General features: G+C 74.1%; 45 protein-coding genes (2 of these 45 running past the window's edge). 14 read left to right on the top strand and 31 right to left on the bottom strand.

The window, feature by feature from the left end:
• The 3 genes from ACZ3KJ_RS24045 to ACZ3KJ_RS24035 form a co-directional block, all read right to left on the bottom strand.
• Positions 1-336, bottom strand: partial view of an ATP-binding protein gene (locus tag ACZ3KJ_RS24045; protein WP_467529887.1) — the 5' end (the start) only. It extends 1692 nt beyond the left edge of the window; 336 of the gene's 2028 nt are visible here — the first part of the coding sequence; it begins with the start codon at positions 334-336; its stop codon lies beyond the left edge, outside the window.
• 217 nt (positions 337-553) lie between these two features.
• Complete coding sequence (locus tag ACZ3KJ_RS24040; protein ID WP_467529885.1) at positions 554-2596, bottom strand: BTAD domain-containing putative transcriptional regulator; 2043 nt, start codon at positions 2594-2596, stop codon at positions 554-556.
• A 191-nt stretch (positions 2597-2787) separates the two neighbouring features.
• Positions 2788-3267 (bottom strand): RICIN domain-containing protein, encoded by a 480-nt coding sequence (locus ACZ3KJ_RS24035; protein WP_467529883.1) that lies wholly within the window; start codon positions 3265-3267, stop codon positions 2788-2790.
• 222 nt (positions 3268-3489) lie between these two features.
• Between ACZ3KJ_RS24035 and ACZ3KJ_RS24030 the strand changes: the two genes are divergently transcribed.
• Together ACZ3KJ_RS24030 and ACZ3KJ_RS24025 are read left to right on the top strand one after the other, a co-directional pair.
• Positions 3490-4119 (top strand): sigma-70 family RNA polymerase sigma factor, encoded by a 630-nt coding sequence (locus ACZ3KJ_RS24030; RefSeq protein ID WP_467529881.1) that lies wholly within the window; start codon positions 3490-3492, stop codon positions 4117-4119.
• 174 nt (positions 4120-4293) lie between these two features.
• Positions 4294-4818 (top strand): RICIN domain-containing protein, encoded by a 525-nt coding sequence (locus ACZ3KJ_RS24025; RefSeq protein WP_467529879.1) that lies wholly within the window; start codon positions 4294-4296, stop codon positions 4816-4818.
• Positions 4819-4919: 101 nt separating this feature from the next.
• Here the strand turns inward: ACZ3KJ_RS24025 and ACZ3KJ_RS24020 are convergent, their stop codons facing one another.
• The 4 genes from ACZ3KJ_RS24020 to ACZ3KJ_RS24005 form a co-directional block, all read right to left on the bottom strand.
• Positions 4920-5429 carry an O-acetyl-ADP-ribose deacetylase gene (locus ACZ3KJ_RS24020; protein WP_467529877.1) on the bottom strand — a complete coding sequence of 170 codons (510 nt, stop codon included), beginning with the start codon at positions 5427-5429 and terminating at the stop codon, positions 4920-4922.
• Between the two features lie 45 nt (positions 5430-5474).
• Positions 5475-6887 carry a phytoene desaturase family protein gene (locus ACZ3KJ_RS24015; protein WP_467529875.1) on the bottom strand — a complete coding sequence of 471 codons (1413 nt, stop codon included), beginning with the start codon at positions 6885-6887 and terminating at the stop codon, positions 5475-5477.
• A gap of 519 nt (positions 6888-7406) precedes the next feature.
• A complete protein-coding gene (locus ACZ3KJ_RS24010; protein ID WP_467529873.1) occupies positions 7407-8279 on the bottom strand; it encodes an inositol monophosphatase family protein in 873 nt (290 codons plus the stop codon).
• Between the two features lie 237 nt (positions 8280-8516).
• The gene (locus ACZ3KJ_RS24005; RefSeq protein WP_467529871.1) at positions 8517-10343 is read right to left on the bottom strand and encodes a gamma-glutamyltransferase family protein; all 1827 of its coding nucleotides are present in this window, start codon (positions 10341-10343) and stop codon (positions 8517-8519) included.
• A 484-nt stretch (positions 10344-10827) separates the two neighbouring features.
• Between ACZ3KJ_RS24005 and ACZ3KJ_RS24000 the strand changes: the two genes are divergently transcribed.
• Positions 10828-11496 (top strand): hypothetical protein, encoded by a 669-nt coding sequence (locus tag ACZ3KJ_RS24000; protein WP_467529870.1) that lies wholly within the window; start codon positions 10828-10830, stop codon positions 11494-11496.
• 75 nt (positions 11497-11571) lie between these two features.
• On the opposite strand, the gene ACZ3KJ_RS23995 is transcribed toward ACZ3KJ_RS24000, so the two are convergent.
• The 9 genes from ACZ3KJ_RS23995 to ACZ3KJ_RS23955 all read right to left on the bottom strand — a co-directional run bounded on the left by ACZ3KJ_RS23995 (position 11572) and on the right by ACZ3KJ_RS23955 (position 23298).
• Positions 11572-13098, bottom strand: a complete 1527-nt coding sequence (locus tag ACZ3KJ_RS23995) for an NCS1 family nucleobase:cation symporter-1 (RefSeq protein ID WP_467529868.1) — start codon at positions 13096-13098, stop codon at positions 11572-11574.
• 202 nt (positions 13099-13300) lie between these two features.
• On the bottom strand, positions 13301-14320 hold the full coding sequence (locus tag ACZ3KJ_RS23990; RefSeq protein WP_467529867.1) for a TIGR03842 family LLM class F420-dependent oxidoreductase: 1020 nt from the start codon (positions 14318-14320) through the stop codon (positions 13301-13303).
• 11 nt (positions 14321-14331) lie between these two features.
• Entirely contained in the window at positions 14332-15735 is a 1404-nt protein-coding gene (gene hydA, locus ACZ3KJ_RS23985) for a dihydropyrimidinase (protein WP_467529865.1), read from the bottom strand.
• Positions 15736-16078: 343 nt separating this feature from the next.
• Positions 16079-16921 carry a nitrilase-related carbon-nitrogen hydrolase gene (locus ACZ3KJ_RS23980; RefSeq protein WP_467529863.1) on the bottom strand — a complete coding sequence of 281 codons (843 nt, stop codon included), beginning with the start codon at positions 16919-16921 and terminating at the stop codon, positions 16079-16081.
• 225 nt (positions 16922-17146) lie between these two features.
• The gene (locus ACZ3KJ_RS23975; protein ID WP_467529861.1) at positions 17147-18730 is read right to left on the bottom strand and encodes a PucR family transcriptional regulator; all 1584 of its coding nucleotides are present in this window, start codon (positions 18728-18730) and stop codon (positions 17147-17149) included.
• A gap of 168 nt (positions 18731-18898) precedes the next feature.
• Positions 18899-20188 (bottom strand): aspartate aminotransferase family protein, encoded by a 1290-nt coding sequence (locus tag ACZ3KJ_RS23970; protein ID WP_467529859.1) that lies wholly within the window; start codon positions 20186-20188, stop codon positions 18899-18901.
• On the bottom strand, positions 20185-21027 hold the full coding sequence (locus ACZ3KJ_RS23965) for a nitrilase-related carbon-nitrogen hydrolase (RefSeq protein WP_467529858.1): 843 nt from the start codon (positions 21025-21027) through the stop codon (positions 20185-20187). Before ACZ3KJ_RS23965 ends, ACZ3KJ_RS23970 begins: the two co-directional genes overlap by 4 nt.
• A 179-nt stretch (positions 21028-21206) precedes the next feature.
• The gene (locus ACZ3KJ_RS23960; RefSeq protein WP_467529857.1) at positions 21207-22925 is read right to left on the bottom strand and encodes a hypothetical protein; all 1719 of its coding nucleotides are present in this window, start codon (positions 22923-22925) and stop codon (positions 21207-21209) included.
• A 121-nt stretch (positions 22926-23046) separates the two neighbouring features.
• Positions 23047-23298: a helix-turn-helix domain-containing protein gene (locus ACZ3KJ_RS23955; protein WP_401695763.1), complete on the bottom strand. Its 252-nt coding sequence runs from the start codon at positions 23296-23298 to the stop codon at positions 23047-23049.
• Between the two features lie 32 nt (positions 23299-23330).
• On the opposite strand from ACZ3KJ_RS23955, the gene map reads away from it, so the two are divergent.
• Positions 23331-24101: a type I methionyl aminopeptidase gene (gene map, locus ACZ3KJ_RS23950; RefSeq protein ID WP_467529855.1), complete on the top strand. Its 771-nt coding sequence runs from the start codon at positions 23331-23333 to the stop codon at positions 24099-24101.
• A gap of 394 nt (positions 24102-24495) precedes the next feature.
• On the top strand, positions 24496-27102 hold the full coding sequence (locus ACZ3KJ_RS23945; RefSeq protein WP_467529853.1) for an ATP-dependent Clp protease ATP-binding subunit: 2607 nt from the start codon (positions 24496-24498) through the stop codon (positions 27100-27102).
• 31 nt (positions 27103-27133) lie between these two features.
• Here the strand turns inward: ACZ3KJ_RS23945 and ggt are convergent, their stop codons facing one another.
• On the bottom strand, positions 27134-28933 hold the full coding sequence (ggt, locus tag ACZ3KJ_RS23940; protein ID WP_467529852.1) for a gamma-glutamyltransferase: 1800 nt from the start codon (positions 28931-28933) through the stop codon (positions 27134-27136).
• A 118-nt stretch (positions 28934-29051) separates the two neighbouring features.
• Between ggt and ACZ3KJ_RS23935 the strand changes: the two genes are divergently transcribed.
• Complete coding sequence (locus ACZ3KJ_RS23935) at positions 29052-29813, top strand: hypothetical protein (protein ID WP_467529850.1); 762 nt, start codon at positions 29052-29054, stop codon at positions 29811-29813.
• Between the two features lie 890 nt (positions 29814-30703).
• Here the strand turns inward: ACZ3KJ_RS23935 and ACZ3KJ_RS23930 are convergent.
• The 4 genes from ACZ3KJ_RS23930 to pcaDC all read right to left on the bottom strand — a co-directional run bounded on the left by ACZ3KJ_RS23930 (position 30704) and on the right by pcaDC (position 34057).
• On the bottom strand, positions 30704-31144 hold the full coding sequence (locus ACZ3KJ_RS23930) for a DUF6278 family protein (RefSeq protein ID WP_389514820.1): 441 nt from the start codon (positions 31142-31144) through the stop codon (positions 30704-30706).
• A 99-nt stretch (positions 31145-31243) separates the two neighbouring features.
• Positions 31244-32023 carry an exodeoxyribonuclease III gene (locus ACZ3KJ_RS23925; protein WP_467529848.1) on the bottom strand — a complete coding sequence of 260 codons (780 nt, stop codon included), beginning with the start codon at positions 32021-32023 and terminating at the stop codon, positions 31244-31246.
• Positions 32024-32061: 38 nt separating this feature from the next.
• Positions 32062-32697 carry an MBL fold metallo-hydrolase gene (locus tag ACZ3KJ_RS23920; RefSeq protein WP_467529910.1) on the bottom strand — a complete coding sequence of 212 codons (636 nt, stop codon included), beginning with the start codon at positions 32695-32697 and terminating at the stop codon, positions 32062-32064.
• A gap of 58 nt (positions 32698-32755) precedes the next feature.
• Complete coding sequence (gene pcaDC, locus ACZ3KJ_RS23915) at positions 32756-34057, bottom strand: bifunctional 3-oxoadipate enol-lactonase/4-carboxymuconolactone decarboxylase PcaDC (RefSeq protein ID WP_467529846.1); 1302 nt, start codon at positions 34055-34057, stop codon at positions 32756-32758.
• Between the two features lie 654 nt (positions 34058-34711).
• On the opposite strand from pcaDC, the gene ACZ3KJ_RS23910 reads away from it, so the two are divergent.
• From ACZ3KJ_RS23910 to ACZ3KJ_RS23890, 5 genes are all read left to right on the top strand, one after another.
• Positions 34712-36544, top strand: coding sequence for a sensor histidine kinase (locus ACZ3KJ_RS23910; RefSeq protein WP_467529844.1), 1833 nt, complete (start codon positions 34712-34714; stop codon positions 36542-36544).
• Between the two features lie 117 nt (positions 36545-36661).
• Positions 36662-37081: a roadblock/LC7 domain-containing protein gene (locus ACZ3KJ_RS23905; RefSeq protein ID WP_389514871.1), complete on the top strand. Its 420-nt coding sequence runs from the start codon at positions 36662-36664 to the stop codon at positions 37079-37081.
• Positions 37078-37437 carry a DUF742 domain-containing protein gene (locus ACZ3KJ_RS23900; protein WP_467529841.1) on the top strand — a complete coding sequence of 120 codons (360 nt, stop codon included), beginning with the start codon at positions 37078-37080 and terminating at the stop codon, positions 37435-37437. Before ACZ3KJ_RS23905 ends, ACZ3KJ_RS23900 begins: the two co-directional genes overlap by 4 nt.
• Entirely contained in the window at positions 37418-38035 is a 618-nt protein-coding gene (locus ACZ3KJ_RS23895; RefSeq protein WP_385066196.1) for a GTP-binding protein, read from the top strand. The genes ACZ3KJ_RS23900 and ACZ3KJ_RS23895 overlap by 20 nt, the downstream gene beginning before the upstream one ends.
• Complete coding sequence (locus ACZ3KJ_RS23890) at positions 38032-39294, top strand: cytochrome P450 (RefSeq protein WP_467529839.1); 1263 nt, start codon at positions 38032-38034, stop codon at positions 39292-39294. Before ACZ3KJ_RS23895 ends, ACZ3KJ_RS23890 begins: the two co-directional genes overlap by 4 nt.
• 275 nt (positions 39295-39569) lie before the next feature.
• Here the strand turns inward: ACZ3KJ_RS23890 and ACZ3KJ_RS23885 are convergent, their stop codons facing one another.
• Positions 39570-40799 carry a cytochrome P450 gene (locus ACZ3KJ_RS23885; protein WP_467529837.1) on the bottom strand — a complete coding sequence of 410 codons (1230 nt, stop codon included), beginning with the start codon at positions 40797-40799 and terminating at the stop codon, positions 39570-39572.
• Between the two features lie 417 nt (positions 40800-41216).
• Between ACZ3KJ_RS23885 and ACZ3KJ_RS23880 the strand changes: the two genes are divergently transcribed.
• The 3 genes from ACZ3KJ_RS23880 to ACZ3KJ_RS23870 are packed head-to-tail and all read left to right on the top strand — an operon-like array spanning position 41217 to position 45396.
• Positions 41217-42650 (top strand): FGGY family carbohydrate kinase, encoded by a 1434-nt coding sequence (locus ACZ3KJ_RS23880; RefSeq protein ID WP_467529836.1) that lies wholly within the window; start codon positions 41217-41219, stop codon positions 42648-42650.
• A complete protein-coding gene (locus ACZ3KJ_RS23875) occupies positions 42647-44083 on the top strand; it encodes an FAD-dependent oxidoreductase (RefSeq protein WP_467529834.1) in 1437 nt (478 codons plus the stop codon). The genes ACZ3KJ_RS23880 and ACZ3KJ_RS23875 overlap by 4 nt, the downstream gene beginning before the upstream one ends.
• Positions 44080-45396: an NAD(P)/FAD-dependent oxidoreductase gene (locus ACZ3KJ_RS23870; RefSeq protein ID WP_467529832.1), complete on the top strand. Its 1317-nt coding sequence runs from the start codon at positions 44080-44082 to the stop codon at positions 45394-45396. The genes ACZ3KJ_RS23875 and ACZ3KJ_RS23870 overlap by 4 nt, the downstream gene beginning before the upstream one ends.
• 429 nt (positions 45397-45825) lie before the next feature.
• Here ACZ3KJ_RS23870 and ACZ3KJ_RS23865 read toward each other — a convergent pair whose 3' ends face one another.
• The 9 genes from ACZ3KJ_RS23865 to ACZ3KJ_RS23825 form a co-directional block, all read right to left on the bottom strand.
• Positions 45826-47097: an SWIM zinc finger family protein gene (locus tag ACZ3KJ_RS23865; protein ID WP_467529830.1), complete on the bottom strand. Its 1272-nt coding sequence runs from the start codon at positions 47095-47097 to the stop codon at positions 45826-45828.
• Positions 47098-48326: 1229 nt separating this feature from the next.
• The gene (locus ACZ3KJ_RS23860) at positions 48327-51260 is read right to left on the bottom strand and encodes an SNF2-related protein (RefSeq protein ID WP_467529829.1); all 2934 of its coding nucleotides are present in this window, start codon (positions 51258-51260) and stop codon (positions 48327-48329) included.
• Positions 51261-51424: 164 nt separating this feature from the next.
• Positions 51425-52018 (bottom strand): sugar kinase, encoded by a 594-nt coding sequence (locus ACZ3KJ_RS23855; protein WP_467529827.1) that lies wholly within the window; start codon positions 52016-52018, stop codon positions 51425-51427.
• Complete coding sequence (locus tag ACZ3KJ_RS23850) at positions 52015-53163, bottom strand: ROK family glucokinase (RefSeq protein ID WP_389514891.1); 1149 nt, start codon at positions 53161-53163, stop codon at positions 52015-52017. Before ACZ3KJ_RS23850 ends, ACZ3KJ_RS23855 begins: the two co-directional genes overlap by 4 nt.
• Before the next feature lie 123 nt (positions 53164-53286).
• Positions 53287-54090: an ATP-binding cassette domain-containing protein gene (locus tag ACZ3KJ_RS23845; RefSeq protein WP_467529825.1), complete on the bottom strand. Its 804-nt coding sequence runs from the start codon at positions 54088-54090 to the stop codon at positions 53287-53289.
• A complete protein-coding gene (locus ACZ3KJ_RS23840) occupies positions 54087-55295 on the bottom strand; it encodes an ABC transporter permease (RefSeq protein WP_467529823.1) in 1209 nt (402 codons plus the stop codon). Before ACZ3KJ_RS23840 ends, ACZ3KJ_RS23845 begins: the two co-directional genes overlap by 4 nt.
• Positions 55292-56296, bottom strand: a complete 1005-nt coding sequence (locus ACZ3KJ_RS23835; RefSeq protein ID WP_467529821.1) for a sugar ABC transporter substrate-binding protein — start codon at positions 56294-56296, stop codon at positions 55292-55294. The genes ACZ3KJ_RS23840 and ACZ3KJ_RS23835 overlap by 4 nt, the downstream gene beginning before the upstream one ends.
• A gap of 352 nt (positions 56297-56648) precedes the next feature.
• Entirely contained in the window at positions 56649-57386 is a 738-nt protein-coding gene (locus ACZ3KJ_RS23830) for a GntR family transcriptional regulator (RefSeq protein ID WP_467529908.1), read from the bottom strand.
• Between the two features lie 171 nt (positions 57387-57557).
• A protein-coding gene (locus ACZ3KJ_RS23825; protein WP_467529819.1) for a cytochrome P450 family protein crosses the window boundary here: on the bottom strand, positions 57558-57671 show its 3' end. The gene runs 1083 nt beyond the window's last position; the window shows 114 of its 1197 coding nt (coding positions 1084-1197); its start codon lies beyond the right edge, outside the window; it ends in the stop codon at positions 57558-57560.

The following is a 57671-nucleotide window of genomic DNA, read 5'->3' as shown; positions in this document are numbered from 1 at the left end:
GACGACGACGGCGTCCTCGCGCAGTCCGGGCAGGAACCGGTCCCGCAGCCATCCCTCGAGTCCCTGGCAGCGTTCGAAGCCGTCGACGAACAGCACGACGCCCGCGCCCGTGACGGCCTCGCCCGCCTCGGCCTCGAACCCGGCCGGGGAGGGGTTCACCTGGCGGCCGTCCACCCAGACGGTCCTGCGGCCGGCCTGCCGCGCCTCGTCCTCGAAGCGCCTGAGCAACGTCGACTTGCCGACTCCGCCGGGGCCGTGGACGTAGAGGACCGGGGCGGCTCCCGGATCACCGCCGAGCGCCGCCCGGAACCGGCCCAGTTCCAGGGACCGCCCCACGAAAGTCCTGCTCCGCGCTGCCTGCAGACGATTCGCCAGGTTCCTGGAGTGAGTTTCCACGGCCGTATTTTAGGTGCACCGGCCCGGACGGCTCGCAGCAGCACCGGGTGCCGATGCGTCAGGGGCGGGCTCGCGGGTGTGCGGTGGGTCGGGGGTCAGCCGGCCCGGCCGCCGGAGCCGCGGCGGCCGACTCCCCAGGCCGTGTCACCGGGCCGTGTCACCTGCCGCGGGCCGCTCTCCGTCCCGCCGTACAGGACAACGGCCGCCTGGACCTTCCCGGTGTCGCCGCCGGCCTGGGCGGGGCCGGCCCGGTCGGCACCGCACGGACCGGGCCGGCTGTGGTGGCCGCGACAGGCGTGACGGCCGGGCCGTTCGTGTCGTTCCGGACCGTCCGCGCCGCGAGGAGGCGGGCGGCTTCGGCGCGCAGCGCCTGACGGCGGGCCGGTCCGAGGTCGGCGAGTACGCCGCGCAGCAGCACCCCGGCGGGAAAGCGGTAGCCGCCCGTCTCGTGCGGCGGCAGTTCCTCGCTCCACTCCTCGCTCCACGCCAGCAGGCGCGCCGTGACGGCCTGGTCCGCCAGTTCGAGCACCTGGCCGGCGGGCAGCCCGGTGAGCCGGGCGACGAGCCCCATGTCGGGCCGGTCACCGAGCACGGCCGCGGTGTCGACGACCCGGCGGGCGGCGGGTGACAGCTCGGCGAGCCGGACCCGGACCACGCTCTGCACGGCCGGCGGCACGGGGACCCGTCCCCCCGCCTGGGCGACCCGGGGGTCCGCGGCCTGCTTCAGCACCTGGGTGAGCAGGAAGGGGTTCCCGCCGCTCAGGCCGAGGAACTCCCGTGCCCTGTCCTCCGCCACGGTTGCGTCGTCCGCGGTGGCGAGGAGGACGTGCCGTACGGCGGCCTCCGTCAGCGGGGCGAGCCGTATCCGCTCGGCATCGCGTCCCGCCAACTCCGCCAGGAGCCGCTCGGTGGCGGGGCCGGGTTCGTCCGCCACGGTGCACAGGACGAGCAGCGGGGCGTCGCGCAGGGTCCGCGCGGCGAAGGACAGGAGGGTCCGTGTCCCGGCGGACGCCAGATGGACGTCGTCGACGATGCACAGCGTGGGCGCGGGTGGCGCAGCGTCCTCGGCCGTCGGCTCCGTCGCCCCGGTGAGCGGGCGCAGTCCGACGGCCGGCAGGCCCGCCTGCAAGTGGCCTTCCCCCGCGCACCGCGTCCACCGGACCTCGTACCCGGTGCCGGCCGCCCGCCGGGCCAGTTCCTCGGCGACCCGGGTCTTGCCGGCCCCCGGCTCCCCGGAGACCACCGCCCACCCGGTCCGCCCGGCAGCGGCGTCCCGCAGCATCCCGCACAGCCGGTCCAGGTCCCGCTCCCTCCCCGGCAACGGCCACCGGGTACCGGCCGACAACGCCGTGGGCACGGCGAGCACCGCGGGCGCGGAGGGGGGCGTGGGCACACCCGGCGCCGTTGGCACGGCGGGGGCCGTGGGTGCGTCGAGCGGCGCGGGCGCGCCGGGCCGGGGCGGGGGCCGTAGCCTCGTCGTGTCGTGCCGGAGTACGGCCAGCTGGGTCTCGCGCAACGCGGGCCCCGGTTCGAGGCCGAGGTCGCGGGCGAGGAGGGCGCGTACGGTCTCGTACCGTCGCAGTGCCTCCGCGTGCCGCCCCGCGAGGTACAGCGCCCGCATGAGCACGGCCCACGACGCCTCCCGCAGGGGATCGCGTTCGATGAGCCGCTCCGCGGCGATGATCGCCTGAGCGGTCCGGCCCTCCTGGAGCAGCAAGGTGGTGCGCAGCTCCTCGGCGGACAGCTTCAGCCCTTCGAGCCGGCCGGCCTCCCCCTCGGCGAACCGGTGGCGGGAGGCGTCCACGAACGGGGCGCCCCGCCACAGCCCGAGCGCCCCCTCGGTCTCCCGGAGGGCCTCGCCGGCGCGGCCACCGGCCGCGAGCGCGTGCGCGTGCTGCACGGCCCGCTCGAACCGCACCGAGTCCAGCGCCTCGGGAGGCAGGCGCAGGGCGTAACCGGTGGGGACGCTGCGGAGCACCGCGGCCGGCTCCCGGCGCGCCCGGCCGGGCTCGAGCACGGCACGCAGCCGGCTGACGTGCGCGTGCACCGAGGACACGGCACCGGCGGGTGGGCGGCCGTCCCACAGATCGTCACAGAGTCGTTCGACACCAACGGTGTGGCCGTTCTCCAGAAGCAGCCGCAGGAGCAGGGCACGCCGTTTGGGCGGCCCCAGGTCGAGCACCTCTGCGCCTCGCTGCACTTCCAGAGGGCCCAGCAACCGAAATTCCACGGAGGCACCTCTCTAGCTTCGGTGCCACCCTCACGCACGCGGGTGTCCGGTCGACAGACCGAACCCTGCTCATTCCGCGCTCACTTGTGCTCGTTCGGGGCATGACGCCGGCCGGCCCGGCGGGCGGTCGCGCCGGGCCGCCGGGCCGTGTCCCGTGCCGCTCAGCCCTGTTCGCAGGTCCAGCCGCTGGTGTGCCAGGAGGACTTGTTGCCCGTGTAGCCGGTGACGGAGACCGTGCCGGCGTTCCAGCCGGTCAGGTAGCTGCCGAGACCGCGTTCCTCGGCCAGCCTGCTGAAGACGCTGGCGCCGCAGTCGCGGATGTACCACCGCTGCCCGAGGTCCGAGGTGTTGCAGTCGGAGAGGTAGACATTGGTGCCGTCGGTGTCCAGACAGGAGGTGCTGGCGGTGTTCCTGAACATGTCGCCGCTGGCCGTCTCGCGGATCTGCCAGGTGATCGGGTCGGTGCCGTAGCAGTCGTACAGACGGAGCTGCTTGCCGGACTCCCCCATGCACGTGCCGGTGCTGAGGTTCCTGAACGTGTGGGCCTGGGAGGGGAAGTCCACGGCGTGGGCGGCCGGCACGGCCGCCGTGAGAGCGCCCAGGGCGGCGACAGCCGCCAGGACGGGACTCGACTTGCGCACGATCATCCTTTCCTCCGGCTGCCGTCGGCCTGCACCAGGCCCGGGAGCGGCACCCGGCACTGTCACCACGAGCCACCGCCCGCGTCGGTTCACCGTCCCGCGGCAAGGCGTCGGCAAGAACCGGCCAAGGCGCCGCCCCGACACTGACGACGCCCCCGCCGGCCGGCGACGGGCGGGTCGGACGCGCGTAGAGCACAGCGGAGAACGGGGAGTCACAGCGCCATGAGGCAAGCCACGGATGTCCGGCAGGACGGCCCCGTCTCCGTCGCCCCCGCTCCAAGGCACCAACGGGGCCGGACGCCCGCCGAACCCGCCGAACCCGCCGACCTTGCCGACCCCGCCGGAACGGACTGCGAACCCTTCGTCCGCATGATCTACGAGGAGTACGGCGGCGTGCTCACGCGCTTCGCGGCACGTCTGCTGGGCGGCGACCGGGACCGGGCCGAGGACATACTCCAGGAGGCCGCGGTCCGGGCCTGGCGGCACATCGGGGTGCTCGGCCGGCAGGACGGGGGCCTGCGCCCGTGGCTGTTCACCGTCGTCCGGAACCTGGTGATCGACGAACGCCGGGCGAGCCTCGTCCGGCCGGTCACCGCCTGTCCCCTCGACCATGTCGTCATCCCCGTCGGCGACGGGGCCGAGCGGGTCCTGACCCGGCACGTCGTCACGGACGCGCTGCACGACCTGACCGCCCAGCAGCGGCAGATCCTCCATCACATGTACTTCCTGGGCCACAGCGTCGCCGAGACGTCCGAGGTCCTCGGGATCGCCCAGGGCACCGTGAAATCCCGCACGTACTACGCCGTGCGGGCCCTGGGGAACGCGCTGCGGGACCGGGGGATCCACGCCTGACACCGCCGCACCGACGGCACCGACGGCCCTGACGGCGGCGGTGCCCGGCGAAGCGGCGGAAGCGGCGGAAGCGTCCACCGAACCGAGTCGCCGATCTCCTCGTAGCCGTCTACGCAATGATCATGCCGGAGCGGGGTCGCACCCGCCCGGCCGGCACTCTTCGGAGAGTACGAGATGAAACTGTCCAAGCCAGCCAGGAAGCCGGCCGGAGCCGGCGGCCGCGCCGGACTGGCCGGTGCGGCCGCCCTGCTCGGCGCGCTGGCCCTCGCCGTGCCCGCCACGCCGGCCCACGCCGCCGACACCACCGTGACGGGCACCTACCAGAACAAGCAGACCGGGCTGTGCCTCGACGGCAACGCCGCCGGCTCCGTGTACATGTCGGTCTGCGACCCCACCAAGAGCAACCCGTACCAGCAGTGGGTGTTCACCTACACCGGTACGTACGCGAACACCATCCGCCAGGTCGCCACCGGCCGGTGCCTGGGGGCCGTGTGGGGCGGAGGTGACGCCTTCACGGAATCGTCGGACTGGTGCGGCCAGGTGCCCGGCGACGAGTGGGTCAAGGACGGTGACACCCGGCGCAGCGCCGTCGAGCCCGGCCTCTGCCTCGACAGCAACTGGTCGTACGAGGCCTACACGCTGGCCTGCAACGGCGGCGGCTACCAGAAGTGGCAGCTCAACGTGATCTCGCAGACCTGAGGCCCGTCCCGGCGGGACGTGACGCGTGCGCGCCGTTCCGCCGGGACCGATGTCCGGCGGCCTTCCGGCGGGACAACCGAGCCCCCCGGCACGCGGGCGGCTCAGCCGAGCTGCGCGGCGAACGCCTCGTACGCCCGCTCGTCGAAGAGGACGAACCTGACCTCCTCGACCGCCGTCTCCGTCGCGCGCACGGTCGTGACCGCGATGCGGGCGGCGTCCTCCATCGGCCAGCCGTAGACGCCGGTGGAGATGGCCGGGAAGGCGACCGTCCGCGCACCCAGTTCGTCCGCCACGCGAAGCGACTCCCGGTGGCAGGAGGCGAGCAGCGAGGGTTCGCCGCCGTCGGCCTCGTACACCGGGCCGACGGTGTGGATGACCCAGCGCGCGTCCAGCGCCCCGGCGGTGGTGGCGACCGCCTGGCCGGTGGGCAGGCCCCTGCCGTACGAGGAGGCGCGGAGCGTGCGGCACTCCTCGAGGATCGCGGGGCCGCCGCGCCGGTGGATGGCGCCGTCGACCCCGCTGCCGCCGAGCAGCGAGGAGTTCGCGGCGTTGACGATGGCGTCCACGGACTGGGCGGTGATGTCGCCCTGGACGAGCGTGATCGTGGTCATGCCGGGCTGCCTCTCTGTCGGTGCGCGGCGCCGGGGGACCGGACGCTACGCCTGTCGGCGCAGCCGCCGCCAGACGGCCTTCGCCGCGTTGTGGCCGGACATGCCGTGGACGCCCGGGCCGGGCGGGGTGGCCGAGGAGCAGATGAACACGGCCGGGTGGGGCGTGGAGTAGGGGAACAGGGACGGCCGGGGGCGCAGCAGGAGCTGGAGGCCCGAGGCGGCGCCGGAGCCGATGTCCCCGCCGACGTAGTTGGCGTTGCGGGCGGCGAGTTCGGCGGGGCCGGCGATCGCGCGGGCGAGGACGAGGTCGCGGAAGCCCGGGGCGAACCGCTCCAGTTGGCGTTCCATGACGTCGGTGAGGTCACCGGTCCAGCCGTTGGGGACGTGGGCGTAGGCCCAGAAGACCTGCTTGCCGGCCGGGGCACGGGTGGGGTCGACGACACCGGGCTGCACCGTGATCATGAAGGGGCGCTCCGGTGCGCGTCCCTCCCTGGAGGCGGCGCGCAGGGCGGCGCCGATCTCCGCGCTGTCCGCGCCGATCTGGACCGTGGTGGCGGCGCGCGCCTGCGGCGCGGTCCAGGGGACGGGTCCGTCCAGCGCGTAGTCGATCTTGAAAACGCCGGGGCCGTACCGGTAGCCGTCGTAGAAGCGGCCGAGGCCGGCGATGCGGGCGAGGGCGGTGGGCGAGGTGTCGAAGACGTAGGCGCGGGCCGGGGGGAGGTCGTCGAGCCGCTTGACCTCGTAGTCGGTGTGGAGGGCGCCGCCGAGGTCCTTCAGGTGGCCGGCGAGGGCGTCGGAGATGGCCTGGGAGCCGCCGCGGGGCACCGGCCAGCCGCGGGCGTGCCCGGCGAGGGCGAAGACCAGGCCGACGGCGCCGGTGGCGAAGCCGCCCAGGGGGGCCATGATGTGGGCGACGAGACCGGCGAAGAGCGTCTTGGCGGGTTCGTCGCGGAAGCGGCGGGTCAGCCAGGTGGACGGGGGCAGGCCGGCCAGCCCGAACCGGGCGAGGGTCACCGGATCGCGGGGCAGCGCGGTCAGCGGCAGGGACATGAAGTCCTGGACGAGCGTGTCCCACCGCGCCAGGAACGGCTCCACGAGCCTGCGGTAGGCGCCCGCGTCGCGCGGTCCGAAGGAGGCCGCCGTCTCGGAGACCGAGCGGGACAGCACGGCGGCCGTGCCGTCGGGGAAGGGGTGCGCCATCGCCAGGTCGGAGTGGAGCCACTCCAGGCCGTAGCGTTCCAGGGGCAGGGCGCGGAAGGCGGGCGAGTTGATGCCGAGGGGGTGCGCGGCGGAGCACGGGTCGTGGCGGAACCCTGGGAGGGTGAGCTCCTCGGTGCGGGCTCCCCCGCCGACGGTGTCCCGGGCCTCGAAGAGGGCGACGGAGAAGCCTCGCCGGGCCAGCTCCACGGCGGCGGTCAGGCCGTTCGGCCCCGCCCCCACCACTGCCACGTCAAGCATCGGCACTTCGGACCCCTTCGTCAGCCGGTGGCCTCCGGGGCCAGGATATGCCGGGGGTACGACAGCGCCTGCGGCGCCTGGGGGTTCGGGCCACCGGGGGCTCATCCGGGCGCCCGGTCCACCCGGCCCGCGCGGTCCACCCGGCCCGTCCGGTCCACCCGGCCCGTCCGGTCCACCCGGCCCGTCCGGTCCGTCCGGTCCGTCCGGTCCGTCCGATCCACCCGGCCCGACCAGCCCAACCGGCCCGACCAGCCCGCCGTTGATGCCCGGCAGCCCGGGCCGCGCTGCTCCCGGGGCCCCAGGGGGCTGAGGGCCCGGGCACCCGCGGACCCGAGGCGACCCGAGGGCAGCAGCCCCGTGGACCCAAGGGGCCCGCGGCCCGGACCCCCAAGGCCCCGAAGGGACCCGAGGCCCAGGGACCCACGGACCCAAGGGGGCCCGCAGCCCGCACACCCACGGACCCGAAGGGACCCGAGGCCCAGGGACCTCCGGGCCCGCGGACCCGGAGGTCCGGCACCGTCAGGACCGTGTCCCCGTCCCCGTCCCCGTCTCCGTCCCCGACAGCAGGGCCGTGACCCGTCGTGCCGTCGCCGCGTCCCGGGCCGCCGTGAACGGCAGGCTGTTGCCGCCGGTGATCCGGAACGGTTCGCCGGTGAGGGTGAGGTGGGCGCCGCCCGCCTCCTCGACCAGGAGGAGGCCGGCCGCGTGGTCCCAGGCCGCTTCCCAGGAGAACGCCGTGGCGTCCAGCTCGCCCCGGGCGACGGCCAGGTACTCCAGGCCCGCCGATCCGCAGGGGCGGGGCGCGACGCCGGCCGTCCGCAGGCCGAGCAGGGCGTGCTTCTGCTCGTCGGTGGTGAAGTCGGGGTGGGAGGTGGCGACCGTCAGGTCGCGTCCGGCGGCCGGGGGCCCGGCGAACAGCCGCTCGCCGTCCAGGAAGGCGCCCGCGCCGCGCACGGCCGTGGCGAGCCGGTCGCGGGCCGCGGCGTACGTCCACGAGGCGAGCACGACGCCGTGCCGGGCGAGCGCGACCAGCGTGCAGAAGCCGTCCTCGCCGTGCACGAACTGCCGGGTGCCGTCGACCGGGTCGACGATCCAGACCGGGGCGTCACCGTGGAGCGCCTCGTACGTCACGGGGTTGGCGTGCACCGCCTCCTCGCCGACGACGACCGAGCCGGGCAGCAGGGCGGCGAGCACCTCGGTGAGGTACCGCTCGGCGTTGCGGTCGGCGTCCGTGACCAGGTCGTGGGGGCCGCTCTTCTGGTCGACCTCGTGCGTGGCGAGCTGCCGGAAGCGGGGCATGATCTCGGTCGCGGCGGCCTTGCGGACCGCCTCCTCCACGTCGGCCGAGTGGCGGGCGAGAAACTCGTCGATGGTTTCCTTGTCGTCGATCATGTCTCCATGAGAGCACGCCGCCCTGACATCGCCCGCCCGCGCCGTGCACGGCGGGTGGAACGGGGATGAACAGCGGGGGCGCCCGCCGACGGCCGCTCCCGCCCCCGCCGGCGCACGACCGCGCACCCCCGCGCCCCGCGCTCCCCGCACACTCACCGCCCCACAACGCACCCCCGCGCCCGCACACTCACCGCCCCGCCACCCACCCCGGCTCCCCGCGCCCCGCGCCCCGCGCACTCACCGCCCCACCGCGTACCCCTGCATCCCGCGCGGGTTGGCCGCCGCCGACAGGATTCCGGTGGCCGGGTCGCGGGCGACGGCGCACAGCCGTCCCTCGGACCAGGGGTCGCCGACGGTCACGTCGTGGCCGCGCCGCCGCAGCTCCTCGACGACGCCGCCCGGCACGCGCGCCTCGACGGTCACGCTGCCCGGCCGCATGCCGCGCGGGTAGAAGGAGCCGGGGAAGGCGTCGGTGTGCCAGTTCGGGGCGTCGACGGCGCCCTGGAGGTCGAGTCCGCCGCGCACGGGCGGGCGGAGGGCGACGGCCAGGAAGAAGTGCAGCTGCCACTGGTCCTGCTGGTCGCCGCCGGGTGTGCCGAAGGCGAGGACCGGGACGCCGTCGCGCAGCGCGATCGACGGGGTCAGGGTGGTGCGGGGCCGGCGGCCGGGGGTGAGCGAGTTCGGCAGGCCCTCCTCCAGCCAGGTCATCTGGAGCCGGGTGCCCAGCGGGAAGCCCAGCTCGGGCACGACCGGGTTGGACTGGAGCCAGCCGCCGCTGGGGGTGGCCGCGACCATGTTGCCCCAGCGGTCGACGACGTCCAGGTGGCAGGTGTCGCCGCGGGTGGCCCCCGCGGCGCTCACGTCGGGCTCGCCCGGCACCGGCGAGGTCGGCGCCTTGGCGACCGTCGGCTCGCCGACGCCCATCGGGCTGAAGCCGGGCTCGTCGGTGACCACCACGTGCGCGTGCGCGCTCAGCCGGGGGACGCGTCCCCCGGGGCTGCCCGGCCGCAGCTCGTAGGACGCCCTCTCCCCGATCAGCCGGCGCCGGCCGGCGTTGTACCGCGCGGACAGCAGTTCCTCCAGCGGCGTCGCGGCCGCGTCCCCGTACCAGGCCTCCCGGTCGGCCATGGCGAGCTTGCAGCCCTCGACGAGCAGGTGGACGTAGTCGGCGGAACCGTACGCGGGCAGGTCGGGCGGGAGCAGGGCGAGCTGCTGGAGGAGGGCCGGGCCCTGGCTCCAGGGTCCGGCCTTGCACAGGGTCCAGCCGTTCCAGTCGTACGTGGCGGGCGTCTCGTAGGTGGCGGACCAGCCGGCGAGGTCGGCGGCCGTGAGGGTGCCGGTGTGGTGGGCGCCGCTGGTGTCCAGGGTGGGCCGGGCGGCCTGGCGGACCAGCGCCTCGGCGATGAACCCGGTCCGCCAGACCTCCCGCGCGGCCTCGATCCGCGCCTCCCGGTCCCCCGCGCCGGCGGTCTCGGCGAGCAGCCGCCGCCAGGTGGCGGCGAGGGCGGGATTGCGCAGCAGCCGGCCGGGGCGGGGCGCCGTGCCGTCCGGGAGGTACACCCGCGCCGACGAGGTCCACTCCGTCTCGAACAGCTCCCGTACGGTCTCGACCGTCGCGCCCACGTTCTCCACGGGCGGGTGCCCGTCCTCGGCGTATCCGATGGCGTACTTCAGGACGTCGGGGAGGGGCTTGGTGCCGTGGTCGCGCAGCAGGAGCATCCAGGCGTCGAACGCGCCGGGGACGGCGGCCGCGAGCGGCCCGGTGCCGGGCACGAGGTCCAGGCCGAGTCCGCGGTAGTGGGCGACGGTCGCCCCGGCCGGGGCGACGCCCTGCCCGCAGAGCACCCGCACCTCGCCGCCGGCCGGGGCCAGCAGGATCGGGACCTCGCCGGCCGGCCCGTTGAGGTGGGGCTCCACGACGTGCAGCACGAACGCCCCGGCCACGGCGGCGTCGTAGGCGTTCCCGCCGTCCTCCAGGACGGCCATCGCCGCCTGGGAGGCCAGCCAGTGGGTGGAGGACACCATGCCGAAGGTGCCCTGGAGCGTGGGTCGGGTGGTGAACACGGAGCTCCTCACGGTCGACGGCGGCCGACCGATGATCACACGCCCGCACGACCCGCCGCCATGCCTCGCGCGGCCCGCCGCCACGACCTCGCACGACACGCCGTCTTGCCCTCGCGCGGCCCGCCGCCATGCCCTCGCACGGTCCGCCGTCTTGTCCTCGCAAGGTCCGCCGCCATGCCCTCGCACGGTCCGCCGCCACGACCTCGCACGACCCGCCGCCACACCCCCCCCGGCCCGCCGCCACGCCCCCCGGCCGGCACCACGCCCCCGGCCCGGCACCACACCCCGGCGGCCCGGCGCCGTGCCCGTGCGGGCGCCCCGCCCTGCCCGGACGGGCACCCCGTCGCCCCTGTCCGGACGGCCGTCCCGTGCCCGCGTCGGTACGGACCGAGTTCACCCTTCCGCCCCACAGGGAGTCGTGTGACACTGGCGTCCCTGTCCGCATCGTGGACTCCGTCCGCACCCTTCCCCACGAAAGTGCGCCGTGCGCTCTCTCCCACTGCCGCTCGCCCTCACCGCGCGCCTGACCCCGGTGGCCGTGCTCGCCTGCGCGGGCTGGGCGCTGTCGTCCGGGCCGCTCACCCCTACCCAGGACGAAGCGGCCGCGGACACGTCGAAAAGCCCCTCCGAGTCATCGTCGTCCGCGCCCTCCTCCACCGCCGTGGCCAAGACGTTCACCACCGCGCCCGCGCCCTGCACGAGCGTGGCGACGAAGACGGTCTCCTCCCTGGTGCCGGGCGCCAAGACGGCGGGCAAGGAGATCCCCTCGACGGACACCGACGCGCGCCGCACCTGCTCCTGGAACGCGCTCAAGGGCTACGACTACCGCTGGCTGGACGTCTCCTTCGAGCTGATGGACTCGGACGACGCGGCCGGGACGTCGTACAAGGAGCGGATCGCGGAGAAGAGCGGCGGCGGGGCGGTGCCGGGGCTCGGGGAGGAGGGCTACTCCGTGGTCAACCTCACCACCGAGGACAAGCAGCAGACCCGTGAGGGCGTGGTGATCGCCCGGGTCTCCAACGCACTGGTGATCATCACCTACAACGGCAGCGACTTCGAGACGAAGAAGGCGCCGAGCACGGACGAGATCAACGAGGGCGCGATCAAGGCGGCGAAGGAAGCGGTCGCCTCGTTGCAGGCCTCGGTGGACTGACCGCGGCCCGGAGGGCGACGCCGGCGCGGTCGACAAGGTGACGCCGGCGCCGCCCGGAGGGTGAAGCGGGCGCGGTCACACGGGACGCCTCCCGCGCCCCGCGAGGAGCGTCAGCGCCAGGTACAGCGCCATCGAGGTGCCCAGCCCCACCGCCCAGCCGTAGTCGGCCAGCGGCTCCAGGGCCGGGATGGGCCGGCCGTCGATCAGCGGCTCGAACCCGGCGCCGCCGACGGCGAGGACACCGCCGGCCACGAAGGCGACGACGGCCCGCCAGTTCCAGCCGCCCGTGTACCAGTAGCGGCCTCCGGCGCGGTACAGGTCGGTCAGGTCCAGGTCGGCGCGGCGCAGGATCCAGTAGTCGGCGATGAGGATGCCGGCGACCGTGCCGAGCAGACCGCCGACCAGGCCGAGCCAGGTGAAGATGTAGCCCTGCGGGTCGGAGTAGAGCTTCCACGGGAAGATGAGCACGCCGAGGACGCAGGTGGCGAGCGCGCCGGTCCGGAAACCGATCCTGCGGGGCGCGATGTTGGAGAAGTCGAAGGCCGGGGAGACCAGGTTGGCCGCGATGTTCACCGACAGGGTCGCCACCAGGACCGTCACCAGGGCGAAGAGCAGACCCACCGCGTTGTCGGTCTTGGCGGCCAGCTGGACCGGGTCCCAGACCGCCTCCCCGTACACGGCCTGCGAACCCGAGGTGACCAGCACGGACAGCAGCGCGAACAACGTCATCGTCGTGGGGAGGCCGAGGGCCTGGCCCCACGTCTGGGCCTTCTGGCTGCGGCCGTAGCGGGTGAAGTCCGGGATGTTCAGGGACAGGGTGGACCAGAAGCCGATCATGCCCATCAGGGAGGGCCAGAACAGTTTCCAGAAGTCGCCGCCCCAGCCGAGCCGCGAGGGCTGGTCGAGCAGCGGGCCGAAGCCGCCCGCCTTGTCGCTCATCCAGACCAGCATCGCGAACGCGCCGACGAGCACGAACGGCGCGGCCCAGTTCTCGAAGCGGCGGATCGTCTCCATGCCCCGGAGGACGATCGCGACCTGGATCGCCCAGAAGACCGCGAACGACAGCCACATGGTCCAGGGCCGGCCGCCGATCGTCCCGGCCTCGCTCCAGCCGTTGCCGATCAGCTTCCCGGCGAGGAAGTAGATCGCCTCGCCGCCGATCCAGGTCTGGATGCCGAACCAGCCGCACGCCACCAACGCCCGGACGACGGCGGGCAGGTTGGCGCCGCGGACGCCGAAGGAGGCGCGTGCGAAGACCGGGAAGGGGATGCCGTACTTGGGTCCCGCGTGCCCGGTGAGCAGCATCGGGACCAGCACGATCACATTGGCCAGCGCGATGGTGAGCACGGCCTGCTTCCAGTCCATGCCGACGGCGATCAGACCGGAGGCCAGCGTCCAGGAGGCCGTGTTGTGGGCCATGCCGACCCAGAGCGCGGAGAAGTTGTACGTGGTCCAGGTGCGCCGGTCGACGGGGACCGGCAGCAGGTCCTCGTTGGCGTAGGGGCCGCTGGGCGGCGGTGAACCGGGGGCGATCTCCACCCGGCCGTCGGCGCGGGTGATGTGCGAGGTCGGCGGTATGTCCGCGGGAGCGGTGTCGGTCATGGGCAGGCCAATCAAACGAGGGACGGGTCCGGAAAGGCCGTGCGGGTCTCCGGCCCCTCCCCCGGGACGGCGGAGGAGGGGAGATCAGGAGTGGGGGGGTGGGGCGGGGAGGGGGGAGCGGGCACGCGATGGCCGGTCGGCCGTTGACGGCCGGGGAGCGGACGAGCGGCCGCTCGGCCATGGGCGGTCGGGGAGCGGCCGGTCAGCCGTTGACGGCCGGGATCACCCGGGCGCCGTACGCGTCGATGACCTTCTCCTGCGCGTCGTGCATGTCGTAGACGGCGAACTGGTCGACGCCCAGCTCGCGCAGCGCGTTCAGCTTCTCGATGTGCTTCTCGACCGGTCCGACGACGCAGAACCGGTCGACGATCTCGTCGGGCACGAACCGGGTGTCGGGGTTGCCGCTGCGCCCGTGGTGGGAGTAGTCGTAGCCCTCGCGCGCCTTGATGTAGTCGGTGAGTGCGTCGGGGACGGCGGCGGAGTGCTCGCCGTACTTGGCGACCAGGTCGGCGACGTGGTTGCCGACCATCCCGCCGAACCAGCGGCACTGCTCGCGCGCGTGGGCGAGCGCCTCGGGCGAGTCGTCGTCGGTGACGTACGCGGGGGCGGCGACGCAGATCGTCACCTCGGCGGGGTCGCGGCCGGCGGCGGCCGCCGCGTCCTTGACCGCCTTCACCATGTACTCGGTGAGGTACAGGTCGGCGAGCTGGAGGATGAAGCCGTCCGCCTCCTCCCCCGTCATCTTCAGCGCCTTCGGCCCGTACGCCGCCATCCACACCGGGAGTTCGGCACCGGGCTTGATCCACGGGAAGCGGACGACCGTGCCGCCGAGGTCGGCCTCCTCGCCCCGGCCGAGGGCCCGGATGACCTTCATCGCCTCGCTGATGCGGGCCAGGGTGTTGGGCTTGCGGCCCGCGACGCGCATCGCGGAGTCGCCGCGGCCGATGCCGCACACCGTGCGGTTGCCGAACATGTCGTTGAGGGTGGCGAAGGTGGAGGCGGTGACCTCCCAGGTGCGGGTGCCCGGGTTCGTCACCATCGGGCCGACCTTCAGTTTCGTCGTGTTCGACAGGATCTGGCTGTAGATGACGAACGGCTCCTGCCAGAGCACCGCGGAGTCGAAGGTCCAGCCGTGGGTGAAGCCGTTGCGCTCGGCGCGCTTCATGAGGCCGACGACCTTCGAGGCCGGCGGGTCGGTCTGAAGGACGAGTCCGAAGTCCATGGCGCCACTCCCTAACTGAGGTACTGACAGGTGGAGCGCGGGAGGTAGACGCCGTGACCGGCGCGACCGGTGTACTCCCGCTCGGTGATGACGGGTTCGCCCCGTGACAGGACCGTCTCGACGCGGCCGGTGATCCGCCGGCCCTCGTACGCCGAGTAGTCGACGTTCATGTGGTGCGTCGCGGCGGAGAGGGTCTGCTCGGCGTGCGGGTCGTAGACGACGACGTCCGCGTCCGAGCCCGGGGCGATGGTGCCCTTCTGCGGGTACAGGCCGAACATGCGGGCCGGGGTGGCACAGGCGATCTCGATCCAGCGGCGGCGCGAGATGTGCCCGTCGACGACGGCCTGGTGGAGGAGGTCCATGCGGTTCTCCACGCCGGGCAGGCCGTTGGGGATCTTGGAGAAGTCGCCCCGGCCGAGCTCCTTCTGGCCCGTGAAGCAGAACGGGCAGTGGTCCGTCGACACCACCTGGAGGTCGTTCGTCCGCAGCCCCCGCCACAGGCTCGCCTGGTGCTCCCTGGGCCGCAGTGGTGTGCTGCACACGTACTTGGCGCCCTCGAAGCCGGGCTCGGCGAGGTTGTCGGTGGACAGGAACAGGTACTGCGGGCAGGTCTCGCCGAAGACGTTCAGCCCCGCGTCCCGTGCCCTGGCCAGTTCGGCGACCGCCTCCGTCGCCGAGACGTGGACGACGTACAGCGGGGCGCCCGCGACCTGGGCGAGCCGGATGGCGCGATGGGTGGCCTCGGCCTCCAGGAGGGCCTTGCGCACCTCGCCGTGGTACCGCGGGTCGGTCTCGCCGCGCGCCAGCGCCTGCTCGACGAGGACGTCGATGGCGATGCCGTTCTCGGCGTGCATCATGATCAGGCCGCCGTTCTCGGCGGAGCGCTGCATGGCGCGCAGGATCTGGCCGTCGTCGCTGTAGAAGACGCCGGGGTAGGCCATGAACTGCTTGAAGGAGGTCACGCCCTCCTCCACGAGCAGGTCCATCTCCTTGAGCGTCTCCTGGTTCACATCGGAGACGATCATGTGGAAGCCGTAGTCGACGGCGCAGTTGCCCTCGGCCTTGGCGTGCCAGGTGTCGAGCCCCTGCCGGAGGGTGTGGCCGACGCTCTGCACCGCGAAGTCGATGATCGTGGTCGTGCCGCCCCAGGCGGCGGCCCGGGTGCCGGTCTCGAAGGTGTCGGAGGCGAAGGTGCCGCCGAACGGCAGCTCCATGTGGGTGTGGGCGTCGACGCCGCCCGGGATCACGTACTTCCCGGTCGCGTCGATGGTCCGCTCCGCCGTCCAGGCCTCGGCGGCCGTGGTGCCGGAGGCGGCGAGGGCGGCGACGCGGCCGTCCTCGATCAGGACGTCGGCGTGGATCTCGTCGGACGCGGTGACGACGAGGCCACCCCGGATGACGGTACGGCTGCTCATGCGTGGACGCTCCGCTGGGTCGTGGTCGGACAGTGCGGGTCGTGCGGGGCCGGTCGCGCCCCCGCGGCCCGGCCCCGGACCGGCGCGGTCCCGCGCCCCGGACGGGGCGCGGGCAGCGGTCCACGGGCCTCAGGGGCGGCGGCAGCGGTCCACCGGCCGTGAGGGGCGGCGGCAGCGGTCCGCAAGCCGTGAGAGGCGGCGGCAGCGGCCCACCGGCCGTCAAGGACGGCGGCAGCGGTCCGCAAGCCGTGAGAGGCGGCGGCAGCGGCCCACCGGCCGTCAAGGACGGCGGCAGCGGCCCACCGGCCGTGAAGGACGGCGGCAGCGGTCCGCCGGCGGGCCGTCAGGGCGCCGTCAGCGGGGAGTACGCGTCGGTGCGGCGGTCGCGGTAGAACTGCCAGCGGTCGCGGACCTCGCGCAGCTTGGCCAGGTCGAGGTCGCGGACGACGAGCTCGGTCTCCTTGTCGCTCGCCACCTCGCCGACGAACTGGGCCTCCGGGTCCACGAAGTACGAGGTCCCGTAGAAGTCGTTGGCGCCGAGTTCCTCGACGCCGACCCGGTTGATCGCGCCGACGAAGTACTCGTTGGCGACGGCCGCCGCCGGCTGCTCCAGCTGCCACAGGTAGGCGGACAGGCCGCGCGAGGTGGCCGACGGGTTGAAGACGATCTCGGCACCGGCCAGGCCGAGGGCGCGCCAGCCCTCCGGGAAGTGACGGTCGTAGCAGATGTACACGCCGACCTTGCCGACGGCGGTGTCGAAGACCGGCCAGCCGGCGTTCCCGGGGCGGAAGTAGAACTTCTCCCAGAAGCCCTCGACCTGCGGGATGTGGTGCTTGCGGTACTTGCCGAGGTACGAGCCGTCCGCGTCGATCACGGCGGCGGTGTTGTAGAGGACGCCCGGCTGCTCCTCCTCGTACACCGGCAGCACGAGGACGATGCCGTGTTCCCGGGCGAGTGCCTGGAAGCGCCGGACCACCGGTCCGTCGGGGACGCGCTCGGCGTACTCGTAGAAGGCCGGGTCCTGGACCTGGCAGAAGTACGGCCCGTAGAACAGTTCCTGGAAGCACAGGATGCCGGCGCCCTGGGCGGCCGCGTCGCGCACCGCCTGCTCGTGCACCCGGATCATCGACTCCTTGTCGCCGGTCCACGCGGTCTGGAAGAGGGCGGCACGGATCACTCGGCTCATCGGGACCTCCGGTCGCTCGGTGTGCTGGGGCGGGCGCCGGCCGTGCCGTCGTCCGCACCCGGAGCGTAGGAAGTCCGCGGGGCCGCTCGGAGGTGCACCGTGTCACGTCCGCGGGGGTGGCGCGTACCACCGTGTCACGTTGTCGCCGGCCCATGTTTCACCGCCGTTTTCGCAGGTCGTCGCATGTTTCACTCCTGTTGCGCGGGGCGTGCGGGCCGCGCGTGGTCATCCCTGTTGGGCGTCGTGCGCGAGGAGCGCGATGTGCACGGACGCGGCCTGCTCGAAGTCGTCGAGGTCGACCCCGAGCCGGGTCTGTATCGCCTCCAGCCGGCGGTACAGCGCGGGCCGGGAGACGTGGTGGAGCTGTGCGGTGCGGGACTTGTTGCGGCCGGTGGCGAGATAGGTGCGCAGGACGGCGAGCAGGTCGTCACCGGCCGCGCACAGCAGGCCGTCCAGCTCGCGTTCGGCGAAGGACTGCACGTGCGGGTCGTCCCGCAGCAGCCGGACCAGGCCGCGCAGCCGGACGTCCTTGAGGCGGACGACGGGCGGGAGGCCGAGGGCGGCCGGGGCGTCGGCGACGGCCTCCGCGACGTGCTGCGCCTCGCGCAGCCCGGCGGGCACGTCGTCCCAGGCGGTCCGCGCGGCGGCCGCGGCGACGACGGTGCGGTCCTCGTCCGACTCGGCGCGCAGCCGGGCCGCGAAGTGCGTGGTGAGCGCCTCGGCGTCCTGGTCGCGGGCGAGGCTGAGCAGGACGGCGGTGGCCCCGCCGGTGAGCGCGGCGACCAGGCCGGGCAGTCCCAGCAGCCGCAGGACGCGGTCCAGCCGGGCGGGTGCGGCGTCGCGGACGGCCAGCGGGACGAAGGTGCGCCGGTTGACGGGGAGCCCGGCGGCCCGCGCGCGGGGCAGCAGCTGCCGGGCCGGTACGACACCGGAGACCAGGTCGGTGAAGAGGCCCTGCGCGGACTGCTCCTCCCAGGTGCGGGCGGCGGTGCCGCCGAGCATGCGGTGCAGGACGAGGGCCTCGGCGGCCCGGTCGGCGAGCAGCCGTCCGCCCGCGGCGGGGCCGCGGTAGCCGCACAGGGTGAGCTGCCCCCAGCGTTCGCCGCGGCCGCCCAGCTCGGCGCGGATCCAGCCGTCGCCCTCGCTGCCGCCGGCCTGCCGGGCGATGCGTTCCCAGTCGCGCAGCACGTCGTCGACGGCCGGCCGCTCCCCCGCGGTGGCCAGCACCCGGTGGGCGAGGTTGGTGACGACGACGGGGCAGCCGCTGTGCCGGGCGACCTCGTCGAGCAGGCGTTGCAGCGGCGCGCCGGCGGTGATGAGCCCGGTCAGCGCGGTCCGTACGGCCTCGGAGAGGCTGACGGCGGCGAACTTCCGCCGTACCAGCCGGGACTGGACCTCCTCCGTCAGTTCGGCGAACGGGAACGGCCGGTGCAGGACGACCATGGGCAGCCCGCACCGCTCGGCCGTGCGCCGCATCACGTCCGGCGGCGCGGGGAAGGCCCGTCCGAGGCCCAGGACGACGGCGGCGGCCTCCGCGCGGTGCAGGGAGCGGACGTACTCGGCCTGTCCGTTCTCGTCGCCGGCGAGCAGCACTCCGGTGGTGAGCACCATCTCGCCGCCGCTGAGCATCACGCCGACGTCGGCGGCCTCGGCGACGTGCACCCAGCGCACGGGCCGGTCGAGCTGGGCGGCGCCGGCCACGACCTCGGGCTCGCCGGCCAGTACGCGGTCCAGGGCGAGGACCTGACGGACCGACAGGGCGGGTTCCAGGGCCTCCGCGGGCCCCCGGTACTCCCAGGTGCTGGTCATGGCGTTGTTCCCTTGCTCGCGGTGGTGCTGTTGCGATGCTCCTCAGTGCCACGTGCTCCTCAGCGCCGTGTTCCTCGGCGCCGTGCTCCTCGGTGCCGTGCTCCTCGGTGCGTGCTCCTCGGTGCCGTGTCCGGCTCAGTGCCGCTTGCTCCCAGTGCCGTGTCCCGCTCAGTGCCGCGTGCTCCTCAGGGCGCCGTCGAGGATCGCGGCGCCCTCCTCGGCCTCGGCGACGGTCAGGGACAGCGGCGGTGCGATGCGCAGGGCGCTGGTGCTGTGGCCGCCGCCCTTGCCGATCAGCAGGCCGTCCGCGCGGGCCGCCTCCAGGACGGCGGCCGCCCGGTCCGGGTCGGCGTCGTCGGTGCCGGGCCGGACGAGCTCGACGCCGATCATCAGTCCGCGCCCGCGCACCTCCCGTACGCCCGGGTCGTCCGCCGTGACGGCCCGCAGCCGTTCGATGAGCAGTCCGCCGACCCGCCGGGCGTTGCCCTGGAGGTCGTGCTCCAGCAGGTGGGCGAGGTTGGCGAGGGCGGCCGCCATGGTGATCTGGGTGCCGCCGAAGGTCGAGATGCTGTTGGCGTCCAGACAGTTCATGATCTCGGCGCGGGCGATGACACCGCCGACGGACATGCCGTTGCCGATGCCCTTGGCGAAGGTGACGATGTCCGGCGGGCCGTTGCGGCCGTGTGCCTGCCAGCCCCAGAAGTGGTCGCCGGTGCGGCCCCAGCCGGTCTGCACCTCGTCGGCGATCCAGAGGATGCCGCGCTCGTGCAGCACCTCGCGGAACGCCGCGTAGAGTCCGTCCGGGGGCGAAGTGAAGCCGCCGACGCCCTGGATCGGCTCGGCGATCAGCGCGGCGGGCGGGCGGGTGTGGCCGAGGAGGTCCTTCAGGTCGTCCACGCAGGCCGCGATGAACGCGCGGTCGTCGAGCGCGGCGTAGGGACCGCGGGTGCGCACGCCGCCGTGGACGTACAGCGTCTGGAGGGGGGACAGGGAGGTCGGGGACCAGCCGCGGTTGCCGGTGACGCCGACCGCGCTGAAGGAGCGGCCGTGGTAGCTGTTGCGCATCGCCAGCACCGTGTTGCTGCGCCGGTACGCCGTCGCCAGCAGCAGGGCCGTGTCGTTGGCCTCGGTGCCGGAGGTGGTGAAGAAGACGCGGGCGTCGGGGACGGCGCTCACCCGGGCGATGCGTTCGGCGAGTTCCACCATCGGCCGGTTGAGGTAGAGCGTGGACGAGTGGACGATCCGCCCGGCCTGCTCACCGACCGCCTTCGCCACCTCGGGCAGCGCGTGGGCGGTCATCGTGGTGAGGATGCCGCCGAAGAAGTCGAGGTACCGGGTGCCCTGCGCGTCCCAGACGTGCCGGCCCTCGCCGTGGGTGATCTCCAGCGGTTCGTCGTAGTAGAGGGCGAGCCAGTCCGGGAGGACCCTGCGGTGGCGGGCGTACAGGTCGTCGCTCACGGCCGCACCAGCCCCTCGTAGGCGTCGGGGCGGCGGTCGCGGTAGAAGGCCCAGGTCTGCCGCACCTGCTCGACCAGGTCGAAGTCGAGGTCGCGGACGAGGAGTTCCTCGTCCTTGTCGCCGGCCGGCTCGCCGACGAACTGTCCGCGCGGGTCGACGAAGTAGGAGGTCCCGTAGAAGTCGTTGTCGCCGTACTCCTCCACCCCCACCCGGTTGATGGCGGCGACGAAGTACTCGTTGGCGACGGCGGCCGCGGGCTGCTCCAGCCGCCACAGATGGGCGGAGAGGCCGCGGTGGGTCGTCGACGGGTTGTAGACCAACTGGGCTCCGTTGAGACCGAGTTGCCGCCACCCTTCGGGGAAGTGCCGGTCGTAGCAGATGTAGACGCCGACCTTGCCGACGGCGGTGTCGAAGACGGGCCAGCCCAGGTTGCCCGGCTTGAAGTAGTACTTCTCCCAGAAGCCCTCGACCTGGGGGATGTGGTGCTTGCGGTACTTGCCGAGGTACGAGCCGTCCGCGTCGATCACGGCCGCGGTGTTGTAGTAGAAGCCGGACTGCTCGATCTCGAAGACGGGGACGACGATCACCATGCCCGTCTCGCGGGCCAGGTCCCGCATGCGCCGGACGGTCGGCCCGTCGGGGACCGGCTCGGCCCAGCGGTAGTGCTCCGGCTCCTGGACCTGGCAGAAGTAGGGCGCGTTGAACATCTCCTGGAACCCGATGATCCTCGCGCCCTGCCGGGCCGCCTCACGGGCGTGCTCCTCGTGTTTCGCCACCATGGACTCGGTGTCGCCGGTCCAGGTGGCCTGGACCAGGGCGGCACGGACGACGTTGGCCATGAGCTGCTCCTTCGACGGGACCGCCAGAGCCTCTACGCCCGTAGACGACGGCCGTAGAGGGACGAACGTAAGCCTCCTGGACGGGCTTGCCAAGACCATCGTCGTCAACCCGCGGTGTCGATCGCGTTTCACACTCCGGTGGGTGAGCCGCGGCCGTACGGCGTACCCGGCGGCACCGGTCAGCCCGTGAGCCCGGCGGCCCGCAGGGCGTGCGCCAGGTACCGGTGCCGCTCGTCCGACACGCCCCGGGCCGCCTCCAGCAGCAGCGGGACGAGGACCCGCGGATCCGGGGCGGCGCTGCGGGCCGCCTCCTCGGGGGTGCGCACCCGGACGTAGGCGTCGAGCAGCGACCGTGCCGCGGGGCGGCGGCCCTGCGCGAGCAGACCGAGGGCGGCTTCCCCGATCTCGTCGGCCGGCCGGACGACGCCCTGCCGCAGGATCTGCTCCCCGTCGGCCGTGCGCCCCGCCCCGGCCAGGGCGTCCGCGGCGGCGACCAGCCGGTCGGCGGGCAGCGAGGCGGCCTCCCACAGCAGGGTCGTCCAGTCGGCGTCGAGCCCGGCGCGGCGGAGGTCGGCGGCGAGCAGCGGGATCCGGACGGCGGGCCAGTACGCGAGTTCCACGAGCAGCGCGTGGGCCTCTCCGCTGCGGCCCTCGGCGCGCAGCCGCACCAGCCGGTCCACCGCCTCGGCGCTCTCCCGCCGCGCCACCGCGTCCCCCGGCTCGGCCCACGCCTCGCCCCCCGGCTCGGGCCGCTCCGCCAGCGCCTCGGCGGCCCCGGTCGCCCCGGCGAAGCGCGCCCCGCGGGGGGCGCGGCGCGCGGCGGACGGGGACACGGCGGAGGCGGACGCGGCCGGCGCGTCGGACGGGGACGTGGCGAACGCGGACGGCGCGGGTTCGGCGGCGGGCGGGACGACGACGGGGCCGGCGGTCTCCTCCTCCACCAGGCCGGCGAAGCGGGCACTGCCCCGCCTGCGCTTGCGCTGCTTGGGGGTGGGGGTGGGGGTGGGCGCAGAAACGGGAGCGGGGGCAGGGGCGGGGGCGGGGGCGGCGATCGAGCCGTCCGTGTACGTGGGCGCCGTGGTGCTCGGGGTGTCGGCATACGCGGACGGCGTGGCGGTCAGGACGTCGGCGTACGTCGGCGCCGTATCGATCGGGGCATCGGCATACATGGGCGCCGGAACGCTCGGGGCATCGGCGTACGTCGGCGCCGTACCGATCTGGACGCCGGCGTACGCGGGCGCGGACGCCGGGGTGCTGGGGGCGGGGGCGTCGGCGGTCCGGCGCGCCGGGGGCGGGGGCGGTGTCCGCCCGTCCTCCGCGTGCCGCCCGTCCTCCGCGCGCCGGTCGGCCTCCGCGCGCCGGTCGGCCTCCGCGCGCCGCCCGTCCTCCGCGCGCCGGTCGGCCTCCGCGATCCGGTACCGCAGTTCGGCGCAGCGGGCGGTGGCCCGCTCGTGGTCGTCGTGGGCCCAGGCGAGGTCGAGGCGGAGGGCGTCGGCCTCGTCGCGGTCGGCCGCGGCGGCCAGCAGCCGGCCCAGTTCGGCCTGGTGCTCGACCGCGTGGCGCTGTTCGCGCAGCATGGCGTCGAGCCGGCCCTCCAGGGCGTCGCGGCCGCCGGGCCGGTCGTCGTGGGCGACCAGGGCGGCGAGGTGCAGGAGCCGGGCCCGCTCCGCGTCCTGGGCGGCGGCCTGCGTGCCGTACTCCGCGGCCAGGTCCTGGAGCAGCGCCTCCACCACGTCCCACGGCGGCACCTCGTGCCCGTCGAGACAGGCTTGCATGCCGTCCGGGTCGCGCTGCCAGAACACCGCGCACCAGCCGGCGCCCTGGTCCAGGCGCGCCAGGAGGCCGTCCAGGTAGTCCGCGAACTCCCGCACCGGGGCCGGGAGCCGATCCGGAGCCATCGTCCACCTCCCGCGCGACCGGAACATCACGGTCCGTAGAAAACACCAGTTGTGTTACGGCGCGGCTACGGGGAGTTTTCCGGGGCGACGCGGGACGGGCGCGAAGCCTCTGCCTCCCGCCTCACACCGGCACGAGTGCGCACCGCTCCGCCAGCTCGTCCAGCGACAGCCCGAGGGCCCGGGCCAGGGCGGCGACCGTGAAGAAGGCCGGGGTCGGGGCCCGGCCGGTCTCGATCTTGCGGAGGGTCTCGGCGGAGATGCCGGCGATCGCCGCGATCTCGGTCATGCTGCGGCCGCCTCGGGCCTCGCGGAGGAGGCCGCCGAGCCGCTCGCCGCGTTCGCGCTCTTCGGGGGTCAACGGGGTGCGCACCATGCCGTCATTCTAATACCGGTATAGTAATTGGCATGGTGGAACTGAAGACGGACACATCGATCGACGCCATGTACGAGGCGGGGCAGGTGGTCGCGCGTGCGCTGACGGCCGTGCGGGACGCCGCCGACGTGGGGGTCTCCCTGCTGGAGCTGGACGAGGTGGCGCGCGACGTGCTGCGCGCCGCGGGGGCGGGCTCACCGTTCCTCGGCTACCGGCCGTCCTTCGCGCCCACCCCTTTCCCGGCGGTGATCTGCGCGTCCGTGAACGAGGCGATCGTCCACGGCATCCCCGACGGCTACCGGCTGCGCGACGGCGACCTGGTCTCGATCGACTGCGGCGCACAGCTCGGCGGCTGGGCCGGCGACTCGGCGATCAGCTTCACCGTGGGCCGGCCGCGCCCGGCGGACCTGCGGCTGATCGAGACCGCCGAACGGGCCCTCGCGGCCGGCATCGAGGCGGCCGTCGTGGGCCACCGCATCGGCGACATCGCCCATGCCGTCGGCGCGGTCTGCCGGGCCGCCGGCTACGGCATCCCGGACGGCTTCGGCGGGCACGGCATCGGCCGCCGGATGCACGAGGACCCGCCGGTGCCCAACGAGGGCCGGCCGGGCCGGGGCCTCCCGCTCCGCCCCGGCCTGGTCCTGGCGATCGAGCCCATGGTCATCGCCGGCGGCACGGACGGCTACCACGAGGCCCCCGACGGCTGGACCCTCAGGACGAACGACGGTTCGAGGGCGGCCCACGCGGAACACACGGTGGCGATCACGGAGTCGGGCCCGCGGATCCTCACCGAGCGGCGGTAGGACGGCGCCTCTGAGGGGCGCGGGGGCGACCGGCGGGGCCACGCGCCCGGTCCCCGCGGCCCGCAGCCGCCGTACCACCCGCACCGCCTCCGCCGCACGCACCGCCTCCGCCGCACGCACCGCCTCCGCCGCCCGCACCGCCCGCACCGCCTCCGCCACCCGCACCACCCAGGTCCCGGAACCCCGGATCACCCCGGCCCCCGGGCCCCGGGCCCCGGAACCACGGACCACCCCAGCCACCCAGCCACCCAGCCACCCAGCCACCCAGCACAAAATGCTGCCCACCAACGACCGTGACAAGGTGGACACGGTGTCCCCACCCACCTCGCAGGGTTAGCACCGCACGGCAGGGGCACCCGTCGCACCGGCAGTGCAGTCGATGGAACGGAACGCCATGACCAGCGGCTTCACCAGCCCGGAGGGCTACAACGACCCCTTCGGTGAATTCCTGGCCCGCTTCTTCGGCGGGCCCCGCCCCGGCCCCCGCCAGATCAACATCGGCCAGCTCCTCAGCCAGCCGGCCAGGGATCTGGTCCGCGGCGCGGCGCAGTACGCCGCCGAGCACGGCAGCCGCGATCTGGACACCGAGCACCTGCTGCGCGCGGCCCTCGTGACGGAGCCGACGCGCACGCTGCTGAGCCGGGCCGGTGCCGACCCCGACTCCCTCGCGACGGAGATCGACGAGCGGTCGGGCCCGGCCCAGCACCCGCCGGGCGAGTCGCCGGCGCTCACCTCGCTGTCCCTGACCCCGGCCGCCAAGCGCGCCCTGCTGGACGCCCATGACCTGGCCCGGTCGCGCGGCGCGGGCCACATCGGTCCGGAGCACGTGCTGAGCGCCCTCGCGGCGAACCCGGACTCCGCGGCCGGCCACATCCTGAACGCGGCCCGGTTCGCGCCCTCGGGTGGTGCGACGGAGGTCCCGGACGCCGCGCAGGACCGGGCGGAGCGGCCCAAGCCCACCGGCACGCCCACGCTGGACAAGTACGGGCGTGATCTCACCGACCTGGCCCGCCAGGGCCGTATCGACCCGGTGATCGGACGCGACGACGAGATCGAGCAGACGATCGAGGTGCTCTCCCGGCGCGGCAAGAACAACCCGGTGCTGATCGGCGACGCGGGTGTCGGCAAGACCGCGGTCGTGGAGGGGCTCGCCCAGCGCATCGCGGACGGCGACGTGCCGGACGTCCTCACCGCGCGCCGGGTCGTCGCCCTGGACCTGACCGGCGTGGTCGCCGGCACCCGCTACCGGGGCGACTTCGAGGAACGCCTGAACACCATCGTCGACGAGATCCGCACCCACTCCGACCGGCTGATCGTCTTCATCGACGAGCTGCACACCGTCGTCGGCGCCGGCGGAGGCGGGGAGGGCGGTTCCCTGGACGCGGGCAACATCCTCAAGCCGCCGCTGGCCCGCGGCGAGCTGCACATCGTGGGCGCGACGACGCTGGAGGAGTTCCGGCGGATCGAGAAGGACGCGGCGCTGGCCCGCCGCTTCCAGCCGATCCTGGTGCCCGAGCCGTCGGTGCCGGACACGATCGAGATCCTGCGCGGGCTGCGGGACCGCTACGAGGCCCACCACCAGGTCCGCTACACCGACGAGGCGCTGGTCGCGGCCGTGGAGCTGTCCGACCGGTACCTCACCGACCGGCGGCTGCCGGACAAGGCCATCGACCTGATCGACCAGGCCGGCGCCCGGGTCCGCCTCGGCGCCCGGACGAAGGGCACGGACGTGCGCGCCATGGAGCGCGAGGTCGAGCAGCTCGTCCGGGACAAGGACCAGGCGGTCACCGACGAGCAGTACGAGCAGGCGACGCAGTTGCGGGACCGGATCGTCGAGCTGAGGCAGCGGATCGAGGACGCGGCCGGCGGCGGCGAGGCGGACGAGGGACTGGACCTGGAGGTCACCGCCGGGGCCGTCGCCGAGGTGGTGTCCCGGCAGACCGGCATCCCCGTCGCCAGCCTCACCCAGGAGGAGAAGGAACGGCTGCTGGGTCTGGAGGAGCATCTGCACGAGCGGGTCATCGGCCAGGACCAGGCCGTGCGGGTGGTCTCCGACGCGGTGCTGCGCTCCCGCGCCGGTCTCGCGAGCCCGGACCGGCCGATCGGCAGCTTCCTCTTCCTCGGCCCGACCGGCGTCGGCAAGACGGAGCTGGCCCGCGCCCTCGCCGAGGCGCTGTTCGGCAGCGAGGAGCGCATGGTGCGCCTCGACATGAGCGAGTACCAGGAGCGGCACACCGTCAGCCGGCTGGTCGGCGCCCCGCCCGGCTACGTCGGCCACGAGGAGGCGGGCCAGCTCACCGAGGTCGTGCGCCGGCACCCGTACTCGCTGCTGCTGCTCGACGAGGTGGAGAAGGCGCACCCGGACGTCTTCAACATCCTGCTCCAGGTGCTCGACGACGGCCGGCTCACCGACTCCCAGGGCCGCACGGTCGACTTCGCCAACACGGTCATCGTGATGACCAGCAACCTGGGGTCGGAGGTCATCACCCGGCGCGGTGCCGGCATCGGTTTCGGGTCGGGCGGCACGGACGCCGACGAGGTGGCGCGGCGGGAGCAGATCCTGCGGCCGCTGCGCGAGCACTTCCGGCCGGAGTTCCTCAACCGCATCGACGAGATCGTCGTCTTCCGCCAGCTGACCGGCGGGCAGCTGCGGGAGATCACCGATCTGCTGCTGGAGCAGACCCGCCGGCTGCTGCGCGCGCAGGGCATCACGGTCGAGTTCACGGACGCGGCCGTCGACTGGCTCGCCGAGCGCGGCTACCAGCCCGAGTACGGTGCGCGTCCGCTGCGCCGCACCATCCAGCGCGAGGTCGACAACGAGCTGTCCCGGCTGCTGCTCGACGGGCGGGTGCGGGAGGGCGACCGGGTGAGCGTGGACGTGGAGGGCGGACGGCTGGCGTTCGTCACCCCGCCGCCGCCCGTCTCCCCGACGCCCGTCCCCCCGACGGACGTCTCCCCGACGGACGTCTCCCCGACGGACGTCCCCCCGCCGGAGCTGTGAGGCGGGGGGCGCTGCGAGGGGGGGGGGCGGGCTACGAGGCGGGGCGCACCACCTGCGCCGAGCCGCCACCGCGCCGTACCGTCTCGGCGGCCGCCAGCCACCTGCCGTCGGGCAGCCGCTGCACGCCGGTGGCCGCGCCGATCTCCGCGTTCGGCTTGAAGGAGTGCCCGAGCGCTTCGAGGGCTTGCGCCGTCCCGCTCCCGTACAGGCCCGGTTCGAGTTCGGTCTGGGCCGCGTTGCGCTGGCTGGCGCGGGGCGCGGCGATGGCGTCGACGAGCGGCAGGCCCCGGTCGAGGAACCCGGTGAGGGTCTGGAGCACGGTGGTGATGATGGTCGCGCCGCCGGGCGAGCCGAGCGCCACCACCGGCTTGTCGTTCCGGTCGAGGACGATCGTCGGTGAGATCGACGACCGCGGCCGCTTGCCCGGGCCGGGCAGGTTCGGGTCGTGGACGGCCGGGTTGGCCGGGGCGAAGGAGAAGTCCGTCAGCTCGTTGTTGAGGAGGAAGCCGCGCCCGGGGACGGTGATGCCGCTGCCGCCGGTCTGCTCGATGGTCAGCGTGTAGGAGACGACGTTCCCCCACTGGTCGGCCACCGTCAGATGGGTGGTGTTCTCGCCCTCGTACGTCGTCGGCGCGGCCGTCCCGCCGGTGGTGCAGGCCGCCGGGTCGCGCGGGTCGCCGGGTGCGACCGGGCTGGTGAGGACCGCGTCGTCGCGGATCAGGCACGCCCGCGAGTCGGCGTAGCGCTGCGACAGCAGTTCCTTCGTCGGTACGTCCTCGAAGGCGGGGTCGCCGACCCAGCGCCCGCGGTCGGCGAACGCGATGCGGCTCGCCTCGATGAAGCGGTGCAGGTACTGGGTCTCGCTCGCCTTCGACAGGTCCGTCCGCTCCAGGATGTTGAGCGCCTCGCCGACGGTCGTGCCGCCGGAGGAGGAGGGCGCGATGGAGTAGACGCCGAGACCGCGGTAGGTGGTCCTGCTGGGCGCCTGGAGCTTGGCGCGGTAGGCGGCGAGGTCCTTCTCCGACAGCGCGCCGGGGCGGGCGTTCCAGCCGGAGGCCGGGTCGACCGGCGGGTGGTTGACGGTGTCGACGATGTCGTCGGCGAGGTCCCCCCGGTACAGGGCGCCCACGCCCTTCTTCGCCAGCTCCGCGTAGGTGCGGGCGAGGTCGGGGTTCTTGAACGTCGAGCCGACGACCGGAAGCTGTCCGTCGGGCAGGAAGAGGTCGGCGGTGTCCGGGAAGTAGCGGAAGCGGGTCTCGTTGGCGGCGGTCTGGGTGCGGAAGGTGTCGTCGACGGTGAAGCCGTCGCGGGCGAGGCGCTCGGCGGGCGCCAGCACCGTACCGAGCTTCCTGCTGCCCCACTTGTCGAGGGCGGTCGCCCAGGTGGCGGGCGTGCCCGGGGTGCCCACGCCGAGGCCGCTGCTGACGGCGTCGGCGAAGGCGAGGGGCTTGCCGTTCTCCAGGAAGAGGTCCGCGTCGGCGGTGAGCGGGGCGGTCTCCCGGCCGTCGATCGTGTGGACGGTACGGGACTTGGCGTCGTAGTAGACGAAGTAGCCGCCTCCGCCGATGCCGGCGGAGTACGGCTCGGTGACACCGAGGGCGGCGGCGGTGGCGACGGCCGCGTCGACGGCGTTGCCGCCCTTGCGCAGTACCTCGATGCCGGCCGCGGAGGCGTCCGCGTCGACGCTGGCGACGGCGCCGCCGTAGCCGACGGCGACCGGGGTCTTCTCGACGGGCGTGTCCGGTGCGGTCGGTGGGGCGGTGGCTCCCACCGACACGACGGCGGCCGAGACCGCCAGGACCGACAGCTTCCGCGCGACAGGGCGACGCATCCGTACCTCCAGTCCGGGTCCGTCCGCGCAGCCTATGCCACCCACCGACGCCCCGTCAGGAGCGCGTGGCAGCGCGTGTCGAACACGGGTTTGCGTTCGCCCGCTAGCATGCGCGCCCATGAATGACGACGTGCGCAACATCGTCCTGGGTGTGGTCGCGGCCGGTATCAGCGCCGCGCTCGGCTGGGTGGCCCGTACCTACCTGTGGAAGCGGAAGCTGCGGCGCAAGCAGGCGTTCTTCGGGCTGCCGGACAACTCGGAGTCGCTGCTGGTCGTCAACCGGGATCCGGCGACCGCCGAACCGGCGGTCCACCGCTTCGACGTCTTCGCCCTCCTGGAACTCTCCGCGCTGGTCAAGGAGTGCGGGGCGAACGTCCAGGTGGTCACGCAGGACTCGGTCCATCAGGGCTTCGGCGAGCGAACCGAGTTCTGCGTGGGCGGACCCGGCTCCAACCGGCGCATGACGGCGCACATGGCGGCGATGCTGCCCGGCGTACGGGTCAACGTCGATCCCGAACCGGGGCCCGACCGCGGCGCGTTCCAGATCGGCGGCGAGCGCTACCGCATGGATCCGGGCGTCACCGAGTACGTGCTGCTGGCCCGGCTCACGGTGGGTCAACGGGGTGAGACCCGGCCGGTGTTCCTGTTCTGCGGGCAGCGCGCGATCACCAACCAGGCCGCGACCCGCTACCTCGCCCGCCACCACGAGCGGCTGCACCGCAAGCACGGCGACAGCTCCTTCGTGCTGCTGCTGAAGGTGGTCAACTCGCAGGCGTACGGCCCGGACGTGGTCGAACTGGTCGCGGACGTGACCCGGCCGGCCCAGACACCACTACCGCCCCAGGCGACCGCCGCGCGGCCTTCCCACCGGGCGTCCTGAGTACGGTTCGTCGTTTCACCGGTCGTCGTTGCCGGTTGCCGGTCGTCGACTGCCGGTTGCCGGTCGCGGTCCCGGACGGTCCGTGCTCTTCGAGCACGACCCGTCCGGCGCGCGGCTGACCTTCTCCCCGCCGGGAACGCCCCGTCCATCGGGTCGTTCCCCTGCGCGAGCAGTGATCTCCGGCCGCGCGGCCGGACGGATGGAGCTCTGTGGACCAGTGCCCCCGCGGCCGAAGGGCCGTGGGGACTCCCACCCGGCGGCAGCGCCCCCGCCGCGGCGACGGCCGAGGTGAGCGCCCTGCACATCCCCGGTGCGGTGCGGCGCGCGTCCGACCGCGGGGATGAACGGACCATGCTAGCCGAGGTTCCTGGCAAGGGAACGGCCTGCGAACGGGGACTGCGGGGACGGGCACGGAGTGCGCTGCGACGGGCTCGGGCCGGTCACCAGCGCGGGGCCGTCGGGTCGGCCGCGGGGCCTGCCGGACCGGCTGGGGTCGGTCAGCGCCCGCCAGGGCCGGCGGAAACCGGTCGGCAACGACCAGGAGGTCGGTCGGCTCCCTCCAGGGCCGGTGGGCCCCGGAGCGTTGGGCAGGACCCCGGGGGCCGGTGAGGGGTCGGCTGCCCGGAGGACGGTGGCGGCCGGCAGGGACGGGCCGTCGGGAGGTCTGACGCGGCACCGGCTGCGGCGCACGGTCCAGGGGTGCGGTGCGGGGTGACGCCGACGATGCTGGGTACCGCGCACCGTCCAGGGTGCGGGTGCGCGGTGCGCCGGGGTTCCGGTGCGCCGGGGTTCCGGGGCCGGAAGTCGCCTTGTGATGGGCCTCGTCCGGCCCGCGCCCCCGGCAGATGCGGGTGGTGGGCCGGGGCGCACCGCCGGTCCGGGACGGGGGCTCAGGCCTCGGCGACCTCGGCGTACACCTGGGAGAGTTCGGGGACGCCGTGGGCGGCCCAGGCCTGGCCGTCGGAGACGACGTCGATCTCGCGGCCGGAGGCGAGACGGACCACCGGGCGGCCGTCGGGCCGGATCCGCCAGCCGGCGCCGGGCACGGTGCGCACCACGACCGTGCCGAGGTAGAGCCCGGCGTCGTTGCCGAGCCAGGGCAGGAGTTCGTCGTCGTCGCGCCAGCGCGGCACCAACTGGTCGAGCGTCTCCAGCGAGGCGGCGGTGTCGTCGAGCGCCGCGCCCTCCCGCCCCGCCAGGGAGCGCAGCAGCTCGCACTCGGCCAGGAGATCGCCGTAGCCGCCCGGTCCGTCGCCGTCCTCGGGGAACACCGCCACCCCGACGGCAGGGTCACGCCTCTTGCGCCATTTGCCAAGAAAGGGGATCTCCATGGCACCAGCGTGACATTCGTACCGCCGCGCACACCACAGGCGCGCGGGCCGCCGCGGCGGTCCGCACGCCAACGGGCCGGGCAGCGCCGGGAGTACGGATCACACCTCCAGGTCGACGACGACCGGCGCGTGGTCCGAGGCGCCCTTGCCCTTGCGCTCCTCACGGTCGACGTAGGCGTCCTGCACGGCCTTGGCGAAGGGCGCGTTGCCGTACACCAGGTCGATCCGCATGCCGCGGTTCTTGGGGAAGCAGAGCTGGCGGTAGTCCCAGTACGTGAAGGGGTGCTCGTACTTCAGGGGGCGCGGGACCACGTCCGCCAGGCCCGCCTCGCGCAGGGAGGCCAGGGCGGCGCGCTCGGCGGGGGTGACGTGGGTGGAGCCCTCGAAGGCGGCCGGGTCGAAGACGTCGTCGTCCGTCGGCGCCACGTTGTAGTCGCCCAGCACGGCGAACGGGCGGCTGCCCGCCGCGTCACCCGCGACGGCGGCCTTGAGGGCCTCGAACCACTGGAGCTTGTAGGCGTAGTGGGGGTGGTCCACCTCGCGGCCGTTCGGCACGTAGACCGACCAGACGCGGACCGGACCGCAGGTCGCGGAGATCGCGCGGGGCTCCTGGGCGCCCTCGTAGCCGGGGTCGCCGGGCAGGCCCTTGACGACGTCCTCCAGGCCGACGCGGGAGAGCACCGCCACGCCGTTCCACCGGCCGGTGGCGTGGACCGCCGCCTCGTAGCCCAGCTCGCGCAGCTGGTCGACCGGGAACTGCTCCTCGGCGACCTTGGCCTCCTGGAGGCAGAGCACGTCGGTGCCGCTGCTCTCCAGCCAGGCCAGGAGCCTCGGCAGGCGGGCGGTGATCGAGTTGACGTTCCAGGTCGCGATGCGCATGCCTCACAACCTACCCGGAGCCTGTGACAACGCCGTCCTCAGAGCTCCGCGGAGGCCCCGGACGCCAGCCGGCCGTGCGGCGCGCCGCCCAGGTTGCCGAGGTGGGTGTCGTAGAGGGGGCGGGCGAGGTCGGTGAGGAGGGCGTCGTGGATGTCGTAGACCCACCGCGGCCCGACCTCGCGGACGTACTCGATGACCTCGGAGATCTTGTTCCAGGGGGCCTGGACCGGGGCCAGAAGGGTCTCCACCCGGTGGCCGGGGACGGTGAGCGCGTCTCCGGGGTGGAAGACGCGGCCGCCGTCGATCAGGTAGCCGACGTTGGTGACCCGCGGGAGGTCCGGGTGGATCACGGCGTGCAGTTCGCCGTGGACCTGGACGTCGAAGCCGGCGGCGGTGAAGGTGTCGCCGTGGCCGACGGTGTGGACGCGGCCCGGGAAGGCGGCCGCGAGCTTCTCCGCGACGGACCTCAGGGTCCAGATCTCGGTGCCCGGGCCGGCCTCCATGGCCGCCCGCAGCCGGGCCTCGTCGAAGTGGTCGGGGTGCTCGTGCGTGACCAGGAGGACGTCCGCGCCGAGCGCGGCGTCCTCCTCGGTGAACGCGCCCGGGTCGATGACGAGCGTGCGCCCGTCCTTCTCCAGGCGGACGCAGGCGTGCGACTTCTTCGTGAGCTTCATGGGCGTCGTGGGCGTCGTGGGCGTCATGGGTCCATCCTGCCTCCGGCGGACCCGGCGCTCATTCGGTGGGCGTCGTCTCCTCGCGGATGACCTGCTGCGCCACCCGGAAGGCGCTGTTCGCCGCCGGTACGCCGCAGTAGACCGCCGCCTGGAGCAGGACCTCCTTGATCTCGTCGGGGGTGAGGCCGTTGCGCAGCGCGGCGCGGGTGTGGAAGGCCAGCTCGTCCAGGTGGCCGCCGGCGACCAGCGCGGTGAGCGTGACGCAGGAGCGGGACCGCCGGTCGAGGCCGGGGCGGTCCCAGATCTCGCCCCAGGCGTAGCGGGTGATGAACTCCTGGAAGTCGCCCGAGAAGTCGTCGGCCTGCGACAGGGCCCGGTCCACGTGGGCGTCGCCGAGCACCTCGCGGCGCACCTTCAGACCCGCGTCGTAGGGGTCGGGGCGGCCCGTCTCCGGCGGCGGCGCCACCACGGGCGCGGGCGCGATCTCGGCGATGGGCACGGCCTGCGGGGGCGCCGCCGGGATCTGCCGGAGGGAGACGCCGGGGACGGCGGTCTGGCCCGTGCTGTGGTCGTAGGCGGGCTGCCAGGCGGTGGAGAAGTGCCGGACCAGCAGGTCGGTGACGGCCGCGGGCTGCTCCACGGGCACCAGGTGGGAGGCGCCGGGGACGACGGCGAGGCGGGCGTCCGGGATGCCGGCCACCAGGGTGCGCGCCTCGGCCGGGCCGGTGACCTGGTCGTCCGAGCCGACGAGGACCAGGGTCGGCACGCCGACCTGGCCGAGTTCGGCGCGCACGTCGAACGAGGCGAGCGCCTCGCAGGCCGCGATGTAGCAGCCGGGGTCGGTGGTGCGCACCATCTGCACGGCCCAGTCGGTGATCGCGGGCTGGGCCGCCGCGAAGCCGGTGGTGAACCAGCGGTCGGGCGAGGTGCGGGCGATGGGGTCGAGGCCGTTGGTGCGGACGATGACGCCTCGCTGCCGGAACTCGTCCGCCGTGCCGAACCGCGGCGAGGCCGCGATCAGCGCGAGCGAGGCGACCCGCTCGGGGTGGCGCAGGGCCAGCTCCACGCCGACCGCGCCGCCGAGCGCGCAGCCCGCGTAGCCGAAACGCTGCACGCCGAGCGCGTCGAGGGTGGCCAGCAGCCGCGCGGCCAGGTCGGCGACGGAGCCGGCCGGGTGGGCCGGGGCGCCGCCGTGACCGGGCAGGTCGAAGCGGAAGACCCGCCATTGCCCGGCCAGTTCGGGCACCTGGCGGTCCCACATGTGCCATGTGGTTCCCAGTGAGGGACCCAGGATGAGGACCGGAGCGTCTTCTGGCCCGTCAACGCGGTATTGCAGGGTGTTCGGTACTGTCTCGCTCACCCGTCTGACCCTCTCACGTAGCACGAAATCTCACATAGCCGGGGCGAACCTAGCGGGTCCCGGCCCTCCCGTGACGGCAGATCCGGCAGGGGCCGGGCGGATCCCCCGTGAGCCGGTACGCGACGGCGCGACAGCGCGGCCGCCGCCCGGCCGTCGGGCCTTTCCCCAGTCGTCTGGCCGTCCCGCACCCGTCCACCGGCACGCGGCCGGAGCCGGCGTGTGCGACGGCGCCCGGCCGACGCCGGCGAAGGGGATTGTGTGGGGGAGTTGTGATTTCCTCGCACGCCCTCGGCGTCACGGCGGGCGCAAAAACGGGCGTGCCACCCGGAAGTTGACAGTCACTCACACTCGTACTGCCGTACGAACGACGATTTTTGGACGGTGACGGCCGGAAAACACCGGCTGTGAGCCATCGACTTCGACGGGAATGCTCCCTTGCGTCCCTGCTGTTCCGCCTTGTCCAGCCGCCGACTTCACATCGGAGGCTCCTCCGGCCGGGCCGCGCGGCCCGTGCGATCACCACGGTCGGCGGCATGACTAGCATGACCCGGTACCCGGATCGGCGGAGCACGTCGCCCCCTTCCTTCCGGGCCTGCGGCCGTCGTGTGTCGGTCGACCCGTTCTTCCTGCTCTCGAGGACCGAGGAACCGCGGAATGTCTGTGACTGCATCTCCCAGTCAGCGTCGGTCGGCCGAAGCGCCCCGGGCCTCGTCGGCCGTGCCCGTGACCGTGCTGCTGGTGGGTGGCGCGGCCGCGGGCGCGGCGATGGCTGCGGCCCCCGCCGCCGCCCGCACCTGGACGGTGGTCACCGCTCTGGTCGCCTGGGCCTGCGTGGCGGTCACCGTCGTCGTCTGCGCCGTGCTGATCCGGCGGACCCGCCGGTCCGCCGCCGCGCGGGATGCCGAAGTCGCCCGGATGAGCGCCCAGTCGGCGCAGCAATCGGCGGAGTCGGCGCATCTGGTGAACGTCACCCTGCCCGCTCTCCTGGACCGGCTGGGGGAGGGCGAGGGGGCGCGTGAGGCCCTGGCGAAGGTGTCGCCGCCCGCCGATCCGCGGCTGCTCCAGGTCGTCCAGGCCTTCGCCGCCGCGATGGAGCAGGCGGTGCGGTACGCCACCGCCGCGGACGCCGAACGGCAACGGGTCCGGCACGAACTGGACGGGATCACCGCGGAGATGGACCGGGTGGCGCAGAAGATGCTGCCCGCCGTGGTCGAGCAGCTGCGGGAGGGCAGCTCGGCCGACACCGTGCTCGCCGGGCTGGAGTGGCCGCCGTCCTCCGTGCTGCGGACGCCCACCGAAACGTTCGTCCGCGAGCTCGCCCACAGCGAGCGCCGCGCCGCCGCCGCGCAGGCCGCTTCCGCGAAGGCCCTCAGCCGTGTCCAGGCCAAGACCGTGAGCATGCTCGCCGACCTGCGGGAGATGCAGGAGCGGCACGGCGAGGAGGTCTTCGGCGACCTGCTGAAGCTGGATCACAGCACGTCCCAGCTGGGTCTGATGACCGACCGGCTGGCGCTGCTGATGGGCGGTCGGTCCAGCCGCGCCTGGAACAAGCCGATCGTGATGGAGAGCATCCTGCGCGGTGCGGCCGGCCGGATCGCGGCGTACCAGCGGGTGCGGCTGCACTGTTCCTCGAACGCCGCCGTCTCCGGCTTCGCCGCCGAAGGCGTCATGCACCTGCTCGCCGAGCTGGCGGACAACGCCGCCAACTTCTCGCCGCCGATCGACGAGGTCCACATCTACGTCGAGGAGCACAGCGCCGGGCTGATCGTCACGATCGAGGACAGCGGCCTGAAGATGGCGGACGCGGCGATGCGGCGCGCCGAGGAGGCCGTGGCGGGTCGCGTGACGGACCTCGCCTCGCTCCAGGGCACACGGCTCGGTCTGGCCGTGGTCGGGCGGCTGGCCCTCAAGTACGGCATCAGCGTCAACTACCGGCCGTCGTCGCGCGGGGGCACCGGCGTCGTCGTGCTGCTGCCCCTGAACCTGCTCGCGCAGCGGAGCGATGCCGCACCGCGGGAGGCGGCGGGCCGTCCCGCCGCCGTCACGGACGCCGTCCCCGGACCGCGGGAGCCGTCCTCGCGGCCCCTGGCGGGCTCTCGCCCCACGACGGCCTCGCGCCCCACGACGGCCTCGCGCCCCGCGGCGGCCGAACTGCCCGGCCCCGCCGCGCGGCCGGCTCCCGCGGTCCGGCCCGCCGCGCCGGCGGAAGCCTCCGGCCGGACGGCTCCCCACGGCCCCCTGGAGGCCACGCCGAACGGTCTTCCCGTCCGGGCCCCCGGCCGTACGATGGCCGAGGCCGAGCGCGAACGCCACCAGCGCAGGGCGACGGCCGATTCCCCCGAGTCCGACGACGCGCCGGGACGGACCCGTCCGGCGGGGCGTGACGCCGGCTCGCGCTTCGGGGCCTTCCACAGCGGGCGCACCTCCGCCGGCGGCACCGACGAAGCCGGGGCCGACCCCGGATCCGGGCCGCGGACCGGCCAGTAGCATCACGTCCTTCCCGGCGTCGGAGCCATGGCGCCCTCATTTCCCGCTCAAGCTCGTGAGATTGGAGGAACGGGCCGGCAACCGGCGTCCTAGGACACCACCGTCCCATCACCTACCATGCAGACCACCGACAACAGCCTCACCTGGCTTCTGCAGGGCCTTCTGGAGCGCACCCCCGGCACTCGGCACGTGCTGGTCCTGTCCCGGGACGGCCTGAAGCTGTGCTGGACCGAACACCTGGCGCTCGACCAGGCCGACCAGTTGGCAGCCATCTGCTCGGGCATGCAGTCCCTCGCCCAGGGGGCGTCCGTCGAGTTCGGTGACGGGAGCGGTGGGGTGCGGCACTCCATGACCGAGTTCCACGGTGGTCAGCTCTTCATCGTGCAGGCGGGTGAAGGCGCGCACCTGGCGGTCCTCGCCGAGGAGGACGCCGACCCCGGCGTGGTGGGTCACCAGATGACCGAGCTCGTCGAGCAGCTCGGCGAGCACCTGCGGGCCGAACCCCGCGAGAGCGCGCAGGGGAGCACATCGTCGTGATACGACGGCCCGTGGACACCGGTGATCCCGACCGGCTCTATACGGTCACCGGCGGGCGCAGCCGCGCGGACGACGCGTTCGACCTGGTCACCCTGGTGGTCAGCGAGTGCAGGCCCACCGCCGGGATGCAGTCGGAGCACGTGCGGATCCTGGAACTGTGCCGGCACCCGACGGCCGTCGTCGAGATCGCCGCCGAGCTGAAGCTGCCGATCACGGTGGTGCGCATCCTGCTCGGCGACCTGCTCGCCATGAGCCGGATCACCGTCCGCCAACCGCCCCCGGCACGATCCGCCGCCTCCTCACTCCCCGATTCCGCCTTTCTCAAGGAGGTGCTCCATGGGCTCCGCAACCTCTGAGCTGCCTTCCGTGCGCACACCGCTGTCCGACGCCGCCGAGACAGGCCTGAAGATCGTCGTGGTGGGCGGTTTCGGGGTCGGCAAGACGACTCTGGTCCGCTCGGTCAGCGAGATCCGTCCGCTCAACACCGAGGAGGTGATGACGCAGGCGGGTGTCGGCATCGACGAGACGAACAAGGTGGCGGCGAAGACCACCACGACGGTGGCGTTCGACTTCGGCCGGATCAGCCTCAACGAGAGCATGATCCTGTACCTGTTCGGCGCTCCGGGCCAGGAGCGCTTCTGGTTCCTGTGGGACCGGCTCTTCTCCGGCACGCTCGGCGCGGTCGTCCTCGTCGACACGCGCCGCATGGACGACTCCTGGTACGCGATCGACCGGCTGGAACACCACAAGACGCCGTTCGTGGTGGCCGTCAACCGGTTCGACGACGAGCCGAACCGGTACTCCCTGGACGAGATCCGCCAGGCACTCGCCCTGCCCGCGCACGTGCCGCTGGTCGACTGCGACGCCCGGGTCAGGTCGTCGGGCAAGGACGTGCTGATCACCCTCGTGGACCACCTCTACGAAATGGCCATGGCCCAGGAGAAGACACCGTGACCGACACCGGACCCCTTCCCCCGCACGCCGCTCCCCCGGGCTGCCCCGCCCACACGGGCGCGGTGCCGCTGGCCGGCCTGGAGTACCAGCAGGATCCCTCGCGGCTCTACCGGGCGCTGCGCCGGGAGCACGGCCCCGTCGCGCCCGTGCTGCTCGACGGGGACATCCCCGCCTGGCTGGTGCTCGGCTACTCCGAGGTCAGCTACGTGACGAGCCACGACGAGCTGTTCGCCCGCGACTCGCGGCGCTGGAACCAGTGGGAGAACATCCCGGCGGACTGGCCGCTGCTGCCGTTCGTCGGGTACCAGCCCTCGGTGCTGTTCACCGAGGGCGACGAGCACCGGCGGCGGTCCGAGGTGATCACGGACGCCCTGGAGGGCGTCGACCAGTTCGAGCTGGCGCGCGAGTGCCGGCAGATCGCCGACCAGCTCATCGCGTCGTTCGCGGGGAGCGGTCAGGCCGAGCTGATGAGTACGTACGCGCACGCGCTGCCGATGCGTGCCGTCGTCCAGATGTGCGGGATGCCGCACACGGGTGAGGACACCCAGCGGCTCGTGGAGGACCTCCAGATCTCCCTCGACGCCGCCGAGGGCGAGGATCCGGTGGCCGCGTACATGCGGGTGGCCGAGCGGATCCAGCAGCTGGTGAAGGAGAAGCGGGAGCGGCCGGGCCCGGACGTCACCTCGCGCATGCTGCTGCATCCGGCCGGGCTGACCGACGAGGAGGTCGTCCAGGACCTGATCACCATCATCGCCGCGGCCCAGCAGCCGACCGCCAACTGGATCTGCAACACGCTGCGGTTGCTGCTCACCGACGAGCGGTTCGCCCTGAGCGTGTCGGGCGGCCGGCTGAGTGTGGGCGAGGCGCTGAACGAGGTGCTCTGGCTGGACACCCCGACGCAGAACTTCATCGGCCGCTGGGCCGTGCGCGACACCCAGCTCGGCGGGCGTCGGATCCGGGCGGGTGACTGCGTCGTCCTGGGGCTCGCCGCGGCCAACACCGATCCCCAGATCTGGCCGGAATCGTACGTCGGGGCGGAGAACGCCGCGCACCTGTCGTTCAGCAACGGGGAGCACCGGTGCCCCTATCCCGCCCCGCTGCTGGCCGACGTCATGGCCCGAACGGCGGTCGAGAACCTGCTGGAGCGGCTGCCCGACCTGGTCCTCGCCGTGGAGCCGGAGGAACTGACCTGGCGCCCGTCCATCTGGATGCGCGGCCTGAGCGCCCTGCCGGTGGAGTTCACCCCGGTGGTGCAGTAGCGCACCGCCCGGGGCGGACGTCTCCCCGGGCGGGTCGTTGCCGGTGTGGTGCGGCACCCGTGCCGTCCGCCGGCCGCTCCGGCCTGCCGCCCGGCCCCTCGGGGCACGGGACGGCGGGGCACGGGACGGCGGTCCGCGCGATGCGGTCCTCGGGGACGGTGATCCTCGGGACGGCGGTACGGGCGATGGCGGTCCGGGGGACGGCGGTCCGGGGGACGGCGGTCCGGGGGACGGCGGTCCGGGGGACGGCGGTCCGGGGGGGCGGAGGCGGGGGATCAGTTCCCGGCGGGGGTGAACCGCACCGGTACGGCCTGCGGGCCTCGCGTGAAGACGCCCTGTTCCACGAGGTCGGCGTCGTCGGCGAGGCGTATGTCGGGCATGGCGTCGAGGAGCTGGCCGACGCCGATCTCGACCTCGGCCTTCGCGAGCAGGGCGCCGACGCAGAAGTGCCGGCCGAGCGCGAAGGCGAGGTGGTCGGCGGCCGCCGAGAAGGCGGTGGTGGTGGTCAGGTCGTCGCGGAAGATGTCGAACCGGTCCGGCTCCCGGTAGCGGGCCTCGTCCCGGTTCGCGGCCCCGATCAGGCAGGTGACGGTGGCGCCGGCCGGGACGACACCGCTGCTGAGCGTGACCTCGGTGGCCGACTGCCGCATGATCATGTGCACGGGAGGCGTGTAGCGCAGCGTCTCGGCGAAGGCGCGGGCGATCAGGCTGCGGTCCTCGCGGACGGCCGCCAGCTGCTCGGGGTGCCGGAGGAGGTTGGCGAAGATGCCGGCGATCGCCTTGTCCGTCGTCTCGCCGCCCGCGGCGAGCAGCAGGCTGCAGAAGGCCTTGATGTCCTCGTCGCTCATCCTCACGCCGTCGACCTCGGCGGCGCACAGCGCGGACAACAGGTCGTCGCCGGGGGCGTCGCGGCGCGCCCGGATGATCGGGATCATGTACTCGGCGAACTCCGCCCGGGTCCGCTCCCCCGCCGCGGCGACCTCGGGATCGCCCGAGAGGTTGCCGAGGAAGGCGATGACCGCCGTGTACCAGCGGTGGAACCGTGCGTGGTCGGCCTTGTCCAGGCCCAGCATGTCCGCGATCACGTTGACCGGGAAGCGGGTCGCGTAGTCGGTCACCAGGTCGGCGGAGCCGGTGTGCCGGAACCCGTCGATCAGCTCACGGGAGTTGCGCTCGATCACGGGCAGGAACTTCTCCTGGAGGTCGCTGCCGCGGAAGGCGGGGGCGACGAGCGCACGCCTCACCGCGTGCTCCCGCCCGCTGAGCTGGAGGATCGTCCTGCCGTGGACGGGTTCGAGCTGCCAGTCGTAGTTCTCGGTGGTGAACTCGCCGTCCCTGTCCTTGAAGACGCGCGCCACGTCCTCGTAGCGGGAGATGACGTAGCTCTGGGTCGCCTCGTGCCAGAACAGCGGGGCGCTGTCGCGCATCACGCGGTAGGCCTGGTAGGGGTCCGCGGCGAACTCGGGCGAGAGGATGTCGGGGACCTGCTGCTGCGCGGTGGCCATGGAGCTCCCTCGGGCGGTAACGGATGTACCGGCCAAGATTATTGATCAACAGGCACCCGCGACAGCCCGCCCCGGTCGCCTCTTCGGCGATGCACGCGTGTTGGCCGAAAACCGTCCCGGCGTGGCCGTGCGCCGTTCGGCGGCCCGGACGTCGTGACGGCGGTCTTCGCGGACCGGTGCAGGGGGTGTGCAGGGGGTTGTGCGAGGGGTTGTGGAGGGGGCTGTGCGAGGGGGTGCGCAGGGGGCGTGCGCAGGGGCTGTGCAGGGCGGCTGTGCAGGGGCTGTGCAGGGCGGCTGTGCAGGGAGCGTCCGACGCCCTTGCCCAAGTGGCGCCTGCTCCCCCTCGACCCGGCACTGGACACCGCTGATACAACCGGTCCCGAGCCCGCCGACCCCATTCGCAGAAGGTACCGCCCCATGACCGCGATCCTCGCCCTCGACCAGGGCACCTCCGGCACCAAGGCCGTCGTCGTCGATACCGAGGACGGCATCGTCGCCCTCGCCGAAGAGCCGCTCCGCCCTGCCTACTTACGCGGCGGCGGGGTGGAACAGGACCCGCGGGCGCTGCTCGGCTCGGTGCTGGACGCCGGACGCCGCGCGGTGCGCGAGGCCGGCCGGCCGGTCGCCGCCGTGGCCCTGGCCAACCAGGGCGAGACGGTGCTGGCCTGGGACCGGACCACCGGAGCACCGCTGTCGACGGCGTTGGTGTGGCAGGACCGGCGCGCCGAGAGCGTCTGCGCCGAACTGGCCGAACACCGTGAGCGGTGCGCGGCCCGCACCGGGCTGGTCCTCGACCCCTACTTCTCCGCCCCCAAGATGGCCTGGCTGCGCCGCCACCTCACCCGGGAGGGCGTGGTGACGACCACCGACACCTGGCTCGTCCACCATCTGACGGGACAGTTCGTCACCGACGCCTCCACCGCGAGCCGTTCGCTCCTCCTCGACCTGGACAAGGTCGCCTGGGACGACGAACTCCTCGCGCTGTTCGGCCTGGAGGACGAACAGTTACCCCGCATCGCCGCCTGCGACGAGATCGTCGGCACCACCCGCGCCTTCGGCCCCGAGGTGCCGGTGGCCGGGCTGATCGTGGACCAGCAGGCCGCCCTGGTCGCGGAGAGCTGTCTGACGCCCGGGACGGCGAAGTGCACCTACGGCACGGGGGCGTTCCTGCTGGCGAACACCGGGCCCGACCCCGTGCGCTCCAGCGCCGGCCTGACCACCTCGGTGGCCTGGCGGGTGGCCGGGGAGACCCCGTACTGCGTCGACGGGCAGGTCTACACGGTCGCGTCCGCGGTGCGCTGGCTCCAGGACCTCGGCCTCGTCCGGTCGGCGACCGGTCTGGACGCGGCGGCCGCGGCGGACGCCGAGGGCGTCCTGTGCGTGCCGGCCTTCGCCGGTCTCGCCGCCCCCTGGTGGGCGCCCGGGGCCACCGCCTCCTTCACCGGCCTGACCCTGTCCACCCGTCGCGAACACCTCGTGCTCGCCGTGCTCCAGGGGATCGCCGCGCAGATCGCGGAACTGTGCGCCCGGGTCGCGGCCGATCTCGGCCACCCGCCGACCCGGCTGCGCGCGGACGGCGGCCTGACCCGGTCGGCCGCCCTGATGCAGGCCCAGGCAGACATCGCGCAGGTCCCCGTCGACGTCTACCCCCACGCCCACGCCACCCCCTTGGGCGCGGCCGCCCTCGCCCGCTGCGCCCTCGATCCCGCACTCACGCTCCAAGAGGCCGTCGGCGACTGGCAGCCGGCCACCGTCCACCACCCCCGCTGGTCCGCCGACCGGGCCGCGGAGTTCCGCACCGCATGGGCGCGGGCCGCCACCGCGAGCGCCGCCGAGGGAGAACGCGCATGACCACCGCACCCCACCGCCCCCGAGGTGACGTCTTCGACGTCGCCGTGATCGGCGCGGGCGTCGTCGGCGCCGCCATCGCCCGCGAACTCTCCGGCCACCACGTCTCCGTCGCCCTGATCGAGGCACGGGACGACGTGGGCGACGGCACCAGCAAGGCCAACACCGCGATCCTGCACACCGGCTTCGACGCCGTGCCCGGCACGCTCGAATCACGACTGGTCGCCCGCGGACACCACGCGCTCAACGCCTACGCGAAGGCCACCGGCATCCCCGTCGAGCGCACCGGCGCCGTCCTCGTGGCGTGGAACGAGGAGGAACTCGACGCGCTGCCCGGCCTGCGGGCGAAGGCCGAGGCCAACGGCTACACGCACTGCCGGATCGTCGACGCCGAGGAGATCCACCGGATGCTGCCCGCCCTCGGCGCGGGCGCCCTCGGCGGGCTGACCGTCCCCGACGAGTCCATCATCTGCACCTGGACGACCACGCTCGCCCTGGCCACCGACGCCCGGCAGCGGGGCACCGCCCTCCTCCTCGAACACTCCGTCACCGGCGTCGGCCAGGACCAGGAGACGACCACGCTGCACACGTCGGCCGGTGAGGTACGCGCCCGGTGGGTCGTCAACGCCGCGGGACTGGGCGCCGACCACATCGACCGGCTCTTCGGCCACGACCGCTTCACCGTCACCCCCCGCCGCGGCGAACTGCTCGTCTTCGACAAGCTCGCCCGCCCCCTGGTGGACAGGATCGTCCTGCCGGTGCCCACCTCCCGCGGCAAGGGCGTGCTCATCTCCCCCACCGTCTACGGCAACGTCATGCTGGGCCCGACCGCCGAGGACCTCGAGGACCGGTCGGACACGGCCACGTCCGAGGACGGTCTCGACTTCCTCCTCACCATGGGCGAGCGCCTGATGCCGCGCCTGACGGCCGAGGAGGTCACCGCCTGCTACGCGGGGCTGCGTGCGGCCGTCGACCACCCCGACTACCTGATCGAGGCCACACCCGGGCAGCGCTACCTCCTCGTCGGCGGCATCCGCTCCACCGGGCTGAGCGCCTCCCTCGCCATCGCCGAGCACTGCCGCGGCCTGCTGGAGAAGGCGGGGCTGCCCCTCGAACCCCGCGACACGCTCCCCGCCCCGCCGCGGATGCCCCACCTCGGCGAAACCACCCGGCGCCCTTACCAGGACGCCGGCCTCATCGCCCGCGACCCCGCCTACGGAACGGTCGTCTGCTTCTGCGAGCGCGTCACCGAGGGCGAGATCCGCGACGCCTGCCACGCCCCCGTCCCGGCCCGCGGCCTCGACGGCCTGCGCCGCCGCACCCGCGCCATGAACGGCCGCTGCCAGGGGACCCTCTGCGGCGCCGCGGTCGCCGCCCTGCACGAGAAGCACCACGCCCACGACGGCTGCCACAGCCAGGACAAGGACGCCCGATGACCCACCAGCCGCACCTCGTCACGCCCGACGTCCTCGTCATCGGCGGCGGCCCCGCCGGTCTGACCGCCGCCGCCGAACTGCGGCGCCGGGGCGCCGGACACGTCCTGGTCATCGACCGGGAGGAGCAGGCCGGCGGCATCCCCCGCCACAGCGGCCACACCGGTTACGGGCTGCGCGATCTGCGCCGCGTCCTGTCCGGCCCCGCCTACGCCCGCCACCTCGTCCGCCGGGCCGCCGAGGCCGGCGCCGAGATCCGCACCCGCGCCATGGTCACCGGCTGGACCGACGACACCACCGTCGACGGCACCACGGTCGGCGCCAGCATCACGGTCGGCGACACCACCGTCGGCGACATGACCGTCGACGTCACCAGCCCCGACGGCCGCTACCGGATCCGGCCCCGCGCCCTCGTCCTGGCCACCGGCGCCCGTGAACGTCCGCGCGCCGCACGCCGCATCCCCGGCGACCGCCCCCTCGGCGTCTACACCACGGGCCAGCTCCAGAGCCTCGTCCACCTGCACCACCGGCCCGTCGGCCGACGCGCGGTCATCGTCGGCGGCGAACCCGTCAGCTGGTCCGCCGCCCTGACCCTGCGCGCGGCGGGCTGCACCCCGGCGCTCATGATCAGCCAGTACCCCCGGGCCGAGTCCTACGGCGCCTTCACCGCGGCCGGACGGACCGTGCTGCGCGTCCCGGTCGCCACCCGCAGCCGCGTCACCCGCGTCATCGGCAAGGGCCGCTGCCGAGCCGTGGAGATCGAGCACCTGGACACCGGCCGGCGCCGTACCGTCGCGTGCGACACGGTCGTGTTCACCGGCGACTGGATCCCCGACCACGAACTCGCCCGCTCGGGCGGCATCGCCCTCGACGAGGGAACCCTCGGCCCGCTCACCGACACCGCGCTGCGCACCAGCCGTCCGGGCGTCTTCGCGGCCGGCAACCTGCTGCACCCGGTCGACACCGCCGACGTCGCGGCCCTGGACGGCAGGCACGTCGCCCGGCAGGTCCTCGACCACCTGCGCGGCAGCCGGCAGCCCGCCGAAGGCGTCCGGCTGTTCGCCGACGCGCCCTTCCGCTGGGTCGCCCCCCAGATCCTGCGCCCGGGCGACCCCGCACCGGCACGCGATCGGCTCCTCCTGTGGACGGACACCTTCGTCCGCTTCCCCGAGGTGACCGTCCGGCAGGGCGGACGGGTCATCACACGGAGGACGTCGGCGTGGCCCGCCGCACCCGGCCGTGTCTTCCGCGTCCCGGCCGGTGTGCTCGACGGCGTGTCGCCCACGGACGGCCCCGTCCGCATCGGTCTGCGGTGACACCGGCCGCGGGCTGCGGGGGACGAGCAACAAGCCGCGGGGGGGCGGGGGGCCGCGGGACGGGCGGTGTCGGGCGGTGTCGGGAGATGGCGGGCGGCGGCGGGCGAGCGGCGGGCGACGCGTCCCGGGCTGCCGGGCCGCCGGGCCGCCGGGCAGCCGGGCCGCCAGGTAGCGGCGGCCGACGGGCGGTGCCGGACGGGCGGCGGCCGACGCCTCCCGGGCTGCCGGACCGCCGGGCTGCCGGGCTGCCGGGCTGCCGGCGGGCGGCGCGCGGGGCGGCGGCGGGTGCCCGGGGGGCGCCGGGGATGCCGGTCGGGGGCGCGCGACCGGATGTGACGTCCTCCGCCGGTGCATGGGGGAAGGCGGCGTACCGGGAAGCGGATTCCGTGAAGGCCGCCTACGGGAAGGCCCCGCCGACGGGGGCCGGGGTCAGAGGGTGTCGCCGGGGCCTCCGAGGCCGGTCAGGGCGCCCACCGGATCGGGGTCGGGTGTGCCGCGCGGCCACCAGTCGTCGTGGCCCGGCTCCGACTCGTAGGCGTACCACAGCCCGTCGCGGCCCAGGCGGAGCTGGACGTGACCGCGGGGATGGGTGAGGTGGTTGCGCCAGGGGCGGAAGGCCGGCCAGTCGGCGGCCAGGAGGAGGGGGCGGGCCCGGTCGAAACGTCCGGCCGGCGGGTCCCAGGGCTCCTCCAGGACGGCGAGCCCGTCCGGGCCGCCCTGGTGCCAGGCGGCGACCGCGCGTGCCAGCTCGGCCGGGGTACGGCCGGCGGCCGACGCGAGGGAGGAGTAGAGGGCTCGGGTGGTCGCCGTCAGGCCCGAGCCCGGCCGGGACGCGGCGATGCGGACGGCGTCCTGCCAGAGGGTCAGTTCACCGGTCGCGTCCTGGCCGGTGGTCAGCAGGGCGTGGGCGCGGGCCGCCGCGTCGGTGGCGAGCTGGTCCAGCGCGAAGGAGTCGGGGCCGTCCGGGACGGCGGGGTAGGCCGGGGGCTGGCCGGGATGCGGGGGCGCGGGCAGCGGGGCCGGCAGGGGCGGGAGCGGGAGCGCGGCGGCCAGGGCCTCCGTGGCGCGGACGCCGGGCAGGGGCTCCGGCTCCCGCTCCTGGGCGGCGCGGGCGGCCCGGGTCGCGTTGCGGCGGGACAGCGCGTCGAGGAGTTCGCGTTCGCCCCGCCCGCGCAGCAGGAGCAGCACGAACGGGTCGGCGTCCAGCAGACGCGCGGTCTGGTAGCAGAGGGCGGCGGCGTGCTTGCAGGGATGACCGCGGTCGGGGCAGCTGCAATGCGGTTCCAGGTCGCCGGGGCCGGGAAGCAGCGGCACCCCGCACGCGGCGAGCGACGCGGGCATCTCCTTGTCGAGCAGCGCGGCGATGTGCCCGGGACGCTCGACGGCCGCGTCGAGGAAACGCTCCCAGTCGTCGTCGCCCAGGGTGCGCAGCCGCACCTGCACCCGGTACGGGCGGGGGCGGCTGCCCTGTACGTACGCGAGGGCGAGGCCGGGGGTGACCGTGATGGCGTCGACGTTCCCCTGCTCGGCGTAACGCCGGCCGCGTGCGAGGCGCTCGGCGTCCAGGGCGCCCTCCTCCAGCGCGGTGACCCAGGCGTCGCCCCACCAGGTCTCGGCGAAGCCGCCGTCCGCGCCGGTCGTCCGGGCCGGGAAGGCGGGGAAGGTCCGCCGGTGGTCGCCGTCCCGCGACGGCGCGGCCATGGAACGGGGCGTGCGGGAGGGGCTTCCGGACGCTCGGGACGCGGACGCGGATGCGGACGTGAATCCGGATGCGGACGTGAATCCGGATGCGGACGTGAATCCGGATGCGGACGTGAATCCGGATGCGGACGTGAATCCGGATGCGGCTCCGGGCCCGGCCTCGGCTCCGGGGCGGGGTCGACCTTCGGGTTCGCGTCGGGGTTCGGGTTCGCGTCGGGGTTCGGACTCGCGCCGGGGTTCGGACTCGTGCCAGGGCGCGGGGTCGCGTCGGGAGCCGGCTTCGGGCGCGGTCGGCGGTGCGGGAACGGGGTCGACGGCCGGCGTGGGCGAAACCCCCCGGTGCGGAGCGAGCGGCTCGAACGGCCCGCCCCCCTCGGGGTCGGCCGGTCCCTCCGGTCCGGACGGATCCGGGAGGGCGGTCGAGTCCCCGGGTACGGTCCGGGTCTCCGGAGCGGTCAGGTCCCCGGGGGCGGTCAGGTCCGCGGGAACGGTCCGGCGGGTCTCCGGAGCGGTCAGGTCCCCGGGAACGGTCCGGGCCTCCGAAACCGTCAGGTCCCCGGGAACGGTCAAGATCTCCGAAACCGTCAGCTCCCCAGGGGCGGTCAGCCCTCCAGGACCGCCCAGGTCCCCAGCCGCCGTCCCCTCGGTCCCCTCCTCCGGCGGCATCCGGAACGCGCCCGCAAGGAAGTCCCGTACGTGCCGCGCGCGGTCGTCGGCGACGGGGTCGGGCATCCGGCCGGAGCGTCCGGCGGGCGTGGCGTGTGCGTTCGTCCGGAAGGACCGGCGAGGGGTCCGGGCTTCGGGCCCCCCGATTCCCTCGCGTCCCCCGATTCCCCCGGGGGCCCCGGTTCCTCCGGGGCCACCGGGGCCGCCGTTTCCCTCAAGCCCGTCCGTGCCCTGCCGTGCCTGTGCGCGGGCCGCTCGCAGCGCAGCGCGCGCGACGTCGCCGGGCCGCGCGCCGGTCGCCGGCTGTCGGGGGCCCTGCTCGCCGGCTGCCGCGGGGCTCGTCGCGGGGGCGTCCGCGGACGCGGCGTCGGCGTCCTTCGCGGGCGTGTCGCCGTCCGTGCCCGTGCGCGGGGTGTCCGCCGCGCGCCGCAGCGCGGCACGGGCGGCGTCACCGGGCCGGGGCCCGCGGGGCGCGGGCTCCTGTTCCTGCTCCTGCGGCCGTTCCCGGGCCGCGCGCAGGGCCCGGCGTGCCGCGTCGGCCGGGCGGGCGTCACGCTCCCCCATCACGCCTCCCTCCGCAGCCGGACCAGGTCGGACAGCTCACGGTCGGTCAGTTCGGTGAGGGCCGCCTCGCCGGTGCCGAGGACCGCGTCGGCGAGGGCCCGCTTGGACTCCAGCATCTCGGCGATGCGGTCCTCGACGGTGCCCTCGGTGATGAGGCGGTGGACCTGGACGGGCTGGGTCTGGCCGATGCGGTAGGCGCGGTCGGTGGCCTGTTCCTCCACGGCCGGGTTCCACCAGCGGTCGAAGTGGACGACGTGGCCCGCGCGGGTGAGGTTGAGGCCGGTGCCGGCCGCCTTCAGCGACAGGACCAGCACGGGCGTCGCGCCGCTCTGGAAGCGGTCGACCATGCGCTCGCGCTCGGGGACCGGGGTGCCGCCGTGCAGGAGGTCCACGGGGACCGCGCGGCCGGCCAGGTGGGCGGTGATCAGGCGGGCCATGCCGACGTACTGGGTGAAGACGAGCGCCGAGCCGTCCTCGGCGAGCAGGGTGTCCAGCAGTTCGTCGAGGAGGGCGAGTTTCCCGGAGCGGGCGGCGAGGGCGTCGCCGGTGGCGGGGGTCTCCTCCTTGAGGTAGAGGGCCGGGTGGTCGCAGATCTGCTTGAGGGCGCCCAGGAGCTTGAGGACCAGGCCGCGCCGGGCGATGCCGTCCGCCGTCCCGATCGCGGCCATCGACTCGCGCACGACCGCCTCGTACAGCGCGGCCTGTTCCCGGGTGAGGGGGACGGGGTGGTCCGTCTCGGTCTTGGGCGGCAGCTCGGGGACGATGCCGGGGTCGGACTTCCTGCGGCGCAGCAGGAAGGGGCGGACCAGCCGCGCGAGGCGCTCCACCGCGTCCTGGTCCTCGCCGTTCTCCACCGCGCGGGCGTGCCGGGCGCGGAAGGACTTCAGGGGGCCGAGGAGGCCGGGGGTCGTCCAGTCCAGGAGGGCCCACAGCTCGGACAGGTTGTTCTCGACGGGGGTGCCGGTGAGCGCCACGCGCGCGGGCGTCGGGAGGGTGCGCAGGGCCTTCGCCGTCGCCGAGTACGGGTTCTTGACGTGCTGGGCCTCGTCCGCGACGACCATGCCCCAGGGCTGCGCGGCGAGCGTGGGGGCCGCCGAGCGCATGGTGCCGTACGTGGTGATGACGAAGCCGCCGCCGAGGTCGTCCAGGGAGCGGTCGGCGGCGTGGAAGCGGCGGACGGGCACGCCGGGCGCGAAGCGGGTGATCTCGCGCTGCCAGTTGCCGAGGAGGGAGGCCGGGCAGACCACCAGGGTGGGTTCGGGGCGGGCCCGCTTCAGGTGCAGGGCGATGACGGTGACCGTCTTGCCGAGGCCCATGTCGTCGGCGAGGCAGCCGCCGAGGCCGAGGGAGGTCATGAGGTCGAGCCAGGCCAGTCCCCGCAGCTGGTAGTCGCGGAGGGTGGCGTGCAGGCCGGGCGGGGGGTCGGCGGGGCGCACCCCGGCGGTGAGGCGGTCGCGCAGGACGGCCAGGGCCCCGACGGGGACCGCCTCGACGCTCTCGCCGTCGACCTCGGCGGTGCCGGTGAGGGCGACGGACAGGGCGTCGACCGGGTCCAGCAGTCCCAGTTCGCGTTGGCGGGCCTTGCGGACGAGGGCGGGGTCGACGAGGACCCACCGGTCCCGCAGCCGGACGACCGGGCGGTGGGCCTCGGCGAGCGCGTCCATCTCGGCCTCGCTGAGCGGGTCGCCGCCGAGCGCCAGCTGCCAGCGGAACCGGAGCAGTTCCCCGCTCTCGAAGAAGCCGGTGCCGTCGGTCGCCGAGCCCGGCGCGGGCCGTACCACCGCGGTGGCGCTCAGGTCCTGGGCGAGGTCCCTCGGCCAGTGCACGGCCACCCCGGCGGCGGCGAGGCGGGTCGCGGCCACGCCCAGCAGGTCGCCCAGCTCGTCCTCGGACAGGGCGAGGACGTCGGGGGCGTCCTGGTCGGCGAGGCGGGCGAGCGGTGGCCAGACGCGGGCGGCGCGCCGGACGGCGAGGGCGGCGTCGACCCGCGCGCGGGGGCCGAAGGCGCCGTCCGCCTCGCCCGCCCACAGGGCCGTGGCGTCGGTGACGAGGGTGGGGTCGGCGAGGCTGTGCACCTGGACGATCGCGGCGCCCGCGCGCCGCGCCCCCTCGCCGTCGTCGAACAGGTCGTGGGCGGACAGGTCCAGTCGCAGCGAGATCCGTACGCCCGCGTCCATGCCGGCGGCGACCTCCGCCGCCCAGTCGTGGGCGCCGGGCAGCCGCTGCGGCCGGCGGTCCGCGAAGGGCTTCCCGCAGGCGTACGGCGCGGCGGGGGTGCGGGGCAGGGTGTCCGCGACGGCGTCCAGGAAGGACCGCATCAGTGCCTCGGGCCGGGGCAGGCGCAGCGGTCCGGGGCCGGACAGCGGGACGGCGTGCCCTTCGTGGGGCAGGGCCGCGGCGATCGCGCGCAGGTGCGCGATGTCCTCCGGGTCGAGCGGGCCCGCCCGCCAGGCGTCGTGGCCGGTGGGGGTCAGGCCGGGCAGCAGACGGCCGCGGGCGGCGAGCCGCAGCGCGTGCAGGGCGGCCGCGCCCCAGCAGGCGGTCGCGGGGTGGGCGGCGGGGTCGCGGCGGGCGCGCACCAGGAGCGGCAGCGCCGTGGCGATCGGCAGTGACAGCGCGGGGGCCGTGCGGCGGCGGACGCCGGATCCATGGCGCCGTACGACGGTGAGTTCGGTGGTGTCGGCGCCGGCCGCGGCGGGCAGGGGGCCGTCCTGCGGGTCCCAGAACGCGATCCGGCCGTCGCGCGGGAGCGGGGCGGGCAGGAAGACGGCGGGGAGCCGCACGCCGAGCGGTTCGCCGGCCGGGCGCTCGGCGGCCGGGGGCTCGGCGGCCGGGCGCCGAACGGCGCGCGCGGTCGTGTCGCCCGCGGTCGTGTCGCGCGCGGTCGTATCGGTCGCGGTCTTATCGGTCGCGGTCGTGTCGCTGCTGGGCATACGCGGTGTCCACCTCCCGCCCGTCGTGTCCGATCAGTCGTCTTCGACTCTACGGGCGGGGTCTGACAATCGGCCCCGGCGCCCGGGCCGGGGCCGTACGGTCGGGCAGCCGCGCGGCCGGAAACCGCGCGGCTCGGGCACCGCGCGGTCAGGGGACCGTGCGGTCAGGGGACCGTCCGGGAGACGACGTACACCATGGGGTAGAGCGGGTTGGCGGTGTTCACCACCACGTCCAGCGTCGGGTCGGGGTCGTCCTGCTCGCGGACGAAGCCGAAGTAGTCGCCGTCGCGGGAGCCGGGTCCGGAGAACCGCCAGCCGGTGACGTTCCGGTCGCGCTCGCCGATGGTGATCTCGTCCTTCCGCAGGGCGGTGCGGGTCAGGCCGAGCTCCGCGAGGAAGGCGTCGAGGCCGGCGTGCGTGGTCTGGAACTGCACGTAGAGACGGCTGGTCCGCCAGTTGTTCGTCTCGTAGTAGGCGACCTTGTTCGCCGGGTGCGGGACCGGCACCTGGTACAGGCGGCGCTGGACCTTCGACGGCCAGCCCTCGGTGAGGCCGGTCGCCGAGTACTTCGCCTCCTTGTCCTTGCCGCTGTCGCGGCTCTGGTTGGCGGAGATCACCAGGTAGCCGGCCGGGACGCCGATGAGCAGCACGATGATGAGCAGGGTGAGCGCCCGGCGGCGGATCTGGTGCCCCCGGGTCTCGGGGGCGCGCACCTGCTCCTCCGGGGGCGCGGCCTGGTGGGGCAGCGAGGCCGTCATACGGTGTCCCGGGCCCGGCGGGCGGCCTCCGCGAACCGCTCGTACCGCTCGGAGCGCTCCACGCGGCGGCGCTTGGCGCGCCGGAAGCGGCGGGCGACCAGGCGGGCCAGGTCGGCGGCGCCGACCATGCCGGCCTCGGGGCCGAGCTGGGCGCGCACGATACGGGCCTCGGGGCGGTAGCCGCGGCCGGTGAGGTGCCGCTTGAACGCGTCGCGCGCCGGCCCGATCAGCAGGTCGTCGGCGGCCGAGACACCGCCGCCGATGACGAAGCAGGACGGGTCGAGGGCGGCGGCCAGGTTGGCGATGCCGACGCCGAGCCACTGGCCGATGTCCTGGAGCAGCTCGACGCACATCGCGTCGCCCTCGCGGGCGAGCTCGGTGATCATCGGGCCGCTGATGTCCCCGATCTGTCCCTTGACGTGCTCGATGATCCCGTACGCCACCGGCGAGTCGGCGACGGCCAGCTCCTTGGCCTCTCTGACCAGGGCGTTGCCGGAGCTGTACTGCTCCCAGCAGCCGCGGTTGCCGCACGGGCAGCGGTGTCCGCCGGGTACGACCTGCATGTGTCCGAACTCGCCGGCGACGCCGTACTTGCCGCGCTTGACCTGGCCGTCCTCGAGGATCGCACCGCCGATGCCGGTGCCGAGGGTGATCATCACCAGGTGGTCCTCGCCCCGGCCGGCGCCGAAGCGCCACTCCGCCCAGGCGGCGGTGTTGGCGTCGTTGTCGACGAGGACGGGCACGGAGAGCCGGGCCGAGATGCGGTCCCGGAGGGGCTCGTTGCGCCAGGACAGGTGCGGGGCGAACAGGACGCGGTTGCGGTCGGCGTCGACCCAGCCGGCCGCGCCGATGCCGACCGCGTGCACGTCGTGCCGGTCGGACAGGTCCAGGACCAGCTCGACGATCGTGTCCTCGACGACCTTGGGGCTCTTGGACTTGTCCGGGGTCTCCGTGCGGACCTTCTCCAGGATGTTGCCGTCGGCGTCGACGACGCCCGCCATCACCTTGGTGCCGCCGATGTCGATGCCGACCGTGGGCACGCGGGGCGCGGTCAGGTGCGAGCGGCGTTCCCGGGTGCCCACGGTGCGGAGCGCCGGCGCCCGGCGGGAGCCGATGGGGGCGGTGAAGTTGCCGTAGGTGCTCATCAAGGCCCGATTCTGCCTCACGCTCCCCCTGGGTGGCGTAACGGGGAGGTGAGGGGGCTCGCGGCCGCGGCCCGCCGGCCGTGCCGCCGGGCCGCGGCCGGGTCAGGGGCGGCCGGGCGGTTCTCAGCGCTCCCGGGGGGTGCGTTCCAGCTCGTGCCGCAGGTCGTCCAGCTCGTTCCCGCCCGCCATCTGCCGCGTCAGTTCCTCCAGGCTGATCCCGTCGCGCGGGTGGCTGCCCACCATCGTGCCGCGCTTGAGCAGCACGAACCTGTCCCCGACCAGGTAGGCGTGGTGGGGGTTGTGGGTGATGAGGACGACACCGAGACCGCGGTCCCGGGCCGCGGCGACGTACTTCAGGACCACGCCCGACTGCTTGACGCCCAGCGCCGCCGTCGGCTCGTCGAGCACCAGGACCTTCGCGCCGAAGTACACCGCCCGTGCGATGGCCACGCACTGGCGTTCGCCGCCCGAGAGGGTGCCGATCGGCTGGTCCACGTCCCGCAGGTCGATGCCCATGCGGGCCAGCTCGGCGCGGGTGGTGCGGCGCATGAGGTCGACGTCCAGGCGCTTGAAGGGGCCCGTTCCCCTGCGGGGCTCGGAGCCGAGGAAGAAGTTGCGCCAGACCGGCATCAGCGGGACGACGGCCAGGTCCTGGTGGACGGTGGCGATGCCGCGGTCCAGGGCCTCGCGCGGGGAGGACAGCGTGGTCTCCTCGCCGTCCAGGCGGAGGACACCGGCGTCGTGCCGGTGCAGCCCGGCGACGATCTTGATCAGGGTCGACTTCCCCGCGCCGTTGTCGCCGAGGACACAGGTGATCTCCCCCGGGTGGACCTCCAGCGAGACGCCTTCGAGGGCGCGTACGTTCCCGTAGTGCTTGCCGACGCCGGACAGTTCCACCAGTGCCGCGCGTTCCGTCGTGTCCGTCACTTGGTGGCCTCCGCGCGCTTGCGGACCCAGGCGTTGAGCAGGGTCGCGAGGAGCAGCATCGCTCCGAGGAAGAACTTGAACCAGTCGGGGTTCCACTCGGCGAAGACGATGCCCTTGCTCGTCATGCCGAACAGGAGCGCGCCGACCGCCGAGCCGATCGCGCTGCCGTGTCCGCCGGTGATGAGGCAGCCGCCGATGACGGCCGCGATGATGTAGATCAGTTCGTTGCCGACGCCCTCGCCGGACTGGACGACGTCGTAGCTGAAGAGCAGGTGCTGTCCGCAGACCCAGGCACCGAAGGCGACCCCCATGTAGAGGCCGATCCGGGTCCGGTCCACGGGGACGCCGACGGCGCGGGCCGCGTCCTTGTTGCCGCCCACCGCGAAGATCCAGTTGCCGGCGCGGGTGCGCAGCAGGATCCAGGAGGCCACCGCGACCAGGGCGAGCCACCACAGGACGGTGATCTTGAGGTTGACGTCGCCGATCGTCAGGGTCGAGGCGAAGACGTCGTGGGCCGTGGGGAAGCCCTCCATGTCGGCGATGGTCTTCGTCGACACCGTGCCGTCGATCAGCTTGGTGAAGCCGAGGTTCATGCCGGTCAGCATCAGGAAGGTGCCCAGGGTGACGATGAAGCTGGGCAGCCGGGTGCGGGTGAGGACGAAGCCGTTGAAGGCGCCGATGGCGAGGGTCGTCAGCAGGGACACCCCGACGCCCACCCAGACGTTCGCCGTCATCTGGTAGCTGAACAGCGACGAGACCAGCGCCGAGGACGTCACCAGGACGCCGGCCGAGAGGTCGAACTCGCCGCCGATCATCAGCAGCGCGACCGGGACCGCCATGATGCCGATCGTGGAGGCCGCGTAGAGGACCGTGCCGAGGCCGGCGACGCTCAGGAAGCCGTCGGCGGCGACGGCGAAGAAGAGGAAGACCGCGAGCGCGCCGACGGCCGAGCCCAGCTCCGGGCGGGCGAGCAGCCGGCGCAGCGGAGACGCCTGAAGAATCCTTTCGTCAGCGACTTTTTCGTCAGCCGGCCTTTCGGCGGTGAGCTCTTGGGCGGGGAGCTTCTCGTCGTGGGGCTTCTCGTCGGGCAGCTTCTCGTCGGGGAGCTTCTCGTCGTGGAGCTTCTCGTCGGGCAGCTTTTCGTCGGGGAGCTTTTCGTCTGTGAGCTTTTCGTCTGTGAGCTTTTCTTCGGGGAGCGGGCTCATCGGGTGCCCCGCTCGGTGTACTCCGCGAGCTCGTCCGCCTGGTCCTTGGTGATGATCTGCGGGCCGGTCAGCACCGGCTGCCCGCCGCCGAGGACGTCGCCGTTGTACCGGTACAGCCAGAGCAGGTCGACCGCCTGGTAGCCCTGGAGGTAGGGCTGCTGGTCGACGGCGAAGCCGAGGGTGCCGTCCGTGAGGCCGGCGGCGACCTTGGCGTTGAGGTCGAAGGTGTCGATCTCGGCCTTGCTGCCGGCGGCCTGCCGGGCCTTCGCCGCGGTGTCGGCGTACGGGGCGCCGAGGGTGACGACGGTGTCGATCGAGGGGTCCGCCTGGAGCTTGGCCTCGATCGCGGACTGCACGTCGGGCATGCTGGTGCCGTTGACGTAGAGGTCGGAGAGCGTGCCGGTGAAGGTGGACGCGACGCCGTCGCAGCGCTGCTCGTGACCGACGTTGCCCTGCTCGTGCAGGACGCAGAGCGCCTTCTTCCTCCCGCGCCGGTTCAGCTCCTCGCCGACGGCCTCGCCGGCGATCGTCTCGTCCTGGCCGATGTGGGTGAGCGCGCCGAACGCCTCGGACTCGGCCGATCCGGAGTTCACCGTGACCACGGGGATGCCCGCCTCGACGGCCCGGGCCACTGCGGCCTTCAGGGCGTCGGGCTTGGCGAGCGTGACGATGATGCCGTCGACCTTCTTGTCGACCGCCGCGTCGACGAGCTGCGCCTGCTGCTGGGCCTCGTCGTCGTGGGAGTACAGGAAGTCGATGTTGTCCTTGCGGGCCGCCTGCTCGGCGCCGCTCTGGACGATGTCCCAGAAGGTGTCGCCGTCTCCCGAGTGGGTGATCATCGCGATGGTCCAGCGGGGGGTGTCCACCGCCGCCTTCCCCTCGGCCGCCGCGGCCTTGCGGGCGTCCTCGGCGCGCTTGCCCCCGGTGCTGCTGCACCCCGCGAGGGACACGCAGAGCGCCCCCGCCAATGCGATCCCTGCCCAGGTCCGAAACCGTGCCACGAGGCCGTGCCCTTCTTGCCATGTTCTGTCGTGTCTGTCGCGCGTATCCGTCCGGTGATCGCTCACCGGACGCAAACGCCCCAGTATCGAACACGGGGACGGTCGCTCCACGGCCGGGGACCGCGACGCGGTCGCCTTGTCCGGACAACATGAGGTCGCGCCCGCGGGCCTCGCCGTCCGAACGCGAGGCCTCCTCGCCCGGATCACCCGGATCACCCGGATCACCCGGATCACCCGGACCGGACGAACCAAATGGACCGGACTAACCAGACAGGACCGGATGGACCGGACGAACCGAATAGGCCGGACCGGACGGACCGGACCGACCGGACGGCCGCCGGGGGCGTCGCCCTCAGGACCGCACGAGCAGCTGGAACTCGAAGGAGTAGCGGGTCGGGCGGTAGACGTGGTCGCCGAACTCGACCGCGCGGCCCGTGTCGTCGAAGGTGGTGCGCTGCATGGTGAGCAGCGGCGCGCCCTGCTCCTCGGCGAGCCGCTCGGCCTCGGCGGCGGTGGCGGCGCGGGCCCCGATGGACTGGCGGGCGCTGTGCAGGGTGATGCCGGCCGCCCGCATCAGCCGGTACAGACCGGTGGCCTCCAGCTGCGCGGTGTCCAGGTCGAGCAGACCGGGGGGCAGGTGGTTGCACAGGTACGCCATCGGCTCGCCGTGCGCGAGACGCAGCCGTTCCACGCGCTGCACCTCACCGCCCTCGGCGACCCCGAGGGCGGCCGCGACCTCGGCGGACGCGGGGACGACGGTGTTGACCAGGACCGTGGTCGCGGGGCGCTGGCCGGCCGCCTCCAGGTCGTCGTAGAGGCTGCTGAGCTCCAGCGGGCGCTTGACCTGGCTGTGCACGACCTGGGTGCCGACGCCCCGGCGGCGCACCAGCAGGCCCTTGTCGACGAGGGACTGGATGGCCTGGCGCACGGTCGGGCGGGACAGGCCGAGCCGGGCGGCGAGCTCGATCTCGTTGCCCAGCAGGCTGCCGGGGGTGAGCGATCCGTGCTCGATGGCGGCTTCGAGCTGCTGGGACAGCTGGAAGTACAGCGGCACCGGAGAGCTCCGGTCCACACGGAGGTCGAGCTGCACGGTCGGGTCCACTTCTGATTTCGGCACGGGCCGAGCGTAGCTCTGCGACCGGTTGACGGGAAGTTGTGAAGTTCGGTTGTCCGGACAAACGATCCCGTGTCCGCGGGGCTCGGCCACGCTTCCCTACCAGCGCACGGGCAGGCTCCCCTACCAGCGCACGGGCAGGCATCCCTACCAGCGCACGGGCAGGCTGCGCAGTCCGCGCATCAGCATGCCCGGGAGCCACTCCCCGGACGGACCGTCCAGGCTGAGGGCGGGGGCCCGCTCCAGCAGGGAGGCCAGGGC

This window comes from Streptomyces sp. NPDC003248 (assembly GCF_055563235.1).
Note: the sequence above shows the minus strand (reverse complement) of the source record. Positions and strands in the feature narration are given on the sequence as shown.

Coding starts and splice junctions, on each gene's coding strand:
- ACZ3KJ_RS24030 (WP_467529881.1), top strand. CDS start 3,490: ATGAGGCAAGCCACGGATGTCCGGCAGGACGGCCCCGTCTCCGTCGCC.
- ACZ3KJ_RS24025 (WP_467529879.1), top strand. CDS start 4,294: ATGAAACTGTCCAAGCCAGCCAGGAAGCCGGCCGGAGCCGGCGGCCGC.
- ACZ3KJ_RS24020 (WP_467529877.1), bottom strand. CDS start 5,429: ATGACCACGATCACGCTCGTCCAGGGCGACATCACCGCCCAGTCCGTG.
- ACZ3KJ_RS24015 (WP_467529875.1), bottom strand. CDS start 6,887: ATGCTTGACGTGGCAGTGGTGGGGGCGGGGCCGAACGGCCTGACCGCC.
- ACZ3KJ_RS24010 (WP_467529873.1), bottom strand. CDS start 8,279: ATGATCGACGACAAGGAAACCATCGACGAGTTTCTCGCCCGCCACTCG.
- ACZ3KJ_RS23995 (WP_467529868.1), bottom strand. CDS start 13,098: ATGACCGACACCGCTCCCGCGGACATACCGCCGACCTCGCACATCACC.
- ACZ3KJ_RS23990 (WP_467529867.1), bottom strand. CDS start 14,320: ATGGACTTCGGACTCGTCCTTCAGACCGACCCGCCGGCCTCGAAGGTC.
- hydA (WP_467529865.1), bottom strand. CDS start 15,735: ATGAGCAGCCGTACCGTCATCCGGGGTGGCCTCGTCGTCACCGCGTCC.
- ACZ3KJ_RS23980 (WP_467529863.1), bottom strand. CDS start 16,921: ATGAGCCGAGTGATCCGTGCCGCCCTCTTCCAGACCGCGTGGACCGGC.
- ACZ3KJ_RS23975 (WP_467529861.1), bottom strand. CDS start 18,730: ATGACCAGCACCTGGGAGTACCGGGGGCCCGCGGAGGCCCTGGAACCC.
- ACZ3KJ_RS23965 (WP_467529858.1), bottom strand. CDS start 21,027: ATGGCCAACGTCGTCCGTGCCGCCCTGGTCCAGGCCACCTGGACCGGC.
- ACZ3KJ_RS23960 (WP_467529857.1), bottom strand. CDS start 22,925: ATGGCTCCGGATCGGCTCCCGGCCCCGGTGCGGGAGTTCGCGGACTAC.
- ACZ3KJ_RS23955 (WP_401695763.1), bottom strand. CDS start 23,298: ATGGTGCGCACCCCGTTGACCCCCGAAGAGCGCGAACGCGGCGAGCGG.
- map (WP_467529855.1), top strand. CDS start 23,331: ATGGTGGAACTGAAGACGGACACATCGATCGACGCCATGTACGAGGCG.
- ACZ3KJ_RS23945 (WP_467529853.1), top strand. CDS start 24,496: ATGACCAGCGGCTTCACCAGCCCGGAGGGCTACAACGACCCCTTCGGT.
- ggt (WP_467529852.1), bottom strand. CDS start 28,933: ATGCGTCGCCCTGTCGCGCGGAAGCTGTCGGTCCTGGCGGTCTCGGCC.
- ACZ3KJ_RS23935 (WP_467529850.1), top strand. CDS start 29,052: ATGAATGACGACGTGCGCAACATCGTCCTGGGTGTGGTCGCGGCCGGT.
- ACZ3KJ_RS23930 (WP_389514820.1), bottom strand. CDS start 31,144: ATGGAGATCCCCTTTCTTGGCAAATGGCGCAAGAGGCGTGACCCTGCC.
- ACZ3KJ_RS23925 (WP_467529848.1), bottom strand. CDS start 32,023: ATGCGCATCGCGACCTGGAACGTCAACTCGATCACCGCCCGCCTGCCG.
- ACZ3KJ_RS23920 (WP_467529910.1), bottom strand. CDS start 32,697: ATGAAGCTCACGAAGAAGTCGCACGCCTGCGTCCGCCTGGAGAAGGAC.
- ACZ3KJ_RS23910 (WP_467529844.1), top strand. CDS start 34,712: ATGTCTGTGACTGCATCTCCCAGTCAGCGTCGGTCGGCCGAAGCGCCC.
- ACZ3KJ_RS23905 (WP_389514871.1), top strand. CDS start 36,662: ATGCAGACCACCGACAACAGCCTCACCTGGCTTCTGCAGGGCCTTCTG.
- ACZ3KJ_RS23895 (WP_385066196.1), top strand. CDS start 37,418: ATGGGCTCCGCAACCTCTGAGCTGCCTTCCGTGCGCACACCGCTGTCC.
- ACZ3KJ_RS23885 (WP_467529837.1), bottom strand. CDS start 40,799: ATGGCCACCGCGCAGCAGCAGGTCCCCGACATCCTCTCGCCCGAGTTC.
- ACZ3KJ_RS23880 (WP_467529836.1), top strand. CDS start 41,217: ATGACCGCGATCCTCGCCCTCGACCAGGGCACCTCCGGCACCAAGGCC.
- ACZ3KJ_RS23875 (WP_467529834.1), top strand. CDS start 42,647: ATGACCACCGCACCCCACCGCCCCCGAGGTGACGTCTTCGACGTCGCC.
- ACZ3KJ_RS23870 (WP_467529832.1), top strand. CDS start 44,080: ATGACCCACCAGCCGCACCTCGTCACGCCCGACGTCCTCGTCATCGGC.
- ACZ3KJ_RS23865 (WP_467529830.1), bottom strand. CDS start 47,097: ATGGCCGCGCCGTCGCGGGACGGCGACCACCGGCGGACCTTCCCCGCC.
- ACZ3KJ_RS23860 (WP_467529829.1), bottom strand. CDS start 51,260: ATGCCCAGCAGCGACACGACCGCGACCGATAAGACCGCGACCGATACG.
- ACZ3KJ_RS23855 (WP_467529827.1), bottom strand. CDS start 52,018: ATGACGGCCTCGCTGCCCCACCAGGCCGCGCCCCCGGAGGAGCAGGTG.
- ACZ3KJ_RS23850 (WP_389514891.1), bottom strand. CDS start 53,163: ATGAGCACCTACGGCAACTTCACCGCCCCCATCGGCTCCCGCCGGGCG.
- ACZ3KJ_RS23840 (WP_467529823.1), bottom strand. CDS start 55,295: ATGAGCCCGCTCCCCGAAGAAAAGCTCACAGACGAAAAGCTCACAGAC.